This window comes from Ancylobacter crimeensis (assembly GCF_023016805.1).
GTDB classification, from domain to species: domain Bacteria; phylum Pseudomonadota; class Alphaproteobacteria; order Rhizobiales; family Xanthobacteraceae; genus Ancylobacter; species Ancylobacter crimeensis.
On the sequence record NZ_JALKCH010000016.1, the window covers coordinates 1 to 56787 of the forward strand.

At 67.9% G+C, this 56787-nt stretch carries 50 protein-coding genes (1 of these 50 only partly in view); 22 read left to right on the forward strand and 28 right to left on the reverse strand.

All coding sequences use genetic code 11. The annotated features are described in order from the left end of the window. Window positions 1–105 precede the first annotated feature (105 nt). Both hyi and gcl read right to left on the reverse strand, forming a co-directional pair. A complete protein-coding gene (hyi, locus tag MWN34_RS18500) occupies window positions 106–885 on the reverse strand; it encodes a hydroxypyruvate isomerase (RefSeq protein WP_247030795.1) in 780 nt (259 codons plus the stop codon). A 117-nt stretch (window positions 886–1002) separates the two neighbouring features. After that, complete coding sequence (gcl, locus tag MWN34_RS18505; RefSeq protein WP_247030796.1) at window positions 1003–2769, reverse strand: glyoxylate carboligase; 1767 nt, start codon at window positions 2767–2769, stop codon at window positions 1003–1005. Between the two features lie 321 nt (window positions 2770–3090). On the opposite strand from gcl, the gene MWN34_RS18510 reads away from it, so the two are divergent. Continuing rightward, entirely contained in the window at window positions 3091–3918 is an 828-nt protein-coding gene (locus MWN34_RS18510; protein ID WP_247030797.1) for an IclR family transcriptional regulator, read from the forward strand. Window positions 3919–4032: 114 nt separating this feature from the next. On the opposite strand, the gene frc (MWN34_RS18515) is transcribed toward MWN34_RS18510, so the two are convergent. The 5 genes from frc (MWN34_RS18515) to MWN34_RS18535 all read right to left on the reverse strand — a co-directional run bounded on the left by frc (MWN34_RS18515) (window position 4033) and on the right by MWN34_RS18535 (window position 11123). Beyond that, window positions 4033–5283, reverse strand: a complete 1251-nt coding sequence (gene frc, locus MWN34_RS18515; RefSeq protein WP_247030798.1) for a formyl-CoA transferase — start codon at window positions 5281–5283, stop codon at window positions 4033–4035. A 389-nt stretch (window positions 5284–5672) separates the two neighbouring features. Continuing rightward, window positions 5673–6950, reverse strand: coding sequence for a formyl-CoA transferase (frc, locus tag MWN34_RS18520; protein WP_247030799.1), 1278 nt, complete (start codon window positions 6948–6950; stop codon window positions 5673–5675). A 341-nt stretch (window positions 6951–7291) separates the two neighbouring features. Beyond that, the gene (oxc, locus tag MWN34_RS18525; RefSeq protein WP_247030800.1) at window positions 7292–9031 is read right to left on the reverse strand and encodes an oxalyl-CoA decarboxylase; all 1740 of its coding nucleotides are present in this window, start codon (window positions 9029–9031) and stop codon (window positions 7292–7294) included. Window positions 9032–9305: 274 nt separating this feature from the next. After that, a complete protein-coding gene (locus tag MWN34_RS18530; RefSeq protein ID WP_247030801.1) occupies window positions 9306–10040 on the reverse strand; it encodes a GntR family transcriptional regulator in 735 nt (244 codons plus the stop codon). A gap of 339 nt (window positions 10041–10379) precedes the next feature. Further along, entirely contained in the window at window positions 10380–11123 is a 744-nt protein-coding gene (locus MWN34_RS18535) for a GntR family transcriptional regulator (protein WP_425532143.1), read from the reverse strand. 503 nt (window positions 11124–11626) lie between these two features. Between MWN34_RS18535 and oxlT (MWN34_RS18540) the strand changes: the two genes are divergently transcribed. After that, entirely contained in the window at window positions 11627–12916 is a 1290-nt protein-coding gene (oxlT, locus tag MWN34_RS18540) for an oxalate/formate MFS antiporter (protein WP_247030803.1), read from the forward strand. A gap of 594 nt (window positions 12917–13510) precedes the next feature. Beyond that, complete coding sequence (gene oxlT, locus MWN34_RS18545) at window positions 13511–14836, forward strand: oxalate/formate MFS antiporter (RefSeq protein WP_281503092.1); 1326 nt, start codon at window positions 13511–13513, stop codon at window positions 14834–14836. A 108-nt stretch (window positions 14837–14944) separates the two neighbouring features. Here oxlT (MWN34_RS18545) and MWN34_RS18550 read toward each other — a convergent pair whose 3' ends face one another. Both MWN34_RS18550 and MWN34_RS18555 read right to left on the reverse strand, forming a co-directional pair. Beyond that, entirely contained in the window at window positions 14945–15364 is a 420-nt protein-coding gene (locus MWN34_RS18550) for an NUDIX hydrolase (protein ID WP_247030804.1), read from the reverse strand. 1 nt (window position 15365) lies between these two features. Further along, entirely contained in the window at window positions 15366–16055 is a 690-nt protein-coding gene (locus MWN34_RS18555) for a DJ-1/PfpI family protein (RefSeq protein ID WP_247030874.1), read from the reverse strand. 182 nt (window positions 16056–16237) lie between these two features. Between MWN34_RS18555 and MWN34_RS18560 the strand changes: the two genes are divergently transcribed. Continuing rightward, window positions 16238–17461, forward strand: coding sequence for a lytic murein transglycosylase (locus MWN34_RS18560; RefSeq protein ID WP_247030805.1), 1224 nt, complete (start codon window positions 16238–16240; stop codon window positions 17459–17461). A gap of 60 nt (window positions 17462–17521) precedes the next feature. Here MWN34_RS18560 and MWN34_RS18565 read toward each other — a convergent pair whose 3' ends face one another. The 3 genes from MWN34_RS18565 to MWN34_RS18575 all read right to left on the reverse strand — a co-directional run bounded on the left by MWN34_RS18565 (window position 17522) and on the right by MWN34_RS18575 (window position 20772). Beyond that, window positions 17522–18409, reverse strand: coding sequence for a cation diffusion facilitator family transporter (locus tag MWN34_RS18565; protein ID WP_247030806.1), 888 nt, complete (start codon window positions 18407–18409; stop codon window positions 17522–17524). Between the two features lie 141 nt (window positions 18410–18550). Beyond that, on the reverse strand, window positions 18551–19462 hold the full coding sequence (locus MWN34_RS18570; protein ID WP_247030807.1) for a sugar kinase: 912 nt from the start codon (window positions 19460–19462) through the stop codon (window positions 18551–18553). An 89-nt stretch (window positions 19463–19551) separates the two neighbouring features. Further along, window positions 19552–20772 (reverse strand): pyridoxal phosphate-dependent aminotransferase, encoded by a 1221-nt coding sequence (locus tag MWN34_RS18575; protein WP_247030808.1) that lies wholly within the window; start codon window positions 20770–20772, stop codon window positions 19552–19554. A gap of 102 nt (window positions 20773–20874) precedes the next feature. Between MWN34_RS18575 and MWN34_RS18580 the strand changes: the two genes are divergently transcribed. The 4 genes from MWN34_RS18580 (at window position 20875) to MWN34_RS18595 (ending at window position 24656) form a co-directional block, all read left to right on the forward strand. Beyond that, the gene (locus MWN34_RS18580) at window positions 20875–22077 is read left to right on the forward strand and encodes a GNAT family N-acetyltransferase (RefSeq protein ID WP_247030809.1); all 1203 of its coding nucleotides are present in this window, start codon (window positions 20875–20877) and stop codon (window positions 22075–22077) included. Window positions 22078–22485: 408 nt separating this feature from the next. Then, window positions 22486–23316 carry a type I methionyl aminopeptidase gene (map, locus tag MWN34_RS18585; RefSeq protein WP_247030810.1) on the forward strand — a complete coding sequence of 277 codons (831 nt, stop codon included), beginning with the start codon at window positions 22486–22488 and terminating at the stop codon, window positions 23314–23316. Then, window positions 23313–24146 carry a RadC family protein gene (gene radC, locus MWN34_RS18590; RefSeq protein WP_247030811.1) on the forward strand — a complete coding sequence of 278 codons (834 nt, stop codon included), beginning with the start codon at window positions 23313–23315 and terminating at the stop codon, window positions 24144–24146. The genes map and radC overlap by 4 nt, the downstream gene beginning before the upstream one ends. Before the next feature lie 12 nt (window positions 24147–24158). Continuing rightward, entirely contained in the window at window positions 24159–24656 is a 498-nt protein-coding gene (locus MWN34_RS18595; RefSeq protein WP_247030812.1) for a peptide deformylase, read from the forward strand. Window positions 24657–24755: 99 nt separating this feature from the next. Here the strand turns inward: MWN34_RS18595 and MWN34_RS18600 are convergent, their stop codons facing one another. The 5 genes from MWN34_RS18600 to MWN34_RS18620 all read right to left on the reverse strand — a co-directional run bounded on the left by MWN34_RS18600 (window position 24756) and on the right by MWN34_RS18620 (window position 29635). Then, window positions 24756–25787, reverse strand: coding sequence for an alpha/beta hydrolase (locus tag MWN34_RS18600; protein ID WP_247030813.1), 1032 nt, complete (start codon window positions 25785–25787; stop codon window positions 24756–24758). A 270-nt stretch (window positions 25788–26057) separates the two neighbouring features. Next, window positions 26058–26933: a DMT family transporter gene (locus MWN34_RS18605; protein ID WP_247030814.1), complete on the reverse strand. Its 876-nt coding sequence runs from the start codon at window positions 26931–26933 to the stop codon at window positions 26058–26060. 236 nt (window positions 26934–27169) lie between these two features. Then, entirely contained in the window at window positions 27170–27523 is a 354-nt protein-coding gene (locus tag MWN34_RS18610; RefSeq protein ID WP_247030815.1) for a RidA family protein, read from the reverse strand. 32 nt (window positions 27524–27555) lie between these two features. Continuing rightward, a complete protein-coding gene (locus MWN34_RS18615) occupies window positions 27556–28362 on the reverse strand; it encodes a maleate cis-trans isomerase family protein (protein WP_247030816.1) in 807 nt (268 codons plus the stop codon). 31 nt (window positions 28363–28393) lie between these two features. Continuing rightward, window positions 28394–29635, reverse strand: coding sequence for a D-amino acid dehydrogenase (locus MWN34_RS18620; RefSeq protein ID WP_247030817.1), 1242 nt, complete (start codon window positions 29633–29635; stop codon window positions 28394–28396). Window positions 29636–29811: 176 nt separating this feature from the next. On the opposite strand from MWN34_RS18620, the gene MWN34_RS18625 reads away from it, so the two are divergent. After that, a complete protein-coding gene (locus tag MWN34_RS18625; protein ID WP_247030818.1) occupies window positions 29812–30573 on the forward strand; it encodes a GntR family transcriptional regulator in 762 nt (253 codons plus the stop codon). Between the two features lie 247 nt (window positions 30574–30820). Here the strand turns inward: MWN34_RS18625 and MWN34_RS18630 are convergent, their stop codons facing one another. Both MWN34_RS18630 and MWN34_RS18635 read right to left on the reverse strand, forming a co-directional pair. After that, entirely contained in the window at window positions 30821–31711 is an 891-nt protein-coding gene (locus MWN34_RS18630) for an NAD(P)-dependent oxidoreductase (RefSeq protein ID WP_247030819.1), read from the reverse strand. A 20-nt stretch (window positions 31712–31731) separates the two neighbouring features. Next, the gene (locus MWN34_RS18635) at window positions 31732–32439 is read right to left on the reverse strand and encodes an enoyl-CoA hydratase/isomerase family protein (RefSeq protein WP_247030820.1); all 708 of its coding nucleotides are present in this window, start codon (window positions 32437–32439) and stop codon (window positions 31732–31734) included. A 122-nt stretch (window positions 32440–32561) separates the two neighbouring features. On the opposite strand from MWN34_RS18635, the gene MWN34_RS18640 reads away from it, so the two are divergent. The 3 genes from MWN34_RS18640 to pcaC are packed head-to-tail and all read left to right on the forward strand — an operon-like array spanning window position 32562 to window position 34438. Then, window positions 32562–33332, forward strand: coding sequence for an alpha/beta fold hydrolase (locus MWN34_RS18640; protein WP_247030821.1), 771 nt, complete (start codon window positions 32562–32564; stop codon window positions 33330–33332). Between the two features lie 3 nt (window positions 33333–33335). Beyond that, window positions 33336–34043 (forward strand): GntR family transcriptional regulator, encoded by a 708-nt coding sequence (locus tag MWN34_RS18645; protein WP_247030822.1) that lies wholly within the window; start codon window positions 33336–33338, stop codon window positions 34041–34043. Continuing rightward, window positions 34040–34438, forward strand: a complete 399-nt coding sequence (gene pcaC / locus MWN34_RS18650) for a 4-carboxymuconolactone decarboxylase (protein ID WP_247030823.1) — start codon at window positions 34040–34042, stop codon at window positions 34436–34438. The genes MWN34_RS18645 and pcaC overlap by 4 nt, the downstream gene beginning before the upstream one ends. A gap of 122 nt (window positions 34439–34560) precedes the next feature. On the opposite strand, the gene MWN34_RS18655 is transcribed toward pcaC, so the two are convergent. The 5 genes from MWN34_RS18655 to MWN34_RS18675 form a co-directional block, all read right to left on the reverse strand. After that, window positions 34561–35604, reverse strand: coding sequence for a 2,5-dihydroxypyridine 5,6-dioxygenase NicX family protein (locus tag MWN34_RS18655; protein ID WP_247030824.1), 1044 nt, complete (start codon window positions 35602–35604; stop codon window positions 34561–34563). Window positions 35605–35637: 33 nt separating this feature from the next. Continuing rightward, on the reverse strand, window positions 35638–36918 hold the full coding sequence (locus tag MWN34_RS18660) for an amidase (protein ID WP_247030825.1): 1281 nt from the start codon (window positions 36916–36918) through the stop codon (window positions 35638–35640). After that, on the reverse strand, window positions 36915–38387 hold the full coding sequence (locus MWN34_RS18665) for an amidase (RefSeq protein WP_247030826.1): 1473 nt from the start codon (window positions 38385–38387) through the stop codon (window positions 36915–36917). The genes MWN34_RS18660 and MWN34_RS18665 overlap by 4 nt, the downstream gene beginning before the upstream one ends. 74 nt (window positions 38388–38461) lie before the next feature. Next, window positions 38462–39958, reverse strand: coding sequence for a 4-hydroxyphenylacetate 3-hydroxylase N-terminal domain-containing protein (locus MWN34_RS18670; protein ID WP_247030827.1), 1497 nt, complete (start codon window positions 39956–39958; stop codon window positions 38462–38464). A 489-nt stretch (window positions 39959–40447) separates the two neighbouring features. Further along, on the reverse strand, window positions 40448–40897 hold the full coding sequence (locus MWN34_RS18675; RefSeq protein ID WP_247030828.1) for a hypothetical protein: 450 nt from the start codon (window positions 40895–40897) through the stop codon (window positions 40448–40450). Between the two features lie 93 nt (window positions 40898–40990). Here MWN34_RS18675 and MWN34_RS18680 point away from each other — a divergent pair, with 93 nt between their 5' ends. The 4 genes from MWN34_RS18680 to MWN34_RS18695 all read left to right on the forward strand — a co-directional run bounded on the left by MWN34_RS18680 (window position 40991) and on the right by MWN34_RS18695 (window position 45797). After that, window positions 40991–42031 (forward strand): putative B6 ABC transporter substrate-binding protein, encoded by a 1041-nt coding sequence (locus MWN34_RS18680; protein ID WP_247030829.1) that lies wholly within the window; start codon window positions 40991–40993, stop codon window positions 42029–42031. A 128-nt stretch (window positions 42032–42159) separates the two neighbouring features. Further along, the gene (locus tag MWN34_RS18685) at window positions 42160–43746 is read left to right on the forward strand and encodes a putative B6 ABC transporter ATP-binding protein (protein WP_247030830.1); all 1587 of its coding nucleotides are present in this window, start codon (window positions 42160–42162) and stop codon (window positions 43744–43746) included. Continuing rightward, a complete protein-coding gene (locus MWN34_RS18690) occupies window positions 43743–44849 on the forward strand; it encodes a putative B6 ABC transporter permease subunit 2 (protein ID WP_247030831.1) in 1107 nt (368 codons plus the stop codon). The genes MWN34_RS18685 and MWN34_RS18690 overlap by 4 nt, the downstream gene beginning before the upstream one ends. A gap of 12 nt (window positions 44850–44861) precedes the next feature. Further along, window positions 44862–45797 (forward strand): putative B6 ABC transporter permease subunit 1, encoded by a 936-nt coding sequence (locus tag MWN34_RS18695; protein WP_247030832.1) that lies wholly within the window; start codon window positions 44862–44864, stop codon window positions 45795–45797. A gap of 20 nt (window positions 45798–45817) precedes the next feature. Here the strand turns inward: MWN34_RS18695 and ppaT are convergent, their stop codons facing one another. Next, window positions 45818–46993 (reverse strand): pyridoxamine--pyruvate transaminase, encoded by a 1176-nt coding sequence (gene ppaT / locus MWN34_RS18700; RefSeq protein WP_247030833.1) that lies wholly within the window; start codon window positions 46991–46993, stop codon window positions 45818–45820. 434 nt (window positions 46994–47427) lie between these two features. Between ppaT and MWN34_RS18705 the strand changes: the two genes are divergently transcribed. Both MWN34_RS18705 and MWN34_RS18710 read left to right on the forward strand, forming a co-directional pair. Then, window positions 47428–48222, forward strand: coding sequence for a FadR/GntR family transcriptional regulator (locus tag MWN34_RS18705; RefSeq protein WP_247030834.1), 795 nt, complete (start codon window positions 47428–47430; stop codon window positions 48220–48222). A gap of 41 nt (window positions 48223–48263) precedes the next feature. Beyond that, window positions 48264–49805, forward strand: coding sequence for a GMC family oxidoreductase (locus tag MWN34_RS18710; RefSeq protein ID WP_247030835.1), 1542 nt, complete (start codon window positions 48264–48266; stop codon window positions 49803–49805). Window positions 49806–49808: 3 nt separating this feature from the next. On the opposite strand, the gene MWN34_RS18715 is transcribed toward MWN34_RS18710, so the two are convergent. From MWN34_RS18715 to MWN34_RS18725, 3 genes are all read right to left on the reverse strand, one after another. Further along, complete coding sequence (locus MWN34_RS18715) at window positions 49809–50594, reverse strand: NAD(P)-binding domain-containing protein (protein ID WP_247030836.1); 786 nt, start codon at window positions 50592–50594, stop codon at window positions 49809–49811. A gap of 94 nt (window positions 50595–50688) precedes the next feature. Next, complete coding sequence (gcvA, locus tag MWN34_RS18720; RefSeq protein WP_247030837.1) at window positions 50689–51675, reverse strand: transcriptional regulator GcvA; 987 nt, start codon at window positions 51673–51675, stop codon at window positions 50689–50691. Next, complete coding sequence (locus tag MWN34_RS18725) at window positions 51675–52748, reverse strand: LLM class flavin-dependent oxidoreductase (RefSeq protein WP_247030838.1); 1074 nt, start codon at window positions 52746–52748, stop codon at window positions 51675–51677. The genes gcvA and MWN34_RS18725 overlap by 1 nt, the downstream gene beginning before the upstream one ends. Before the next feature lie 343 nt (window positions 52749–53091). Between MWN34_RS18725 and MWN34_RS18730 the strand changes: the two genes are divergently transcribed. From MWN34_RS18730 to MWN34_RS18745, 4 genes are all read left to right on the forward strand, one after another. After that, window positions 53092–53823, forward strand: coding sequence for an SDR family NAD(P)-dependent oxidoreductase (locus tag MWN34_RS18730; protein ID WP_247030839.1), 732 nt, complete (start codon window positions 53092–53094; stop codon window positions 53821–53823). 69 nt (window positions 53824–53892) lie between these two features. Beyond that, window positions 53893–54975: an LLM class flavin-dependent oxidoreductase gene (locus MWN34_RS18735; RefSeq protein WP_247030840.1), complete on the forward strand. Its 1083-nt coding sequence runs from the start codon at window positions 53893–53895 to the stop codon at window positions 54973–54975. Window positions 54976–55120: 145 nt separating this feature from the next. After that, on the forward strand, window positions 55121–56356 hold the full coding sequence (locus MWN34_RS18740; RefSeq protein ID WP_247030841.1) for a branched-chain amino acid ABC transporter substrate-binding protein: 1236 nt from the start codon (window positions 55121–55123) through the stop codon (window positions 56354–56356). After that, window positions 56353–56787: the start of a branched-chain amino acid ABC transporter permease gene (locus MWN34_RS18745; RefSeq protein ID WP_247030842.1), read on the forward strand. It continues 663 nt past the right edge of the window; the window shows 435 of its 1098 coding nt (coding positions 1–435); its start codon is at window positions 56353–56355; its stop codon lies off the right edge, out of view. Before MWN34_RS18740 ends, MWN34_RS18745 begins: the two co-directional genes overlap by 4 nt.

Below are 56787 nucleotides of genomic sequence, written 5' to 3' on the forward strand. Positions count from 1 at the left end.
TCGATCAGGTGACCCGCCATCGGCGCCCCCATGATCCCCAGACCGACAAATCCGACCTTCATCTTCGTTCCTCGTTTTCCTAGACGTGTACTGGGCGGGCGGCGATCAGGCCGTCAGGGTCTTCAGCCAGCCGAGGCCGGCGCCCGTTTCGCCCTTGGGCTTGTACTCCGCCCCGATCCAGCCCTGATACCCGATGGCATCGAGATACTTGAACAGGAAGGGGTAGTTGATCTCGCCGGTGCCCGGCTCGTTGCGGCCCGGATTGTCGGCGAGCTGGATGTGCGCGATGGCGGCCAAGTTCGCCTCGATGGTGCGGGCGAGGTCGCCTTCCATGATCTGCATGTGGTAGATGTCGTACTGGATGAAGAGGTTGTCGGAGCCGACCTCCTCGATGATCGCCTTCGCCTGCTTGGTGTAGTTCAGGTAGAAGCCGGGAATGTCGCGTGTATTGATCGGCTCGATCAGCAGCTTCAGCCCCGCGTCCTTGATACGCGGCGCGGCATATTTCAGGTTCTCGACGAAGGTCTTGTGCAGGACCTCGCGTTCGACCCCGGCGGGGACGATGCCGGCGAGGATGTTGACCTGCGGCGCGCCGAGCGCGGTGGCATAGGTGATCGCCTTGTCGACGCCAGCGCGGAACTCGTCCACGCGGTCGGGCAGGATGGCGATGCCGCGCTCGCCCGCGCCCCAGTTTCCGGCGGGCAGGTTGTGCAGCACCTGCACGAGGTTGTTGGCCTTTAGCTTGGCGACCAGCTCTTCCACCGGGAAATCATAGGGGAAGAGGTACTCCACGCCGGAGAACCCGGCGGCGGCGGCCTTCTCGAACCGGTCGAGGAAGGGCACCTCGTTGAAGAGCATGGTCAGATTGGCGGCAAAACGGGGCATGGACCGCTCCTGGCAGACATAAGATCGGAATGGGCGCGCGGCATGGCGCCGGAACGCCCGTGAAGGAGGCATGTGAAGGTCGTGCCGCCCGCTTCGGATGAGGCGGGCGGCGCGCGATCAGGCATGTTCCTTCAGGCTTTCGAGCGGAATGTCGAGCACTTCCTCGAACTCGTTCACCGCGTCGATCTCGGCACCCATGGCGATGTTGGTCACCCGTTCGAGGATGAACTCCATAACCACCGGCACCTGGTGCTCCTTCATCAGTTCCTTGGCGCGGTTGAAGGCATCCTTGAACTCGTTCGGCGAAGAGACCCGCACCGCCTTGCAGCCGAGGCCCTCGGCCACTGCGACGTGATCGACACCATAGCCGGCGTTCTCGGCGGCGTTGATGTTGTCGAAGGCGAGCGACACCTCGAAGTCCATGTTGAAGCCGCGCTGGGCCTGGCGGATGAGGCCGAGATAGGAGTTGTTCACGACCACATGAATGTAGGGCAGCTTGTGCTGGGCACCGACGGCCAGTTCCTCGATCATGAACTGGAAGTCATAGTCGCCCGACAGCGCCACGATCTCCGCATCCGGATCCGCCGCACGCACGCCGAGCGCCGCCGGCAGGGTCCAGCCGAGCGGGCCGGCCTGGCCGCAATTGATCCAGTTGCGCGGCTCATAGACCTTCAGGAACTGCGCGCCGGCGATCTGCGAGAGGCCGATGGTCGAGACGTAGCGGGTCTTGCGGCCGAAAGCTTCGTTCATCTCCTCATAGACGCGCTGCGGCTTCAGCGGCACGTTGTCGAAGTGGCTCTTGCGCAGCATGGTCTGCTTGCGATCGAGGCATTCGCGAGCCCAGGCCGAGCGGTCCTTCAGCGTGCCGGCGGCCTTGTATTCCTTCGCCACCTCGATGAAGAGCTCCAGCGCCGCCTTGGCATCGGAGACGATGCCGAGGTCCGGCCCGAAGACGCGGCCGATCTGGGTCGGCTCGATGTCGACATGGATGAAGGTGCGGCCCTTGGTGTAGACGTCGACCGAGCCGGTGTGGCGGTTCGCCCAGCGATTGCCGATGCCGAACACGAAATCGGAGGCGAGCAGGGTCGCATTGCCGTAGCGATGCGAGGTCTGCAAGCCGCACATGCCCGCCATCAGGTCGTGGTCGTCCGGGATGGTGCCCCAGCCCATCAGGGTCGGGATGACCGGGACGCCGGTGATCTCGGCGAATTCGGTGAGCAGGTCGGAGGCGTCGGCATTGATGACGCCGCCGCCCGAGACGATGAGCGGGCGCTCGGCCGCGTTCAGCATTGCAATGGCCTTCTCGGCCTGCTTGCGGCTGGCCTTGGGCTTGTAGACCGCGAGCGGCTCATAGGTGTCTTCGTCGAACTCGATCTCGGCGAGCTGGACGTCGATCGGCAGGTCGATCAGCACCGGGCCGGGGCGGCCGGAACGCATGACGTGGAAGGCCTGCTGGAACACCATCGGCACCAGAGCCGGCTCGCGGACCATGACGGCCCACTTTGCGACCGGCTTGGCGATGGATTCGATGTCCACCGCCTGGAAGTCTTCCTTGTAGAGGCGCGAGCGCGGCGCCTGGCCGGTGACGCACAGGATCGGGATCGAATCCGCCGCGGCCGAATAGAGGCCGGTGATCATGTCGGTGCCGGCCGGGCCCGAGGTGCCGAGGCACACACCGATATTGCCGGCCTTCGCGCGGGTATAGCCTTCCGCCATGTGTGAGGCGCCCTCGACATGGCGCGCGAGGATGTGGCGCATCTTCCCATGCGCGCGCATCGCGGAATAGAGCGGATTGATCGCGGCGCCGGGAACCCCGAAGGCGACGGTGACGCCTTCCTTTTCCAGAACCCGGATCGCTGCATCGACGGCACGCATCTTCGCCATGGCATTCCTCCTGCCGATTTTTTCTTCGGCGACCTGTTCGACGACACGCCCGGTGGGACCTGAACCCGTGGGGCCGGCGGCGACGCGCCGGGCGGTCGGATTTTGCTCACGCCGCTGCGCGCGGATGCTGCGAGGCAGCATGATTTCCGCGGTGCGGAATGAATTTCCGAAATCGAGGAAAACATGCCACGCATGGATCATTTCCGCAATATGGAATTGATTTCTGATTTGCGAAAAAATCGGACATACGGCTTTATGCTGAGACGCCTGCTGCGCGACAGCAGGGCGCACCGCCGACGAACCACACCGGGTGAGCATTCCATGACCGAGGCCGTGACGACGCGACGCCGGGGACGGCCTTCCAGCAGCGGCGCATCCAGCGAGCCGGGGACCGGGGGCGGTGAGGTGCAGTCGCTGGACCGTGCCATCGCGCTGCTCGAAGTGCTGGCGGCGGCCGACGGCGTGACGTTGTCGGAGGTGGCGCGGCGAGCGGAGCTTCCGACGTCAACCGTGCACCGCCTGCTGACGACGCTGGAGCGCCGGGGGCTGGTGGGCCACGACGCCGAAACCGGCTACTGGCTTGTCGGGCTTGGGCTTTTTCGCATCGGTTCGGCTTATCTGCGCAATCGCCGGCTCCCCGAGATCGGGCGCGCGATGATTCGCGAACTCTCGCTCTCGGTGAACGAGACGGTGAACATTTCGATGATCGACGGGCCGGAGCTCGTCTGCGTGGCGCAGGTCGAGAGCCATGCCGCGGTGCGTGCGTTCTTCCGCATCGGTGCGCGCCTGCCGATCCACGCTTCGGGCGGCGGCAAGGCGATTCTCGCCGCGATGTCGCCGGAGGCACGGCGCGACTGGCTCGGCGAGGACCAGCTCGCCCGCTACACCGACCACACCCATGTCAGCCGTCGCGCCTTGAATGCCGATCTCGCGGTGATTGCGGAGCGGGGCCATTCGATCGACGACGAGGAGCACACGCTCGGCATGCGTTGCGTCGCGGCGGCGGTGTTCGACGAATGGAAGGAGCCGATCGGCGCGGTTTCGATCTCCGCTCCGGTGGTGCGTATGCCTCCCGAGCGGATCACCGAGCTCGGCCAGCGGGTGATCGAAGTCGCCCGGCGCCTGACGACGCGCTATTCGGGGCTCTGAGCGGATCTTAAAGAAAAAGACCGGCGCGGGGTACGCGCCGGTCCGATCCGTCCAGTCAGGTGGATGACGAGACCAATTGGCCGATCATCCACCCGCCTTTGAGAGCAATCGGCCTCAGACCGCCTTGGCGTCGTGCAGGGCGGCGATTTCTTCCTGCGAGTAGCCGAGGTCGGCGAGCACTTCGTTGGTGTGCTGGCCGAGCAGCGGGGAGGCGGTCACTTCGACGGTCATGTCCGAGAACTTGATCGGCGAGCCGACGGTCAGGTACTTGCCGATCTTCGGGTGATCGACCTCGACCACGGTGCCGCTGGCGCGCAGCGACGGGTCGTTCGCGATCTCCTTCATCGACAGCACCGGCGCGCAGGGGATGTCGAACTTACGCAGGATGTCGACGGCCTCGAACTTGGTCTTGTCCGACAGCCAGTTCTCGATGAAGGCGAAGATGTCGAAGATCTTGTCCTGACGGGCAGCGGCGGTGTTGTACGCCGGATCGTCGATCCACTCTTCCTTGCCCAGCGCCTTGCAGATCGGCGCCCAGGCGTGGCCCTGGATGGTGAAATAGATATAGGCGTTGGGATCGGTTTCCCAGCCCTTGCACTTCAGCACCCAGCCCGGCTGGCCGCCGCCGCCGGCATTGCCGCCGCGCGGAACGACATCCGAGAACTCGCCGTGCGGGTACTGGGGATATTCTTCCAGATAGCCCAGCGCGTCGAGGCGCTGCTGGTCGCGCAGCTTCACGCGGCACAGGTTCAGCACCGAATCCTGCATCGACACGGCGACCTTCTGGCCCTTGCCGGTGCGGTTCTTCTGGTGAAGCGCCGTCAGGATGCCGATGGCGAGGTGCATGCCGGTGTTGGAATCGCCGAGCGCCGCCGCGGAGACGGTCGGGGGGCCATCCCAGAAGCCGGTGGTGGAAGCCGCGCCGCCGGCGCACTGCGCCACGTTCTCGTAGACCTTCAGGTCTTCATAATGGTGGCCGTCCGAGAAGCCCTTCACCGAGGCGAGGATCATGCCCGGGTTCAGCTCCTGGATGTGCGCCCAGGTGAAGCCCATGCGATCGAGCGCGCCGGGGCCGAAATTCTCGACCATGACGTCCGACTCTTTGATGAGCTTGGTCAGCACTTCCTTGCCCTGGGCGGTCTTGGTGTCCAGCGTCAGGGAGCGCTTGTTCGAGTTCAGCATCGTGAAGTAGAGCGCATCGGCGTCCTTCACGTGGCGGAGCTGCGAGCGGGTCACGTCACCCGCGCCGGGGCGCTCGACCTTGATGACGTCCGCGCCGAACCAGGCGAGGAGCTGGGTGCAGGCAGGACCGGCCTGCACATGCGTGAAATCGATGATCTTTATACCCTCAAGCGGCTTAGTCATCTTAGTCGATTTCCCTTATTCAGCGTTCGATCGTGGATCCGGGCCTTGAATTGTCAGTCCCGCGCGGTCCGGAAGCGATGAGCCACCCTTGCGGGTGGAAGGCACGAAAGGAAGTCCACGCCCGGCCGGTCCCCGCCTGGAGCACCCGCGGGTGCTGCCGCCGTCGCGACGCCGTTCCATCGTCGCTCCGCCGGGCAAACCCGCCGGCTGAAGACCGGGCCATGTGCTTCCCTGTCGGCCGCGCCTCAGCGGTGCGGCCAACGGGGCGGCGCGAGCCGTCCCGTCCATTGCTCCGGCAGGTTCGCCGCGTCGCCACGCCGGCCTGCCGCTTTTCGCCCGAGGGCGAGTATCGTCGCGCGGCGCACGCCCGCAGGAGCGCGCCGCCGGTGTCACTCGGCCGCCTGGCGCGGGGCGAGGCCGACGGCGCCCGAGGACCGCACGGCCTCGATCTGCGCCTCGTTAAGCCCCAGCACGCTGGCCAGAACCTCTTCGGTGTGCTCGCCGAGCAGGGGCGAACGCTCCACCTTCACGTCGTTGTCCGACAGCTTCACCGGGTTGCCGACGGTGAGATAGGTGCCGCGCACCGGATGGTCGACCTCCACCAGAGTGCCCGTCGCGTAGAGCGAACGGTCCTCGGCGATTTCCTTCATCGAGAGGATCGGGCCGCAGGGAATGTCGTATTTGTTGAGCATTTCCATGGCCTCGAACTTGGTATGGGCCATGGTCCAGGCTTCGATGCGGGTGAAGATCTCGTTGAGGTGCGGCAGACGGCCGGCCGGGGTCGCATAATCCGGATTGGTCTTCCAGGTCGGCTCGCCGATGACGTCGCAGATCTTCTCCCAGACCGGGCCCTGGGTGATGAAGTAGATATAGGCGTTGGGATCGTGCTCCCAACCCTTGCACTTCAGGATGCGGCCGGGCTGGCCGCCGCCGGAATCATTGCCCGCGCGCGGAACGGTCTCGCCGAAAGGCACGCCTTCGCCGAACTGGCTGTATTCGCGCAGCGGGCCGCGCTCCAGGCGCTGCTGGTCGCGCAGCTTCACGCGGCAGAGATTCAGCACCGAATCCTGCATGGCGCACATCACCTTCTGGCCGCGGCCGGTCAGCGTGCGCTGGTAGAGCGCCGTGACGATGCCGAGCGCAAGGTGCAGGCCGGTGCCGGAATCGCCGATCTGGGCGCCGGTCACCATCGGCAGGCCGTCGCGGAAGCCGGTGGTGGAGGCCGAGCCGCCGGTGCACTGGGCGACGTTCTCATAGACCTTGCAATCCTCGAACGGGCCGGGACCGAAGCCCTTCACCGAGGCGAGGATGATGCGCGGGTTGATCTCCTGGATGCGCTCCCAGGTGAAACCCATGCGGTCGAGCGCGCCGGGCGCGAAGTTCTCGACCATCACGTCGCAGACTTTCACCAGCTCCTCGAGGACCCTCTTGCCCTCGGGGTTCTTGGTGTCCAGCGTGATCGAGCGCTTGTTCGAGTTCAGCATGGTGAAATAGAGGCTGTCCGCATTCGGGATGTCCCGAAGCTGGGCGCGGGTGACATCACCCTCGCCGGGACGCTCCACCTTGATGACGTCGGCGCCGAACCAGGCAAGCAGCTGCGTGCAGGTCGGGCCGGACTGGACGTGTGTGAAATCGAGGACGCGGACGCCGTCGAGTGCCTTGGCCATGGGTTTCCTCTCGAAGCAATAAGGTCCGGCGTTGATCGCCGTTTATGTTGCAGATGTCCGTATGGACGGGGGCGGGTGGCCTCCGTCCATACGCGCCTGTCGTCAGTGCCGGCGCCCGAAGGTTCCGGCGGGTGCCTTCCGCTCCGCTCGGCCGGGGGACGCCGCGCTCGTCGGCCCCGGTCAGGTGCGGTCCGGTGCGTTCGCCCTGCTTGTTCCGGCCGCTTGGCGTCGGCCGCCGCAGGGTCCCCGCACCGTTCCTGGAACGGAGGGCTTCGGCTGTGAAAGCCGGAGCACGTTCCTGCCGGACCGGCGATGACGCCGGACCGGCAAGCATTCGATGCTCACTTCTTCTTCTTCACCACGCTCTGCGGGTTCAGGCTGCCGATATTGCCGCTCTCGCTGCCGGCCTCGGGGTCGATGACGGCGTTGATGAGGGTGGGGCGGCCCGAATCGATCGCCGCGTTGACGGCGGCGGCCAGCTCGTGCGGGGTCGTGACGTTCACGCCCACGCCGCCGAAGGCCTCCATCATCTTGTCGTAGCGGCTGTCCTTCACGAACACGGTCGTGCCGGGGTCGCGGCCGGTCGGGTCGGTGTCGGTGCCGCGATAGATGCCGTTATTGTTGAACACAACCACGCAGACCGGCAGGTTGTAGCGGCAGATGGTCTCGACTTCCATGCCGGAGAAGCCGAAGGCCGAGTCGCCTTCCACCGCGAGGACCGGCTTGCCGGTCTCGACCGCGGCGGCGATGGCGAAGCCCATGCCGATGCCCATCACGCCCCAGGTGCCGACGTCGAGGCGCTTGCGCGGCTCATACATGTCGATGATGCCGCGGGCGAGGTCGAGCGTGTTGGCGCCCTCGTTCACCAGCATCGTGTCCGGGCGCTCCTTGATGATGGTGCGCAGCGCGCCAAGCGCCGAGTGGAAGTCCATCGGGCTGGAGTTCTTCAGCAGGCGCGGCGCCATCTTGGCGATGTTCGCGTCCTTCTTGGAAGCCACCGAGCCGGTCCAGTCGGACGAGGCCTTCGGGAAGCTCTCGCCCATGCCGTCGATGAGCGCGGTCACGCAGGAGCCGATGTCGCCGACCAGCGGAGCCGCGATTTCGACGTTGGAGTCCATCTCCTTCGGCTCGATGTCGATCTGGATGAACTTCTTGGGGGCGTCGCCCCAGCTCTTGCCCTTGCCGTGCGACAGCAGCCAGTTGAGGCGCGCGCCGATGAGGACGACGACGTCGGAATCCTTCAGCACCAGCGAGCGGGCCGCGCCGGCCGACTGCGGGTGGGTGTCGGGCAGGATGCCCTTGGCCATCGACATCGGCAGGAAGGGAATGCCGCTCTTCTCGATGAGGGTGCGGATCTCGTCATCGGCCTGGGCATAGGCCGCGCCCTTGCCGAGCACGATGAGGGGGCGCTTGGCGTCCTTCAGCAGGTCGAGCGCGCGCTGCACGGCGGCGGGGGCGGGGAGCTGCGCCGGAGCGGGGTCGATCACCTTCACCAGCGACTTGGCGCCGGCTTCGGCGTCCATCACCTGGGAGAACAGCTTGGCGGGCAGGTCGAGATAGACGCCGCCGGGGCGGCCGGAGACCGCGGCGCGGATGGCGCGGGCGACGCCGATGCCGATGTCGGCGGCGTGCAGCACGCGGAAGGCGGCCTTGCAGAGCGGCTTGGCGATGGCGAGCTGGTCCATCTCCTCATAGTCGCCCTGCTGGAGGTCGACGATCTCGCGCTCGGAGGAGCCCGAGATGAGGATCATCGGGAAACAGTTGGTGGTCGCGTTGGCGAGGGCGGTGAGGCCGTTCAGGAAGCCCGGCGCGGAAACGGTCAGGCAGATGCCCGGCTTCTTGGTGAGGAAGCCGGCGATGGCGGCGGCGTTGCCGGCGTTCTGCTCGTGGCGGAACGAGACGACGCGGATGCCCTCTTCCTGGGCCATGCGGCCGAGATCGGTGATCGGAATGCCCGGCACGCCGTAGATCGTGTCGATGCCGTTCAGTTTCAGGGCGTCGATGACCAGATGGAAGCCATCGGTCAGCTCCTGGGTTTCGGCCTCGACGGTGTTGTCAATGATCTGTGCTACTGCGGACATTCCGCTTCCTCCCGGTAATCTTCTCTGCACCGTTATGCTCAATCCCGACACCTGAGACCGCGCGGGCTTCCAGACGCTTGTGCTGAAAGCGAGGACGGCACGTTGGCTTTGCGCCTTCCGGGTGTGCGCGGCGGAGGTTCATCTCCGCCTTGGCCTCACCTTCGATCCGGTCGCTCGCCCAGATATCGGTCGGACGGGTCCTCCCGTCCTCTCGACTTAACCCCGATCCCGGTCGCGCCGGAATCTCCGGCACGCCCGCGATCCGATTCCGACCTCAATCGAGGTCGACGTGGTTCTCGACATGCCTCGCCAGCCGGAGCGTATGGTCGCGGACCAGACGCTCGGCACGGTCCATGTCCCGTGCCTCGAGAGCCTCGATGATCTCCAGATGGTCAGCCGCCGAACGCTGCGCCCGGTCCATCTCGAAGATGGTGCGATGGCGGATGGCCCGTACGTGCAGGAACAGGTTTTCCGTCATCGCCGCGAGTAGGGTGGAGCCGCTCAGCCGGATAAGGGCCTGGTGAAACGCGATATTCGCGGAGGAATATTCGTCACACCGGTCACGCTCGATCCGGGAGAGGTCGAACTCCCTGAAATAGATCCTCAGTTCGGCGATCGCCTCATCGCTCGCGCGTTGCGCGGCAAGGCGGGCCGCCATGCTTTCCAGCGCCGCCCAGGCCTCGATCATCTCGATGATCTCGGCCTTGGTCCGGCGCACCACCAGAATGCCCCGCCGGGGTACGGCGCGGAGCAGGCCTTCCTGCTCCAGCATCGCGACCGCCTCGCGGATGGGCGTCCGGCTTGCGCCCAGACGCTCCGAAATATCCCGTTCGTCCAGCAGCAACGGCTCTTCCGAGCCGTAGATGTTCATGTTCGTGATGGCTTCCTTGATGGCCGAATAGGCCTTGCTCTTGAAGCTCTCCTTGGCCGGCAGCCGCTCGATGGCGAGGCCATGGTCGCTACTGTGCCAGCGCTTGTTCACTACCTGCTCGCCATTCACGAGGAGCATCCTCTGCGGGATCCCCGCCGAAAATTCGCTCGAAATTTGGCATACCAAATACCAACCGTCAATCTGGTATGCGACATTTTAACAACCCCCTCGGGGGCCTGACGCGTACCGAGAGGAGGCGCGAAGCATCCTCCAAGATCGTTCGTATGCAAAATACCACGATCGCGCAGGCATGGCGAGCCGTTCCCCAGCGGCATGAGCGAGGGCGGCGTCATCACAGATCCGTGGCGGGGGGCGTGCGTCGGCCTGCCGGCGCAGATGCTGGCCGGCAGGCGCTCCGCCGCGCGCCTGAGGCGGCGGGCGGGAATCAGCCTGACGCTTCCGTCCGGGAGGGCGGCGTCAGGACGGGAACTTGCCGTGCTTCTCGACATGGGCGGCGAGGCCCAGCGTGTGCTCCCGCACCAGCCGCTCGGCGAGGTCGGCGTCGCGCGCGATGAGGGCGGCGATGATGGCGCGATGTTCCTGCAGCGAGCGCTCGGAGCGATTCTCCTGCCGCACCGACACCGCGCGGATTCCGCGGATGTGGATGAACAGGTTCTCGGTCATCTCGCCGATCATCCTGCAGCCGCCCAGCCGGATGATGGTCTGGTGGAAGCGGATATTGGCGTCCGAATACTCGTTCATGTGCTCGGCCGGCGCCTCGTCCTCGAAATCGTGGAAGACGTCGCGCAGTTCGGTCAGTTCGCTGTCGCTGGCGCGCACCGTGGCGAGCCGCGCGGCCATGCTCTCCAGCGCCGCCCAGACCGTGATCATCTCGATGATCTCGCCCTTGGACTTGCGGACCACGAAGATGCCGCGGCGCGGCACGGAGCGCACGAAGCCCTCCTGCTCCAGCACGGTCAATGCCTCGCGGATCGGGGTACGGCTGACGCCGAGATCCTGGGAGAGCTGGCGCTCGTCGAGCCGGATGTCACCGTCCTGGCCATACATGTCCATTTCGGTGATCGCCTTCTTTATGGCGTCGTAGGCGAGCGTGCGTAGGCTGGTATTCGCCGCGAGCGGGGCGATGTTCAGGCGGATCTGGGCGTCGGTCGCGTCCACGGGCGGCTCCTCTGCACTCCCTGTGTTCGGCGCGCGCCACATGGCCGTGCTCCGGTCCAGGAATGGTGGCGGGCCGCCGGTCGTGCTGCCCGCTTCTTCTGTGGATTCCCGTATACCAGATAATTCCGGCCAGTCCGAGCCCTCGCCCCCGCGCGCAACCGCCGCGGCAGAGCAGCGGCAAGTGGGTGTCTCCGCCGGCTTCCTTCGCGAATAACGGTTCTAAGATACCATTACATCGAGGATTCCCTACGGAAGCATCGAGCATTTCATGCGACTGACGTGGGGGAGGGCATGCAACGGTATCCGCATGCAAGGCGAAACCCCTAGGGAAGAAGAAAGCTCTATGAGCATTACGTTACGTAAGCAAGCACGACGAAAATTTGGTGAAATGTGGCATACAAAATTTTGCACAATTCATAAAACTGTGTAGAGTGCCATTCATGACCCGCGCAGCTGCGTCAAGCAGGCGGCTGCCATCGTTGCGTCCAATAAGAATAACTATGGCCCGAAGCCAGATTTACGTTAGGGAAACATCCGAGGACATCATGAGTGCTGACGTAGCGTCACCCGTGAATAACAAGCGTTGGCTCCAGCTCGTGTTCGGCGTGATCTGCATGTGCATGATCGCGAACATGCAGTATGGCTGGACCTTCTTCGTGAATCCGATCCAGGAGCGTCACGGCTGGGACCGCGCCGCGATCCAGGTCGCGTTCTCGATCTTTATCGTCACCGAGACCTGGCTGGTTCCAGTGGAAGGCTGGTTCGTCGATAAATACGGCCCGCGCATCGTGGTGCTGTTCGGCGGCATCATGTGCGGCCTCGCCTGGGTGCTGAACGCCCATGCGACCACGCTGACGATGCTCTATATCGGCGCTGCGGTCGGCGGTATCGGTGCGGGCGCGGTCTATGGCACCTGCGTCGGCAACTCGCTGAAGTGGTTCCCGGATCGCCGCGGCCTTGCCGCCGGCATCACCGCCGCCGGCTTCGGCGCGGGTTCGGCGCTCACCGTGATTCCGATCCAGAACATGATCAAGAATCAGGGTTACGAGGCCGCTTTCCTCTATTTCGGCATCGGCCAGGGCGTGGTCATCACCGTGCTCGCCCTGTTCCTCGTCGCGCCGAAGAAGGTCGACGTCGCCAAGATGGTGGCGAAGGTCGCCCAGACCGCGCGCGACTTCTCCCCGAAGGAGATGCTCACCAGCCCACTGTTCTGGGTCATGTATGCGATGTTCGTGATGATGGCTGCCGGCGGCCTGATGGCGACGGCTCAGCTCGGCCCGATCGCCAAGGATTTCGGCATCGCCGACATTCCGGTCAGCCTCATCGGCATCACCCTGCCGGCGCTCACCTTCGCCGCCGCCATCGACCGCGTGCTGAACGGCCTCACCCGCCCGTTCTTCGGCTGGGTGTCGGACCAGATCGGCCGCGAGAACACCATGTTCTTCGCCTTCGCCATGGAAGGCATCGGCATCTATGCGCTGAGCGTCTTCGGCTCCAATCCGGTGCTGTTCGTGATCCTGACCGGTCTCGTCTTCTTCGCCTGGGGTGAGATCTACTCGCTCTTCCCGGCGATGTGCGGCGATGCCTTCGGCTCGAAATACGCTACCACCAATGCGGGCCTGCTCTACACTGCTAAGGGCACGGCGGCCATCATCGTTCCCTTCACCAGCATCCTCACCACCATGACCGGCAGCTGGCACGCGGTGTTCATCTCCGCAGCCGCTCTCAACATCATTGCCGCGATCATGGCGCTGGCGGTCCTGAAGCCGCTCCGTCGCAACCATGCCCGTGCGGCAGCGGCGATGAAGGCCGATCTCGCGGTGGCGGCGGAGTAATCCGCCCCATCCACCACCTCATCTCCTCTTGAAGGGCGCGCCGCAGGGCGCGCCCTTTTTCTTTGCGTTCCGGGCGGGCTCCGCCGGGGACGGGGTGAGTTGCGGTGAAGTGGGGCGTCGTGCGTTGCGACCGCGCTGCGCTTTCCTGTGCAGAATTATTCCAGATGTGCGCCGGTGGATGGCTGCTGAAGGTGTTCCGGATTCTGACGAAAAATTCCAATGACATCTATCAAGTTCGATAAATATTGTTTGTCATCATAACTATATATCTTTGTGTTTCTGGAGATAAATAGGATTTATACTTGAGACCGATGTGTATCGTCAGGAATCTTACCCAACGTAAAAAACAGATTGGCATACATAATATTGTGCATTAAGGTCCATCGCGATCGGAACATGCCGATATACCTCTACGTCATTCTGTGCGGCCTCAGGGCGTGCAGCGTGAGCGTGGGTGGCGAAGCGTTGTCTGCCGGCAGGGTCGCCAGCCCTGAAGGCGTGCCCGCCGCTCTCGTCCGGCGCCCGCATGGGCGTCCCACAACAAGAACCGGCATCGCCGGACCCAGCGGAAGAAACCAGTCCAAGGAGAGTTGAATGTCGAAGACCATGGCGGCCCTGGGGCCGGGTCGGGAGTTTTCTGAAAGCCGGCGCTGGCTGCAACTCGTCGTCGGCGTTGTGTGCATGGTGGCGACGGCGAACATCCAGTACGCCTGGACGCTGTTCGTGCCGGAGATCCAGAAGACCTTCGGCTGGGAGCGTGCCTCGATCCAGATCGCCTTCACCATCTTCGTGCTGGTGCAGACCTGGCTCGCCCCGATCGAGGGCTACTTCATCGACAAGTTCGGCCCCCGCATCATGGTCGCCTTCGGCGCGCTCATGATCGGCAGCGCCTGGGCGGTCAACTCGCAGGCCAGCAGCCTCTCCGGCTTCTATCTCGGTGCTGCGATCGGCGGCATCGGCGTCGGCTGTATCTATGCCACCTGCATCAACAACGCCCTGAAGTGGTTCCCGGATCGCCGCGGCCTTGCCGTCGGCCTCACCGCGGGCGGCTTCGGCGCGGGCTCGGCGCTCACCATCCTGCCCATCGCCACGATGATCGAGACCTCCGGCTTCCAGGAGGCGTTCCTGTTCTTCGGCATGCTGCAGGGCGGCCTTGCCTTCTTCGCGGCGTGGTTCCTGCGTTCGCCTAAGGTCGGCGAGGTGCGGGCTTCCGACAAGCTCTCGCAGAGCCGCCGCGACTACACGCTCAAGGAAGCGCTCAACACCAAGCTGTTCTGGCTGATGCTGGTGATGTTCACCTGCGTGGTCACCGGCGGCATGATGGCGGTCGCCCAGCTCGGCGTCATCGCGCAGGACCTCGGCGTGAAGGAATTCAAGGTCAACCTGTACTTCTTCACCATGGCGGCCCTGCCGCTGGCGCTTATGCTCGATCGCGTCATGAACGGCATCTCGCGCCCGCTGTTCGGCTGGATCTCCGACCATATCGGCCGCGAGAAGACCATGGTCATCGCCTTCTCGCTGGAAGGCATCGGCATCATCGCGCTCGGCTATTTCGGCCACAATCCGTGGGCGTTCCTCATCCTGTCCGGCGTCGTGTTCCTGGCGTGGGGCGAGGTCTACTCGCTGTTCTCGGCGCTGGCGGGCGATGCCTTCGGCACCAAGCACATCGGCAAGATCTATGGCGTGCTCTACTGCGCCAAGGGTATCGGCGCGCTGTTCGTCCCGCTCGGCAACCTGCTCATGGAAGCGACCGGCACCTGGTCGAGCGTGCTCTATACGGTTGCGGGGCTCGATCTGTTCGCCGCCTTCCTCGCGGTGACGCTGCTGCCGCGCGTGCTGTCCGCTCATGTGGCGCAGTCCAGCATCGTCCCGGCGACGCAGCCGCTCGGCGAGAAGGGCGCGGCGTCCGCTCACGCCTGACACACTTCACATGGGAGGCGCCCGGCCGTGGCGCCCCCGCATCCCTCCCTCGGAGCGTTTGCCTCGGAGCACTGGGCCCTCCCGTTGCGGGACGGGCCCTTTTTCTTTCTATGCGGCGCAGGCGAGGGCTGCGATCTCCGCGACCCGTGCGCTGGCGCTCGCGTCCAGCGTGGCCACGGCGTCGAGATCGAACCAGCGCGCTTCCAGCGCATCGTCCGCCGCCACGGCCTCGCCGGCACGCCAGCGGCACAGCACCGTCACCATGGCGTAGTGCCAGGCGAGCTGCCCTTCCGCGTCGTGTTCGATGAAATCCAGCACGGTAAGAAGCTGCGGATCCCCGGCGCTCAGGCCGGTTTCTTCCTCGAGTTCGCGCAGGGCTGCGTCGAGAAGCGCCTCGCCCGGCTCCACCCGCCCGCCGGGATATCCCCACAGCCCCTGGTCCGGCGGATTGGCCCGGCGCACCAGCAGGATCTTCCCCTCGCGGATGACGACGGCGAGAACGGCGACGACGGGACGGCGCGGCGCCATCTCACACCTTCTCCGCCGGAAGGGGGGCGCCGCGCAGCTCCGCGGCTACCCGCCGCGCGACCGCCTCGCGCCGGGTCTGAAAGGCGGCCGTCTCGACCCGTACGGCCTCCACCAGCGCCGGCGCGCTGCTCGCAGGCGAGCCACCGGGGAAGGGCGGGGCGGGGTCGTATTCCATGAAGAGCTGGGCATGGCGCGCCCGCTCCTCGCCGAAGATCCGTGCCGCCAGCGTCAGGGCGAAGTCGATCCCCGACGTCACCCCCGCGCCGGTGACGACATCGCCGTCGATCACCACCCGCTCGGCCACCGGCTCCGCGCCGAAAAGGCGAAGCTGCTCGAGGGAGAGCCAGTGGCATGTTGCCCGCTTGCCGGAGAGCAACCCCGCCGCCGCCAGCACAAGCGAGCCGGTGCAGACGGAGGTCACATGGCGCGCGCCCGCCGCCTGCCGGCGCAGGAAGGCCAGCACCTCGGCATCCTCCATCAGCGCGAGCTGGCCGGGCCCGCCCGGCACGAAGAGGATGTCGGCCTGCGGGCAGTGCTCGAAATCGGTATCGGGCAGGATCGTGAGTCCCCGGCAATCGGCGACCGGCTCCCGGCTTTTCCACACGAGATGAAGATCGAGCTCGGGAAAGCGGCCGAACACCTCGAACGGCCCGGTCAGGTCGAGCTGGGTGAGGTTGGGGTAGAGCAGCATCACGACATTCACGGGCGAGCCTCGCAGGGTTGGCAGGCGTCATCATGTCCGGTCGCGGGGCGCCGGACAATGCGGCGCACCCCGCGAAAGCGTGACCGGATGAGGCGCTCGCGCACTGGCGGGCGCGGCGGTTCCCGGCCATTGTGCCGCAACGAAATGCGAACGACGGCGAAGGAGGAATCATGCGTGGTGGCATGAAGGCGGGGCTGGCGGGTCTCGCTTTGCTGATGGGGGCGACGCTTCCCGGTGGGGCGGCATGGGCACAGAGCTGCGGCAAGACGGGGGCCGGCTTTCCGGGCTGGCTGGCGCAGTTCCGCCAGGAGGCGGCGGCACAGGGTGTTTCCCAGCGTACGCTCAGTGCCGCGCTGGACGGGCTCACCTATGACAGCAGCGTGGTCGGTGCGGATCGCGGGCAGGGCGTCTTCAGCCAGAGCTTCTACCAATTCGCCGACCGCATGGTCGCCAATTACCGCATCCAGCAGGGCCGGCAGAAAATCCAGAGCCACCAGCGGGTGTTCGACGCTATCGAGCAGCGCTTCGGCGTGCCGGCCCCGGTGATCGCCGCTTTCTGGGCGCTGGAGACCGATTTCGGCGCCAATATGGGCGACCGGCAGACCGTGCGCTCGGTGGCGACGCTGGCCTATGACTGCCGCCGGCCGGAAATGTTCCGCACCCAGCTCATGGCGGCGCTGAAGATCATCGACCGCGGCGACCTCACCGCGCAGACCATGCGCGGGCCATGGGCCGGCGAACTCGGCCAGTTCCAGTTCCTGCCCGACCACTATCTGAATTTCGGTGTGGATTTCGATGGCGACGGCCGGGTCGACCTGCTGCGCTCTGATGCGGATGCGCTGGCCTCCGCCGCCAACTATATCCGCTCGCTCGGCTGGCAGCCCGGCCAGCCCTGGCTGGAGGAGGTGGTGGTGCCGCAGAGCCTGCCCTGGGACAAGGCGGACCTTTCGATCAAGCTGCCGCGCGCGCAATGGTCGGCCTGGGGCGTGCGTCGCGCGGGTGGCGGACCGCTGCCCTCGGACGGGCTCGGCGCCTCGCTGTTGCTGCCGATGGGGCGCAATGGCACGGCCTTCCTCGTCTACCCGAACTTCGACATCTTCACCCAGTGGAACCAGTCGCTGGTCTATGCGACCTCGGCGGCCTATCTCGCCGCGCGCATCGATGGCGCCGGGCCTTATCGCAAGGGCACGGGCAAGATCGCGGTGCTCTCGATGAAGGAGGTGGCGGACCTCCAGCGCCTGCTCAACGCGCGCGGTCATCATGTCGGCGGCGTCGACGGCAAGCTGGGCGCCGCGACCCGGCAGGCGGTGAAGGCCGAGCAGATGCGGCTGGGCCTACCGGCGGATTCCTATCCGACGGCGGAGCTCATCGCGAAGCTGCGAGCCGGCGGCTGAGGGAGCGGAAGCGCCATTCCGGGCACGGTTACGGCCGTTCCGGGATGGCCTCGCGGGGAATCAGAGCACCGGGATCCCGGCGTGCTTCGCCTTGACCTCGGGTTCGACGTGGATGTTGACGAAGATGTCCTCCACCTCCCGGCGTAGGGCTTCCTCGATGCGGTCGCAGATGGCGTGTGCCTCGCTCACCGACATCTCGCCCGGCACCACGAGGTGGAAATCGACGAAGATGACGCGTCCGGCCTGCCGGGTGCGCACGTCATGGGCCTCGATGGCCCCGATCGCCTCGGCCGCGATCTGGCCGCGGATTCGTTTCAGCGTTTCCTCGGGCACGGCCTGGTCCATCAGGCCGGCGACGCTCTCCTTCAGCACCTTCCAGCCCGACCAGAGAATATTGATCGCGACCAGCCCGGCGAGGATGAGGTCGAGCTGCTTGAATCCGGTGAGGGCGGCGAGGATGACGCCGGCCAGCACACCGACGGAGGAGATGACATCGGTCAGCAGATGCCGGCCGTCAGCCATCAGGGCGGGCGATCGCACCTTCCGTCCGGTGCGGATGAGCACTGCCGACCACACGGCGTTGATGACGCCGGCGCCGGCATTGACCGCGAGGCCGAGCGGTGCCGCATCAAAGGGCTGCGGGTTCAGCCAGCCGAAATAGACCTCGCGCAGGATCGAGATTGCGGCGACCACGATCATCACGCCGACCAGGACGGCGGAAAAATACTCGGCCTTCGCGTAGCCATAGGGATGCGCCGCGTCCGCCGGCCGGGCGCTGACGCGCAGCGCCAGCATGGCGGCGAAGGAGGTGCCGACATTGACGATGCTTTCCAGCGCGTCGGAATAGAGGGCCACGCTGCCGGTGAGCATGAAGGCGAGATATTTGAGCCCCAGCACGATGACGCTGAGGACGACATTGACCAGCGCGATCCGCGAGATGAGTGTCATCGGCGCCCCTTTTACCTGCCGGGCGCCGGGGCGCCGTTCGGCCTGCGCTTAGAGCCACGGGCGACAAAAATCAAGCCTTACCAATGGCTTGCAACTCATTCGCAGAAGCGCTCGCAGGCCCTGTGGACGGCGGTGCGCCGCTCAGGCATTGGCGGGGCGGGACAGGATCGCCCCGCGATGGCCGATCACCGCGCCCGCCAGCCGGTGCCCGGCCTCTGCGGCCGCCTCCGGCTGCGCCCCGCCGAGCCGGGCGGCGAGATAGGCGGCGTTGAAGCTGTCGCCGGCCGCGGTGGTGTCGACGACCGGACCGGCGGGCTCGGGGATCGGCACCAGACAGGAGCCGCTCGCCGAGCGGATGAGCGCACCGTCGGCGCCGTTCTTCACCACGATCTCGCTCACCCCGAAGGTCGCGATGCGTTCGGCGGTGCCGGCCGGCGAGCCGTCGCCCCAGAGCCGGGCCTCGTCGTCATAGCCGGGCATGGCGATGGAGGTGCGTTTCAGCGCCTCGGCATAGACGGTGCGGGCGCGGGCGAGGTCCTGCCCCCAGCTTCGCGGGCGGAAATTGCCGTCGAACACCACGATCGAGCCGCGCTCGCGGGCGAATTCCAGCGTCGCGAGCAGGCGTCCGAGGCCGATATTCGAGTAAAGGGAAAGGGTTACGCCCGACAGGAAGATGAGCTTCGCTTCCACGATCCGCTCCGCGACGACTTCCCAGCCGGGCAGTTCGAACAGCTCGCGGGCCGGGGCATTTTCGCGCCAATAACTGAACTGGCGCTCCCCGGCGGCGTCGGTGTCGATGAGATAGAGCCCCGGCGAGCGGCCCGGCGCGACGAGGATGGCCGAGGTGCCGATACTCTCTCCTTGCGCCGCTGCAAGGATGCGGGCGGAATAATCGTCGTCGCCGAGAGCGGTGGCATAGGAGGTCTCGACGCCGGCGCGGGCGAGATAGACGGCGGTGTTGAAGGTGTCGCCGCCGACGCCGAGGCTGTAGCGGCCATCGGCGCCACGGGCCATTTCCACCATGACTTCGCCGATCGCGATGGCGCGGGACATGCTTCACTCCTGCTCGTCTGCTGAGGCCGCGCAACCTCGCCGGTTTCCGCCGACGAGGCAAGCAGGGAGGCTTCCGCTAAGGCAAACGATCAGGCGGGGCGAGCCTGTTGCAGGAAATCTCCCATCAATCCCAGAGCTTTGCGGATATTGTCCTCCGAATTGGCATAGGACAGCCGCAGATAGCCCTCGCCATGGATGCCGAAATCCGGCCCGCCGATGGTTGCGACGCCAGCTTCTTCGAGAAGCGCGGAGGCGAGCTTCTTGGCCGAGCTCCACCCCGTTCCCGCAATGTTGGGGAAGGCATAGAAGGCGCCCTTCGGCAGGGTGCAACTCACGCCGGGCAGGGCGTTCAGGCCCTCTACCACGACATGGCGGCGGCGGTCGAACGCGGCCACCATCTCCGCGACGCAGTCCTGCGGACCGGTGAGGGCGGCGAGCGCTGCATATTGCGCGGGTGCATTGACGCAGGACCAGCAATTCACGGCGAGCTTGCGCATCGCCTCGAACAGCCCGTCCGGCCACAGCGACCAGCCGAGGCGCCAGCCGGTCATGGCGTAAGTCTTTGACCAGCCATTCAAAAGGATCAGCCGGCCGCGGATGTCCGGGTAGGTGAGGAGGCTGGCGTGGGAGGCGCCATCGAACAGGAACTGGTCGTAAATCTCGTCCGACAGGATCGCGACATGGGGGTGCTTTTCGAGCCCCTTCACCAGCGCGTCGATCTCCGCCTTCGGGGTGACGCCGCCGGTCGGATTGGCGGGGCTGTTCAGGATGATGAGGCGCGTGGTCGGTCCGATGAGTCCAAGCGTCTCCTCCGCCGAGAAGGCGAAGCCGTTCTCCTCGCGGATCGGCACCGGCACGGGCTTGGCCCCAGTGAACTCGATCATCGAGCGGTAGATGGGAAAGCCGGGGTCGGGATAGAGGATCTCCGCGCCCGGCTCGCCGAACATCAGGATGGCGGCGAACATCGTCACCTTGCCGCCGGGCACGATCACCACCTTGCCGGGGTCGATCGCGGTGCCCAGCCGGCGGTGGACATCGGCGGCCACCGCCTCGCGCAGAGGCGCTATGCCGGTGGCGGGGGTGTAGCCGTGATGGCCTTCGCGCAGCGCCTTCACCGCCGCCTCGACGATGTGCGGCGGGGTCGCGAAATCCGGCTGGCCGATGCCGAGATTGACGATGTCGCGCCCCCGTGCCGCCAGTTCCGTGGCGCGGGCAAGCACGGCGAAGGCGTTTTCCTCGCCGATGCGGCTGAAGGCGGCGACAGGCCGCGGCCCGCCGGTGGAGAATGCGTCGGAAGGCGCAGCGGACATCAGGCGTTCCTCATTGTGCGGTGTTCGGCTTTTTCCTATTCCTGTCACAGACGGTGATCGCGCCTCAAGAGCGAGGTGGCGGGCCGCACAGGGTTGGCCAGCATGACACAGGACGTAACGCCCGCCGGGACCGCGGTTGCCGCGCCGGTCGAGGGCCCCGTTTTCGGCCGCGAGGTCGACACCACGCCGGCGCCGTGGCCGCGTCGCGAGGTGTTGGAAGGCCGATACGTCGATATCGTGCCCTTCGACGTCGCTGCCCACGCCTCGGACCTCTATGTGCTCTCGCATGGCGACGGCAAGGACTGGCAGTGGGCCTATCTCGGCGTGCCGCCCTTCGAAAGCCTCAAGGCCTTCCTGTCCTATTACGCGGTGGCCGCCGAGAAGCAGGATCCGCTGCTCTACGCCATCATCGACCGACAAACCGGCCGCGCCGTGGGGCATGCCACTTATCTGCGCATCGAGCCGGCGCATCGGGTCATCGAGGTCGGCAACATCCTGTTCACGCCTGCCTTGCAGCGCACGCCGGGCGGTACAGAGGCCATGTATCTGATGGCCCGCTATGCGTTCGAGACACTGGGTTATCGGCGCTATGAGTGGAAGTGCAATGCGCTCAACGCCCCCTCGCGCCGGGCGGCGGAGCGCTACGGCTTCACCTTCGAAGGCATTTTCCGCAACCACATGATCATCAAGGGCCAGAATCGCGACACTGCGTGGTTCGGCATGACCGAGGAGGAGTGGCCCCAGCGCGCGGTCGCCTTCGAGAGCTGGCTGGCGCCGGAGAATTTCGATGCCGAGGGGCGTCAGAAGGTCTCGCTCGGCATCTTGAATGCGCGCACGCTGAATGTCGGCGAGCGCAGCCTCAGGCGGGCAAGCCTGGAGGACCTCGACGCGGTCGAGGCGCTGCAGAAGACGGCCTATGCCAAGAACCGCCCGCTGCTCGGGGTCGAGCCGGTGCCGCTGCTGTGGGACTATGCGCGGGTATTCCGCGAGCGCGAGGTGTGGGTGGAGGATGCGCCTTTCGGCATTGCCGGCGTGCTGATCCTTCAGGCGCGGGCCGACGACCTGCTGATCGACAGCCTCGCCGTTTCGCCGCTGGCGCAGGGACGGGGCACCGGCAACCTGCTTCTGGAGGCCGGGCAAATGCGGGCGCGCGAACTCGGACGGCCGGTGGCGCGGCTCTACACCGGTGAACCGCTTTCCGCCAACATCGCCTGGTATCGACGTAAGGGCTTCTCGATCGAGCGGGTGGAGCAGATGCCGGACCGTCGGCTGGTGCACATGGCCAAGACGCTGGAGCCGGCATAGGCCTCGCCGGTTGGTGCAGGCGCGGGCCTCGGCGTCGCTTGTGATATCAAACGGCGTTGACCTGGTACCCCTTCGCCCAAGGTGAAGCTTGAGAGCACGACGGATGCCGTGGGGCTTCGGCCCCTGTTCCGGTTTCGCGACGCACGAGGCGACATGCAGCCGAGTGCCGAAGGGCGTCCTGTCGGGCATCACTGCCGACCCTTCGCGGTCGTGGGCCTTACGATCGCGGCTCTGCGTGCGCCGGCCGTCTTCGGCCATCGGGGTCGTTCGCGGACGCTGCAACGGGCGGGCACAATCTGGCGCGATTGCAGGCGCCGCATCGGGCACGCCCGATCTGCGACAGGCCGCTTGCTTGCGCCACCGCGCGGATCGCTTACATTCGGCGGGAACGATCTGGGACGAGCCGAAATGAGTTATGTGGAAGCGGCCAGCGCGCCGCTGAGGAAGACCGGTCACATCAGGCTGCACGGGCCGGAGGCCTTTGCCGGCATGCGCCGGGCGGGGCAGCTTGCGGCGCAGGCGCTGGACCTCGTGCATGAGATGGTGGGGATCGGCGTATCGACCGAGGCGATCGACAAGGTGGTGTTCGACTTCGCCATGGACAGTGGCGCCTTGCCGGCGACCCTGATGTATCGCGGCTATCGGCACTCGTCCTGCACCTCGATCAACCATGTCGTCTGCCACGGTATTCCCAATGAGAAGCCGCTGCGCGAGGGCGACATCGTCAATGTCGACGTGACCCTCATCGTCGATGGCTGGCACGGCGATTCGAGCCGCATGTTCGCGATCGGCGAGATTCCGCGCCGGGCGGAGCGGCTGATTGACGTGACCTACGAATCGATGATGCGCGGCATCAGGGCGATCAAGCCGGGCGGGCACATCGGTGATATCGGCGCGGCCATCCAGGAATTCGTCGAGCCGTTCCACATGAGCGTGGTGCGCGATTTCTGCGGGCACGGCGTGGGACAGCTCTTCCACGACGAGCCCAATGTCGTGCATGTCGGCCGCCGCGGCGAGGGCCCGGAAATGCTGCCGGGCATGATCTTCACCGTCGAGCCGATGATCAATCTCGGCCGCCCGCATGTGAAGGTGCTCTCCGACGGCTGGACCGCGGTGACGCGCGACCGCTCGCTCTCGGCGCAGTTCGAGCACGCCATCGGCGTCACCGAGACGGGCGTCGAGATCTTCACCCTCTCGCCCAAGGGCTATCACAAGCCGGTCTTCGGCACCCCCTTATGAGCCGACGGACGGCGGAGCAGGATCTGGTGCGCCGCGTCGGGCTCGGCGAGGCTGCGACAGGCCTGTCGACCTCCGGCGCCGAGGCTTCCTCCGCCGGCGAGCCGCCTTCTCCCCCCGCTTCCGCGAAGGGGCCGGCGGCCGGCGGGCTGGAGGAATCCTCGCCGCATTTCCTCGGCCATCGCGAGCGGCTGCGCGAGCGGTTCCGCACCGCCGGGTCCGAGGCGCTCCCGGATTACGAGCTGATGGAGCTGGTGCTGTTCCGCGCCGTGCCCCGCGCCGATGTGAAGCCGCTCGCCAAGCAGCTCATCCAACAATTCGGCTCCTTCGCCGAGGCGGTGAACGCGCCCGCGGCGCGGCTGCGCGAGGTGAAGGGCGTGGGTGATGCCATCGTCACCGAACTCAAGATCGTCGCCGCTGCCGCCGAGCGCGTTACCCGCGGCAAGGTGAAGGGCCGCACCGTGCTGTCCTCGTGGAGCGCCGTGCTGGACTATTGCCGGGCCGCCATGGCCTTTGCCGACAAGGAGCAGTTCCGCATCCTCTTCCTCGACAAGCGCAACCAGCTCATCGCCGACGAGGTGCAGCAGCGCGGCACGGTGGACCACACGCCGGTCTATCCGCGCGAGGTGGTGAAGCGGGCGCTGGAGCTGGCAGCGAGCGCGGTGATCCTTGTCCACAACCACCCGAGCGGCGATCCGACCCCCTCCAATGCCGACATCCAGATGACCAGAACCATTGTCGATGTCGCCAAGCCGCTCGGCATCGAGGTGCATGACCACATCATCGTCGGCAAGGACGGCCATGCCTCGCTGCGTGGCCTGCGGCTGATCTGAGAGCCGCCTTCCATGCCGGTGCGCGCCATCATCCGCTATCCCGATCCGCGCCTGAAGGCCGTGGCTGCCCCGGTTTCGGTGTTCGACGCAGGGTTGAGCAACCTTGCCGAAGATCTCGCCGACACGATGCGAGCAGCCCCCGGCATCGGCATTACCGCACCGCATATCGGGGTCGGGCTGCGCGTGGTGGTGCTGGCGCTGTCGCCGGAATTCGGGGTGCGGACCTACGTCAATCCCCGCATCCTGTGGGCTTCGGAGGAGACGGGCCGGCATGACGAGGGCAGCGTCTCCATGCCCGGCGTGGTGGACGAAGTGGAGCGTCCCGCCCGCATAAGGCTTGCCTTCCAGGATCTCGACGGCGTCGAGCGTGAGGAGGAGGCCGACGGCCTGCTCGCGGTGTGCCATCAGCACGAGATCGACCAGCTCGACGGTATCTTCTGGCTGCAGCGCCTCTCCCGGCTGAAGCGCGAGCGGGCAGTGAAGCGGTTCGAGAAGCTGCAGCGCGGCTGACAGAAGGGGCCGGAACCCTGCGGGTTCCGGCCCCAGTCGCTCAGGAGGTGTTCACCTCCGGGAGGGCGGGTCGAAGAAAGCGGATCACGTGAAGTCGGCTCACGTGAAGGCTTTGGCGATCTTTCCCATCAACCCGTGTCCGAGTTCCTTGTTTAGCTTGGATGCGGCCTTGCCCTCGGCGTCCCTGGCGGCGTCCATCAGCAGACCCATGCCGAAGAACTCGTGCGCGACATCGGGATAGAGTTGGTAGGACACGTCCACCCCCGCCTGCTCCAGCCGGCGCGCCAGAAGCTCGCCCTCGCTCCGCAACGGGTCGATGCCCGCCGCGATGATCAGAACCGGCGGCAGGTCGTGGAGCTGCGCGGTGACGAGGTTGATGCGCGGGTCGGCGGCCTCGGCCGGGCTGGCGAATTCGTTCTTTACGAACCACTCCATGAACGGCTTGTTCAGCGGCTCGGCATCGGCGTTTTCGATATAGGACGGCGTGTTCAAATCGTTGCCGGCGAGCGGATAGACGAGAATCACGGTCCTGGCCTGCACGCCGCCCTGGTCACGGGCGCGGATCGCGACATTGAGGGCAAGGTTGCCGCCCGCGCTCTCGCCGACAAGGGCGAGGCGATCCGGGGCGCCGCCGAGGCGATCGGCATTTTCCGCCACCCACCGCCACGCTGCCCATGCATCCTCATGGGCAGCCGGAAATTTGTTTTCGGGACCCTGCCGGTAGCTGCACGAGACGAAGACGCAGCCGGTCTCCTTCGCCAGCGCGCGAGGCGTGCTGTCATATGTGTCGAGATCGGCAATGACGAAGCCGCCGCCGTGAAAATACACCACCACGGGCAGGTCTTTCGGCTCGTCCTCCGGCGTATAGACCCGCGCCTTGATGGGGCCTGCAGGACCGGGAATGGTGATGTCGCGGGTGCGGACACCGAGATCGTCATCCGGGTCGAGCCCGCGCCGGCGTATCACCTGCCTGGCGCCGTCGGCCGGTGTCGGCTGGCGCCGCGCCTCCTGTGCACTGAGTGTCCAGGGCGGGGTGAAGTCCATTGCCTTCATGGCGTCCAGCACCTCCCGCATCGAGGCGTCGAGGTGGTTGGCATTGGCGGGTGGGTTGGAGCGTTCGAGTGCGGCCACGTTCTCTCTCCTCGGCCAGCTCGCGCCGGCCATTCGGGTGTCGTGGGAATCCCATCCGCGCCCTGCACCGCGTCGGCGGCACGGCTGCCATCGCTCATTCTCGGGAAAGTCCAAAGCGCGGGAGGGTCTGCCATCCGCGTGGCTCACGGCCTGCGCGTCGTCTCCGGCGTCAATGCCTCAGCCGGGCGCGGGTTCCGATCTGCCGGCAACTGAGGCGCGTGTTTCCGGGACCACGGTAGCGTGGTCCCGGCGCCCGGTGCGGCGGTGCCGTCAGCGCCGGCCGGTGAGGACGATGGCGATGCTGGCGAGCACCACGGCGAGCCCGGCGAGTGAAACCGGCGAGAGCTCCTCGCCCAGCAGCAGCCAGCCCAGCACCACCCCCACCACCGGGTTCACATAGGCGAAGGTGGAGGCCACCACCGGCCGGAAGCTGCGCAGCACGCGGATATAGGAGGTGAGGCCGATCGCCGAGGCGAAGACGACGAGAAAGCCGAAGCCGGCGAATTGCCGCGCGTCCGGTATGCCGGGGAAGGGGGCGTGCTCGATGCCGGCCGCGACGGTGAGCACGCAGGCGGCCGAGAACATCTGGAACGCCGCCGCCCATTCGGCGGGCATGCGCGTCATCAGGGGGCGCTGCACGATGGTGCCGAAGGACCAGCTCACCCCGGCGCCGATCAGCGCGAGCGTGGTGATGCCGGCAAAGCCCGGCGCGATGATGGCGTGAGCGGTGCCGAGCAGCGTTGGCGCCATCACGAGGAACAGGCCGCCGAGCCCGAGCACCAGCCCGAGCATCACCCGCCGGCTCGGCAGCGAGCGGGCGATGATGAGGTCGATGATGCAGATCCACAGCGGGATCGCGCCCATCGACATCACCACGAAGCTCGACGTGGCGTGCCGGGAGGAGAAGGTCGCCAGCCCGTTGCCGGCGACCCACATCAACACGCCGCTCAGCGCACAGATGCCGAGATCGCCGCGCCGGAGGTTGCGCGGCATCCCGCACCGGAGCAGAGCCATCGCCGCGAGCAGGGCCGAGGCGCACCACATGCGGGTCGACTGCAATTGCAGCACGGTGATGGGCGCGCTGCCGCTCAGCGCCACCTTCACCGACAGATAGGCGCCGCCCCAGACCAGATAGATCGCCAGCAAATGGCCATAGGCCGACAGCGGGATGGCGGGCGCGGCGGCGTTCGTTGCGGGCGTATCCGACGCGGAGGTGGAGGCCGGTTGGGGGCCATGAGGGCAGGATGTCCTGAAGTGCCTCGCGGGCAGGGCGCCTCGCGGGGTGAGGCGTCCCACCACCGCATGACGAGGGCGAGACGCGCAACGCGGTGTCGGGGGGGCGGACCTTGGCCCACATGCCGGCCCGCCATCCCCGATAAGGTTCAGACCGCCGCGATGACGGCGATCTCGACGGTGAACTGCGGCGCAGCGAGCTTCGATTCGACGGTGGCACGCCCCGGCGTATGGCCGGGCGCGACCCAGCCATCCCACACCTCGTTCATTTCGGCAAATGTCGACATGTCGGCCAGCCAGATCGTGGTGGTGAGGAGCTTTTCCTTCGAGGTGCCGGCGGTTGCGAGCAGGGCGTCGATGCGCGAGAGGATGTCGCGCGTCTGGTCCGCGACGCTGGCGCCCGGTGCGCCGAGCGCGACCTGCCCGGCGGTGTAGACGAGGCCGCCATGGACCACGGCCTGGCTCATGCGCGGGCCGGGTTCGATGCGGACGATATCGGTCATGGAAGGTCTGCCTCTTGGGTTGAAGGAAAGGATCAGGCGAGGGCGGTGCGGAACAGTCGTCCCGCACCCGGCACCTCGTCGGCGACGCCGGCAAGGCGCAGGCAGTGCCAGGCCATCGCGTGATTGGAGGAGGTCACCGGCACGCCGGTCCGTGCCTCGATCGTCTCCACCACCTCGGCGACCCGCATGCTGGTGCAGGAAATGAACACAGCCTCCACGCCCGGCACCTTGGCGAGGCAGCTCGCGCCTTCCTCGATGGAGGCGGTGGAGATCAGCGGGACTTCCAGGTCATCCGGCCGGTCGAAGGTGGCGCTGGCGGCGACGGTGAGGCCGCGGCCCTCGAAATAGCGGGCAAGGCCAGCGGTGATGGAGGGCGAATAGGGCGTCAGCAGTCCGATGCTGCGCACCCCGAGCGCCTCGAAGGCGGCCAGCGCGGCGGTGACCGGGGTGGAGCACTTCACCTCTGGCCGGGCCGTGCGGATGGCGTCGAACACATAGTCCTCGCCGAGCGTCATGGTGGCTGAGGTGCAGCCGAAGGCGACCACATCGAGCGCCACCCCGGGCAGGATCAGCTCGGTCGCCGGGGTGATGCGCGGGCCGATGGCGGCGAGCGTCTCGCTGGTGATCTCGGCGTCGTTGTAGAGCCGCGATTCGTAGAAGGCGACGCCGGGCCGGGCGAGCAGATGGCGGAACTCGTGCTCCATGGTCTGCTCGGTGGCGAGCACCACGAGGCCGATCGCCGCACGGGTACCGAGCGCAGGCCCGAGCATCGAGGGCAGGACACCGAGATCGACGGTGGTCGGCGCAGGCTGGGCGAGGGCGGCGTTCGAACGCGTCATGCAAGCCTCCTGGAAGCTCTCGGGCGGGTGCTCAGGCGAGGAGCCCGTCCATGGGAATGGCCGGGGTCCGGCCGGCGATGAGATCGGCGGTGATCCGCGCCGAGCCGTGCGACATGGTCCAGCCGATATGGCCGTGGCCGGTGTTGAGGTAGAGATTGCCGAGCCTGCGCCGGCCGAAGAAGGGCAGGTTGGTCGGCGTCATGGGCCGGAGGCCCGCCCACATCTCAGCGCGCTCATAATCCGCGCCTTCGGGATAGAGCTCCTGCGTCACCTGCTTCATGAAGGCGAAATCGGCGGGCTTGTGGCTCTTGTCATAGCCGGCGAATTCCGCCGTCGCGGTGACGCGCAGCCGGTCGCCGAAGCGGGAGATGGCGACGAGATTGTGCTCGTCCACCGCCGCAACCGTGGGCGGCAGGGGCCTGTTGCCGACGGGAATGGTGAGCGAATAGCCCTTGATCGGATAGATCGGCAAATCGAGCCCGACGGTGCGGGCAAGGCCGGCGCTGCTGCAACCCATGGCCAGCACATAGGCATCGCCCTTCACCGTTCCGGCGGAGGTGGCGATGCCGGTGACACGGTCGCCCGTGGTCTCGATCGCGGTGACGGTGACGCCGGTGCGGAGGTCGCCACCGCGCTTCGCCACCAGAGCGGCGAGGCCGCGGGTGAACTTGGCGGGGTCGCCAGTCTCGTCGGTGGGGCAGTGGATGGCGCCGGCGATCTTCGCGCCGACGCCGGCCAAGGCGGGCTCCAGCTTCAGAACCGCGTCGCGGTCCAGCACCTTGATGACCTGGCCGTCGGATTCCAGCAGTCGCATATTGGCGATGCCGGTTTCCAGCGCCTGCGGGTCGCGATGGAAATAGAGGATGCCGCGGTCGTTGCGGTCATAGGCGATGTCCTCTTCGCCGATGACCTCGTGCAGCACGCTCTGCGAATAGGCGGCGAGCCGGTGCTTGAGCAGGGTGTTGCGGCGGGCCTTTTCCGCCGTGCATTCCATGAGGAAGAGCCACGACCAGCTGTAGAGCCGCGGATCGGCGGAGAGCTTGAAGCGCAATGCCTGGTTCTTGAGCACCAGAGAGCGCATCAGGATCATCGGCGCGCGCGGCGAGGACCAGACGAAGGAATGGCCAGGCGCGACCATGCCCGCATTGCCCCAGCTCGTCTCGTCCGCGACCACGGCGTTCTTCTCCAGCAGCACGACCTCGTGGCCGTCCTTCTGGAGCTGGTAGGCGGTGGTGACGCCCACCACGCCGCCGCCAAGCACGATGATCCGCATCCGCTTCGTCTCCGGCCGTTTCCGCTGCCGCGGGGCGGCCCATGCTCTTTCCGGGAAAGTGAGTACAGTTTATGATCCACTCGTCGTGATGCAACGCTCAATTCTGTGCAGCGCATGCCGCGGCAATAGGCAGCACAAGCGTTTCGAGCGGGTGCGCCGGCAGATGGAAGGGGCCGATGGTGCGCGCGCGGAGCGATGATCGGAAGGACGCGGCGGCAGCGAAGCTTCGCTCCGCCGGACGCAAGCCGGCCCTGCCGCGGCAGGCTCGGGCGGCCGACAGCGTCGAGCGCGTCTATGCCGTACTGAAGGCGTTCGCGGCGGAATATCGTTTCCGGCCCGGCCAGAAGATCAACGAGGCCGAGCTGGCCGCCGAGCTCAAGGTGAGCCGTACCCCGGTGCGTGCCGCGCTGAACCGGCTGGAGCGGGACGGCTTTGTCGTCATCGTGCCGAACAAGGGGTTCTATGCGCGCGAGCTGACGCCGGATTCGGTACGCGAGCTCTATGAGCTGCGTGCCGCCCTGGAGCGGGCTGCCTTCGCGCTGGCCTGCACGCGCGCCTCCGATGCCGAGATCGAGGCCACCGTGGCGAAATGGGAGGCCCACAATTCGCTCGATGTGGAGGGTTCGTGGGACAACGTCGCGCTGGCCGACGAGGCCTTCCACATGGCGCTCACCCGGCTCGCCAAGAACAGCCAGATGGTGGTGGCGCTGGAAAGCCTCGGCGCGCGCATCCGCTTCTTCCGCCGCATCGCGCTGGAGGCCCTGCCGCAGCGGGCCCAGGGCTACCGCGAGCATGCCGCCATCATCGATGCCCTGCGCCGGCGCGACGCCGCGGGCGGCGCCGAACTGGTGGAACGCCATGTGACGCTGAGCGCCGACCATGCCATCGAGGTGGCGACGCGCGGCCTGGCGCGGATCTTCTTCGGCGACGCGGCGTGAAGGACAGGTATGGCCTCACGGGGCCGCCGATGTCCGAGGCGCCATGCCAATGGCTCTTCGCACGGAACCGCGCCGGGGCGTCACGGCCGGGCGCGGCCGGGTCTGCATGGGAACGGCAAAGAGGTGGCCGCACGGTCTTCGCCGGGCATGACGGCCTCATGGTGTGCGTGACGGGGCGGCTGGCCGGCCGGTGCCGAACCTGTCCCGGCTGATGCCGGCTCTCGGGGGCCGAACGGCGCCGCCCGGCTCATCCCTGCTCCGGCCCCACCGCCTTTCCTCCCGCGATCAGCGTCGCGATGCGGGTGATGTCAGCCTGCGGGCCGAGCGTGTCGCGAGCCTGCGACCAGAAGGCCAGCAGCGCGTCGAGGGTTGGGGTCTCGGTGCCGGAACGGCGGGCGAGGTCGGCGGCGATGCCGATGTCCTTGCAGAACAGGTCGAGGCTCTGGCCGAAATCATAGGTGCCGGTCAGCACATGGTTCGGCAGCTTCACCTGTGTGGCGTGGCTGCGCCCGGAGCCGGAGGTCCAGACCTTCAGCATCATGGCCGGGTCGAGCCCCAGCCGCTCGCCGACGATCAGGGCCTCGGTGGCGCTCCACAGGGTTGCGGCGGACAAATAGTTGTTCAACGCCTTCACCACATGGCCGGAGCCGACCGGCCCGACGCGCAGCACATCCCCGCACATCGCCTCGAGCAGCGGGCGGATGCGGGCGAAGGCGGCCTCCTCGCCGCCCACCATGGCGGTCAGGGTGCCCGCGCGCGCGCCCGCCATGCCGCCGCTGACCGGAGCGTCGAGCACGGCGGTGCCCTGCGCGGCGAGCTCTTCGGCCAGGGCCTGTATGCCGGCCGGCGCGGCGGTGGACATGTCGACCACCACGCCACGCGCCCGCCGGGTGCAGGCGCCGCCTTCGCCCAGCAGGGCGGCGCGCACATGCCGGTCGGTCGGCAGCATGGTGATGACCACGTCGCCGGGCAGGTCCGCCCCGCTCGCCGCCACCGGGCAGCCGCGGTCGCGGAACGGGGCGAGGGACGCCGGATCGAGATCGGCGAGGGCGAGAGGCACGCCGGCATCGAGAAGCCGGGCGGCCATCGGTCCGCCCATCCGTCCCGCGCCGATGAAGAGCACGCTGTCGCCGGTCATGGCCGCCCCCTGCCCGGTTTTCAGTGCGCGCGCGCGGCGAGCGCGATCGCCATGGTGGCGACGGCGTTCTGCGCCTCGGTGGCGTCCGAGAGGCCGGCGACGCGGCGCGAGAAGCTGCGCAGCATCGTCACCGACTGCGCGTCCAGCGCTGCGACCTGCCGGGCGAAGGCCAGCGCCCGCTCGAAGGCGCGGCCGTCCGGCACGATTTCGGTGAGGATGCCGATCTCCTTCGCCTCCGCCGCGCCGAACTCCCGGCTGGTCAGCGCCAGCTCGAAGGCGCGCTTGAAGGGCACGAACTTGGCGAAATAGGACAGCACGATCAGAGGCGGCAGGCGGTGCGACATTTCCGGCAGCGCGAACACCGCGTTTTCGCCGGCGATGGCGATGTCGCACTGGGTGGAGAAGCCGCAGCCGAAGCCGAGCGCCTTGCCTTCGATGGCGGCGATGAAGGGCACCGGGGAATGACGCAGCCGGTCGTTCACCCCGAGGATGAGGTTGAGGTCGTCCTGCACCTCTGCCGCCGAGGTGAGCCCGCGCAGGCCGACGCGCCCGGCGCAGAAATGCCTGCCTTCGCCGGCCAGCACCACCGCCTTGAGGCCGGGCGTCGCCAGAACGGCATCGAGCGCTTCGGCGAATTCGGCGAGCTGGGCGGAGGAAATGTGGTTGCCGTCGGCGGCGCGGGTGAACAGCACGGACTGGATGCCGTTGCCATGGCTCTCGATCTGCATGGGCCTCTCCTTCGATCGGGCGTGCACGAAACAATGCGGCTCCGGCTTCTTGCCGGGCATCTTCTCTTCGTCCTATCGTATGACGATACGACAATCTTTGCGGAAAACAGGGAGAGACGCCGATGGCCCGGATCGAGCTCAATGGCGAAAGCCTGGCCTATGAGCGGGCCGGCGAGGGCGAGCCACTGCTGCTGGTGCATAGTCTCGGCACCGCGTCCTGGCTGTGGCGCGCCCAGATCGCCCGCTGGTCGGCGCGGTTCGACGTGATCGCGGTGGATGCGCGCGGCCATGGCGGTTCCAGCCGGAATGGCGGCTTCACGGTGCGAAACGTCGCGTCCGATCTCGCGGCGGTGCTGCAGGCCTTTGGCGGGCGCCCGGCACAGGTGGTGGCGATTTCGATGGGCGGGCCGATCGCGGCGCATCTGTTCGACCTCGCGCCGCACCTCGTCAAAAGCCTCGTCATCGCCGACAGCTTCGCCACGCAAGGCGAGGCCGGCGCGGCGCGGGCGGCGATGATCGCCGATGTGATCGGCAAAGGCAGCATGGCGGACTATGCCCGCGCCTATGCCGCCGACACGCTGGTGGAGGACGACCCGACCCATGTGAAGGAGCTGGTCGCCTCCATCGCCGGCATGAGCGCGCAGGCCTATGTCGAGGCCGCACGCTCGGTGTTCACCGCCGATGTGGTGGACATCCTGAAGCATGTCGAGGTACCGACGCATGTGGTGGTGGGCTCGCGCGACAACCGCACCCCGCCGCGGCTCTCGCAGGAGATCGTCGCCCTTGTGCCCGGCGCGACCTATGCCGAGATCGAGGGCGCGCGCCACCTCGCCAATCTGGACCGGCCGGACGGCTTCGTCGAAGCGGTCGAGCCCTTTCTCACCGCGCGCTGAACCATGGACGCGCCCCGCTCCCTCGGCGTCGGCCCGCTCGCGCAGGAAAGCGCGCCGCTGCGGCGCCGGCTGGTGGCGACGCTGCGCGGGCTCATCGCCAACGGCACGCTGCCCGCCGGCCGGCGGCTGATCGAGACCGAGCTGTGCGCCGAACTCCGGGTGAGCCGCACCGTGCTGCGCGAGGCGCTGCGCGAGCTGGAGGCGGACGGCCTGCTGGTCGCTGGCGCGCGCGGCCTTTCGGTCGCGGTGCTGAGCCGGGCGGAGGCGCAGAACATCTATGCCGTGCGCCGCGCGCTGGAAGGGCTGATCGCCCGCCAGTTCTGCGAGCGGGCCCCGGAGATCGCGCTGGCCGCGCTGGCGCTGGCGCATCGAAGGCTGATCGGCGCCTATGAGGCGGACGATCTCGCGGGGCTGCTGGACGCCAAGCTCGCCTTCTACCGCGCCTTGTGCCAGGGGGCCGAAAACCTCGTGGTGCTGGAGCTGGTCGAGCGGCTGAACGCCCGGATCAGCCTGCTGCGCGCTCGCTCGCTCGCTCAGCCGGCGCGCAAGAACGCTTCGCTCGCCGAGATCGGCGGGCTGGTGGAGGCGCTCATCGCGCGCGATGCAGACGCCGCCGAAGCCCTCGCCGCCCGCCACATCGCCAACGCCGCCGCTGCCGCGCTCGGCGGCCTTCCCGACATCACACCCCTGCACCCGGAGACCGCTCAATGACCGACGACCTCTTCGAAAAAGGCCTCGAAATCCGCCGTGCCGTCGTCGGCAGCGCCTATGTCGACAAGTCGCTGGCGGAGATGGACGATTTCACCCAGCCCCTGCAGGAGCTGGTGACGAAATATTGCTGGGGCGAGGTGTGGGGCCGCCCCGGCCTTGAACGGCGCGAGCGCTCCATCCTCAATATCGGCATGATCGCGGCGCTGAACCGTCCTCACGAACTCAAGCTCCATCTGCGCGGCGCGCTCAATAACGGGCTGAGCCGCGAGGAAATCCGCGAACTGCTGCTGCAGGTCGCCATCTATTGCGGCGTACCGGCGGCGCTGGACAGCTTCCGCATCGCCCGCGAGGTCTTCGCGGAGGAGGACGCCAAGGCCGCTGCAGAAAAGGGGTGAGGGCACCGAACGAATCGCGCATGCACACCTCCATGGCCGGGCGTGTCCCGGCCAGCCACGTCGTTGCCCGCTGCCGATTCCCGGCCGAAGGGCATGACAGCCGACGCTCGCGCCACCGTCCCCTAAGCCTGGTCGGGCGGGATTACCTTGCCGTCCAGCGTCATCGGCTCGCCGTCGAGGAACAGCGAATGGGCACGCAGCGGGATGTCCATGTGGCAGGGCGTGTCGCGATTGCCGCCGGCCTCGGTGTTCGGCCCGCTCGACCACAGGAAGTTGCCCCAGAAGGAGCGCGCATCCATGGAGAGGCCGGATTCCCGGTCATAGAGGCCGAGCTGGGTCCAATGCGCCTTGCGGTGCAGGCCCCAGCCGACATGCGCCATGGCATAAGCGTCGGGGTCGTTGAAGCTGTCCATGTAGGTGCGCAGATATTCCGCCTCGAAGCCGCCCTCGATCCTGCGGATCCACCCGCCCTCGATGGTGATGCGGATCGGCTCGCGGGCGTAGCGCTTGAAGGGCAGCAGGATGTCGCCGGTGTCGATGACGATGGTTCCCTCGCAGGAGCCCTCGTTCGGCCAGGTGGCGACGAAGCAGCTCGGCCAATGGTCCCAGCCGCCCTTGCGGTCGACGAAGCCCTGCTGCTTCAGCACGGGATATTGCCCCAGCTCGCAGCGGAAATCGGTGCCCGCCTTCGAGGTGACCGTCATCACCTTGGCTTGCCCGAGACGGGCTGCGCCGGCACTGGCGCGGCGGGCGTCCTCAGGCGTCGGCTTCATGCGCAGCATCACTTCCGGCGGCTCGCAGGCCAGCAGCATCCGCGCGCCGGTCTTGAGGATCTCCTCCTGCTCGGGCGAGAACAGCAGCATCATGGTGTCGATGACGAGGTCGGAATGCTTCATCGCCTCCAGCGCCGGCCGGTTGCCCTTGAGCGCGGTGTGGCCGACATAGCCGGACTTGTCGCGCGAGAGCGCCACGTCGCCGTTCAGCGGTGGCAAGGTGAGAATGGTGAGCACCCCGCCGAGCTGGCCGACCGCGATGCGTGCGGTGGAGACGAGCTGTGGGTTGCTGTCGTCGGACACCAGGAGGGACACCTGCTCGCCGGGCGCGAGCTTGGACAGGAGAAGCACCTCCTTCCACGCCTCGACGAGCGCCAGATCACTGATAGCCATGGTTGCCGTCCCTTTGCTGCGGGTCGAATGTCGTCATGAGGCGAGAGCATCCTCGATGAAGGCGGCGGCGGTCAGCGTGTCGCCATCCGCGCCGATGCGGCCGACCACCTGCACGCCGACCGGAAGCCCCGCCGGCCCGTATCCCGCCGGCACGGTGAGCGCCGGGGCGTGGAGGAGGGTCCACACCTTGTTGAACACCGGATCGCCGGTCGCCGCGAGCCCGGTCGGCGCCTCGCCCGGGGCGGCCGGCGTCAGCAGCACGTCGCAGCCGCCGAGCAGCCGCTCGACAATGGCCTCGCGCTGTTTCAGCGCGGCAAGCGCGGCGTCGTAGTCGGCACGGGTGGCGCGGGCGAGAAGATCGAGAAAGCCGCGTGTGATGGGCGAGATGCGATCTCCCAGCACGTTCCGCTCATAAGCGAGGGTGCGCGGCGTCTCCCAGCCCATCACCGCATCGTGGAAGGCGTAGAGCCTTTCGAAGTCCTCCGGCACATCGAGGTCCACCACCGTTCCACCGCCGGCGCGGATCGCCGCCGTGGCCCGCTCCAGCGCCGCTCGCGTCGCCGGCTCGGCCAGCGCCCAGCGCGAGGTGCGGAACAGGCCGACCCTCGGGGGGCGGAGCGTGCCCACGGCGATGGCCGGATTCTCCGCTAGAACCCCGGTGATGAAGGCGGCGTCGCGCACGTCGCGGGTCATCAGGCCGATGGTGTCGAGACTGTCGGAGAGCGGCTTGGCGCCGGTGCGGTTCAGGGTGCCGAAGCTCGGCTTGTAGCCGACCACGCCGCAATAGGCGGCGGGGCGGATGATCGAGCCGGAGGTCTGGGTGCCGAAGGCCGCATGCGCCATGCCCGCGCCGACGGCGGCGCAGGAGCCGGAGGACGATCCGCCCGGCGTGTGAGCCGGGTTGAACGGATTTCGTGTCTTGCCGGGGCTCGACATGGCGAATTCGGTCGAGACCGTCTTGCCCAGGACCATGCCGCCGAACTGGCGGGTCAGCGCCACGACGGGCGCGTCCGCCACCGGCCGGCTGCCCTGATAGACCGCCGAGCCATAGCCGGTCGGCATGTCGGCGGTCTCGATCACGTCCTTCACCCCGAAGGTGACGCCGGCGAGGGGGCCGGCCGGGGCGGCCTTCGCCTCGACGATGGCGCGTCCGGCATCGAAGGCCATCCACGCCTGCACGTCGTCCTCGCGCGCGGCGATGCGGGCGGCGAAGGCGCGGGCCACCGCCTCGGGCGCCAGCGTGCCGGCGGCGACGCGGGCGGCGCTCTCGCGGCCGGAGAGGGCGGCGATGTCCTCAGCCATCGGGCGGCTCATCGGGCAACTCCTGCGAGGGACGGGCGGCGATGGAACCAGGGGCGGGCCCGCTCCAGCTGCCCGGCGAGCCGGAACAGGAGACCATCGCGGCCGAAGCCGGCGCCGAAATGCACGCCGACCGGCAGCCCGTCCTCCGACATGCCGAGCGGTACGCTCATGGCCGGGCAGCCGGCGGCGTTGAAGGCGCAGGTGAAGGGGGCGTGGGCCCAGAAGGCATCGTAGAACGCATCGAGGCTCTTGCCCGCGCCGGCCAGCGCACCGAGCGGGGGCGGCAGTTCCGCGGCGGTGGGGGAGAGCAGAATATCGTAGCCGGCGAAAAAGCGGCCGAGCGCGCGGGCGGTCTGGTGCAGCGTGTTCACCGCGCCGAGATAGGCGGTGGCGGGCAAGCCGCGCGCTTCCTCGACCCAGGCGGCGTTGACCGGTTCCAGCGCCTTCAGCGGATCGGCAAGCCCCAGCGCCGCTCCGCGCGCGGCGACGGCTGGCGCGACATTCACCCCGACGATGATGCGCCACGCCGCCTTCAGCGCATGGGCGTCATAACCCGGCTCGACGATCTCGACGTCATGGCCGAGGTCCGCGCAGAGCTTCGCCGCCTCTTCCGCCGCGCGGGCGCAGGCGGGGTCCACCTGCGTGCCGAGCGGGGAGGCGGGGGTGAAGCCGATGCGCAGCCGGCCCGGCTCGCGCGTCACCTCGGAGAGATAGGTGTCGGGCCCGCGCGGACAGGCATAGGGATCGCCGATATCCGGTCCTGCGGTGGCGTCGAGCAACGCGGCGTTGTCGCGCACCGACCAGCTCGCGGCATGGGGCGTGGACATGCCGGCGATCGCCTCCACGATCGCCGGGCCGAGCGGGTTCACCATGCGGCTGGGCTTGAAGCCGAACAGGCCGCAATGGGAAGCGGGCAGGCGGGTGGAGCCGGCGCCGTCCGACGTGTTGGCCATCGGTACATAGCCGGCTGCGACCGCTGCGGTCGAGCCGCCCGACGAGCCGCCGGGCGAACGCGAAATGTCCCACGGATTGTGGGAGGGGCCGAAAGCCTCCGGCTCGGTGGCGAAGGAGAGCGCGAATTCCGGGGTGTTGGACTTGGCGATGATGACGAGGCCGGCGGCCTTGTAGCGCGCCACCAGCGTGCCGTCGCGCGGCGACACCATGCCGTCGAACAGCTTCGATCCGGTGGACAGAACGGTGCCCGCCATCTCGAATCCGGTGTTCTTCAGGATGAAGGGCACCCCGGTGAAGGGACCGTCCGGCAGGCCTTGCGCGATGGCCTGCCGGCCGAGATCTTCGAAACGGTGCACCAACGCATGAAGCTGCGGCTCATGGGCGTCGATGCGCGAGAGCGCGGCGTCGAGCAGATCGTCTGCGCTGACCTCGCCCGCGCGCACCAGAGCGGCGAGGCCGGTGGCGTCGTGATCCTCATAGCCGGCAAAGCCTCCATGGGAGAGTGCCGCGCCTGTTATGCCGCTCATGCCGGTTCCTCAAGTCTCTGCCGCTGGAAACAAGGCATCCGGCGGGCCGCGTTCCGGGCCCGCCGGAAGGCGGTTCAGGGCATGCCCGCGAGCGTCTTCACCTGCGCGATGAAGGCGTCGCGCTTCACCTCGTTGTAGAGCCGCTCGCGCAGGCGCGGGGCGGGGCTCGCATTGACGTTTTCGAAAAGAGCAACCCGCCCCGCGAGCGAGGAGGAGGTCATGTCCCAGATGAAGTTCATGAGCTGCTCCTTCACCGCCGCGCTCACCCCCTTGCCGGGCAGAAGCTCGGCGAGGTGGTGGCCGATCTCCGGATTGTCGAAGGCCGCCTTGCCGAAGCGCATCACGAGACCCTGCCCGCACAGCTCCTGCAGGATGTGGATGATGCGCGGATATTCCTCGATGGAGTAGAGCCGGCCGGCGGTCAGCATGCCGACATCGGGCGCCATGACCTCGCCGTCGGTGGGCTTGGCCAGCGCCTCGGCGGCGGTGATGAAGGCGCGCAGCGTCTGGGCATACTGGATGATCTCGCCCAGCATGCCCTGCACGGCGGGAATGTGGCTGGTGCCGAGCACGTCCAGTACCAGCTGGCCGGCGCCGACGAACAGCTCCGCCTTCACCGCGAGGCGGGTGAGGACGTGCCAGTGGGCGAACACGCAGACCGGTCCGTAATAGGACATCGCGGTCGGGTCGCCGAGGTTGAAGATGCGCTCCTTCCGCACCAGCACGTTCTCGAAGATGATGAGCTGGTCGGCCTCCTCGCCCAGTCGGGCCACCGGATGGTCGAACGGGTCGGCGCCGGGGTGGGAGACCATCTCGCGCGAGATCAGCTTGATGCCGTCGGAATTGATCGGCACCGAGGCCCAGATGCAGGCCTCTGCGGGGGTTTCGCGGATGCCGCCGAGATTGGTGAAGAAGATTTCGTTGGCCTGCGCCGAAACGGATCCCACCGTCTTGGCGCCGGAGACGCGGATGCCGTCCGGCTCGACCTTGGTGACCTTCAGCAGCGAGGCTTCCGCGCCCTTGGGGCTGGAACGGTCGTTCTGCGGCCCGGTCAGGCTTTCCGAGGCGGTGAGGTTGTGGTCGCGGCCATAGGCGACATAGCGCTCGATGTTCTCGGCGAAGTCGGGCGAGCAGCCCTCGATGAGCGATTTCTTGGCCTTGAAGGTCGGCAGGTGGGCGAGCAGCCCGACCGCGATGGCGGGCGCGAGGTCCGGCGGCCGCCCGAAGGTGCCGGCGGTCTTGAGGCTGGTATATTCGATCATCTTGCGACGATCGGCGAGGTCTTCCTTGGTGCGCGGCACCTGCCAGGAACGGCTCGCCACCGCGCCGGTCTCGTCGATGAAGGTCGTGGCGTCGGCGAAAGCGGGGTCGAACTGGTCGTCGAACATCGAGGCGAGCAGATCCACGCCGGCCGAAAGGGCAGGGTCGGCGAAGACGTTTGCAATACGCTTGCCGGCCACCCAGAGGGCGCGGCCGTCATCGAGCGTGGCCTTGAACTCGTCTCCAGTCTTGAGCTTGTGCCCCGGCTTGTGCCCCTCGGCAAGTTCGCGTTTCGGCGTCTGCGCGTTCATCATCCGCTCTCCTGAGGAAGGACCCTCGTCCCGCGCCGTTTCGGCAGGCAGTGGTGGCATCCGGTTCGGCCAGCGGCCGCCTTCCGGCGGGGGCACGCGGCCGCCCGGTGCTCGTCTCGGGTTCGGGCGACGGCGATCCAACCATTAAACCGCAAAAATGGTCAAGCCCATTTGGTGAGGCGCATCTGTGCGTGAAATTTAAGCGAAAATGGTTATTCTGAAATATAATTACGCCGTATCGGGCCCCAAAGGATAAAGATGGCCTAAACCTAAGGGGCTTCTTGTCGATTGCGCTGATTAAAATATAGGCGATGCCATGCCGCCGATTCGCAGACGGCGTTCTGATCGAACCGATTTGGTTGGCGTGGTGCTTGACCACCCATTTTGGTTCTGGCTTTTTGGTTGAGAACGACGCACGTTTCGGCGGCATCCACGAGCCGCGGGAGGGTCGGCATGCGGATATCGAGGACGGATAGCGCCGCGCCGGCTTCAGTCGGCGACCGCGCGGCGACATTCCAGCGTGGCGCCGCCTTCCGTCGCCGTGCAGCGCAGCTCGATGGCCGGCTCCACCGCCCCGGCGCGGCGGGCGAGGAGGATGTCGCTGCGGGTCGAGACGTCGGCGCCGGCAAAGCCGCACCACAGGGTCTGCACCGGCATATTGTCCTGGTTCCGGTTGAGGAGGAAAACCTCGCCGGTCTTCGGCCGCGACCAGAGCTGCGCGCTGAGTTCGCCATGCGGCGCGGCGGTGCCGAGTTCGGCCGAGTACCAGTGGGCGATCGCCGCCGCGCAGGCGAGGGGTCGGTCGGTCTCGTTCACCAGATGAAAGCGAATGACGGAGAGTCCTTCCGTGCCACGCTCCACCTTATGGACCTCCTCGGCATGTGGCCCCGCCGTGAGCGGCAGCAGGGCAACGATCGCCTGAAGGATGATCTTTCGCATTCCCGGAATTCTCCTGCCGATCCGGTGCTTTTATAGTTCAGAATATCTGGCAGGAAAATAATAAACGGTAGAAATATCATAAGGGGACCTTCCATGAGAAAGATGTTGCTGTGCGGTGCCGCGCTTGCACTGCTTTCCGTCGCTGGCCTTGCACCCTCGGCGCTCCGGGCGGCGGACCTGACCTCCATCGCCATCCTGACGCCGGAGGCCGGCACCGATTACGGCTGGAACCAGCAGGGCATCGACGCTGCCAAGGCGGCCGGTGCCGCCGCGGGCGTGAAGGTGGTCGTCGCCGACAATCTCGGCTATGGCGACGTGCGTCCGACGCTGCGCGAGATGGCGGAGGACGGTGCGGGCCTCATCATCGCCCATGCCAGCGGCTACAACACCGCCGCCCCGGAAATCGGCGAGGAAATGAAGGTGCCGGTCGCCATCGTCGACCGCCCGGACGCCAAGAAGCCCGGCGCGGTGGCCGATTATACCGCCAGCGGCCATGAGGGGGCCTATCTCGCCGGCCGGCTCGCCGCCAAGATGAGCAAGACCGGCACGGTCGGCATCGTGGTCTCGGGGGAGCCGCCGTCCTGGAACGCCCAGTCCTCCGCTTTCGCCGAGGGCGCCAAGGCCGAGAAGCCCGGCATCGCGGTGCGCTATGCGGTGATCGGTCCGGCGGCCTATTCCGACGCCGCGGGCGGCAAGCGCGTGACCGAGGCGCTGATCGCGGCCGGCGCCGACATCATCTTCGGCCAGGGCAACGGCTCCAGCTTCGGCATGCTGCAGGCGGTCGAGACCAACAAGTCCACCGGCGGCGGGCCGGTCTATTTCATCGACGTGATCGGCGACAAGACACCCATCGACAAGGGCAACCTGCTCTCCTCGGTGGTGTGGAACCTCGAGCCGGTCTATGCGGCGATGATCAAGGACGTGAAGGCTGGCTCCTACGGCACCCACAATTACGACATCAACCTCAAGGATGGCTCGGTCAAGCTTCTGAAGACCAAGCACATTCCCGACGATGTGTGGGCGCAGATGGAAGCGCTGAAGGCTGATGTGATCTCCGGCAAGATCAAGGTCGAGGCGCATTTCGACGCCGACAGCGTGCACAAGCTCGTCACCGCCCTGCCGACTGCGCAGTAAGCGGGCGCACGCCTGGTACGGCCTGTTCCCGGGCGATGCCGGAGTGATCCGGCGTCGACCCCTGGCGGAGCAGGCGCCGCCCTGAGCCGGGCCTTACCGGGGCCTGGCATGGGGAGAGGGAGCACAGCATGACCGAACCCGCCCCTTCGCCAGAGGCCGCATCTGGCCCGCCGCCCTCGTCCGGCGCCATCGTCACCCTCGACCATGTCACCAAGCGCTTTCCCGGCGTGGTGGCGAATGATCGCGTGGCCTTCGACCTGTTCCCCGGCGAGGTCCATGTGCTGCTCGGCGAGAACGGGGCGGGCAAGTCCACGCTGGTCGGCATGCTCTCCGGGCTGCAGACGCCGGACGAGGGCGGCATCCTCATCGACGGGCGCGAGGCCAGCATTTCGTCCCCCGCGCGCGCCCTGGAGCTGGGCATCGGCACCGTGTTCCAGCATTCGATGCTGGTGCCCTCGCTCAGCGTCGTCGACAACATGGCGCTCGGCGGAAGCTGGTGGTCGCGCCCGGACCGGACCGGCATTGCGGCGCGAATGGCGGCGGTGGCGGCCGATATCGGGGTGAGGATCGACCCCCATGCGCGGGTCGGCACGCTCTCGCTCGGCGAGCAGCAGCAGGTCGAGATCGTGCGCGCCCTGATGCGCGGCAGCCGGGTGCTGATCCTCGACGAGGCAACCGCGATGCTGACCCCCAAGGGTGCGGAAGACCTCGGCGCGCTGATGCGCCGGCTCACCGCGCTCGGCATCGCGGTGGTGTTCATCACCCACAAGCTCAATGAGGCGCTGGCCTTCGGTCACCGCATCACCGTGCTTCGCCTCGGCCGCAAGGTGGGCGAGATCGCGCCGGAAAGGCTGGAGGCGCTCGGCCCGGCGGCGGCGACCGCGGAGATCATCCGGCTGATGTTCGGAACGGGCGACCGGAAGGCGGCTGCGGAGGGCGGCGCCCGTGCCGTCCGCCGCCGGGTGAGCGCTCCGCCGCTTCTCGAGATCGAGGAGCTGGCGGTGGACGACATGGCGGTGCCGGTGTCCGGTGTCACGCTGTCGGTTGCGCCGGGCGAGATCGTCGGCCTCGCCGGCATCGACGGCAACGGCCAGAAGCAGTTCGCGGAGGCGCTCGCCGGCCAGCGCCGCCTTGCCGCCGGGACGATCCGCCTCGGCGGGGAGGCGGTCGAGCGGCTCGATGTCGGGGGGCGGCGCGCGCGGGGCCTCTCCTATGTCACCGACGATCGGCTCGGCGAGGGTACGGTCGGCAGCTTCCCGGTCTCGTTGAATCTCCTGCTGAAACAGGTCGGCAAAGACCCGTTCTGGCGCAACGGCTTTGAGCGCCCGGAGCCGATCGCCGCCCATGCCGAGCGGCTGGTCGGGGCCTATGACGTGCGCACGCCGGGCATTTCGACGCCCATCGGGAAGCTGTCCGGGGGCAATATCCAGAAGGCGCTGCTGGCCCGCGAGCTCACGGGGGATACCCGCGCGGTGATCTTCGCCAAGCCGACCTACGGGCTCGACGTGCAGAACATCCGCGCCACCCGCCAGCGCATCCGCGAAGCGGCCGATCGCGGGCTCGCGGTCATCCTCATCTCGACCGATCTCGAGGAGGTACTGGAGCTGTCGGACCGTATCGCTGTCATGTCGCGCGGCCATGTGGTGGGAATGGTGGACAATGACGATGCGGCGCGGGCTCGCGTCGGCGAACTGATGAGCGGCGTGGGCGCATGAGCGGGACCGGAAGCGAAACCACCGGGATGGGCGCGGCAGGCGCGACGCTTGCGCCGGGCGGGCGCGGCGGGGCGTGGCGCGAGAGGGGGCGGCTCGTCGTGATGACGCTCGGGCCGATCCTCGGCGCGCTGGTGCTCTCCGGGCTGCTGCTGCTCGTGCTCGGCGTCGATCCGCTGGCCTATTACGGCTATGTGGTCGAGCGCGGACTGCTTTCGCCCTATGGCGTGCAGGCCACCTTCACCCGCATGGGCCCGCTCCTGCTGATCGCCGCGGGGCTGATCGTCGCCTTCCGGGCCGGCATCTGGAATCTCGGCGGCGACGGCCAGTTCCTGCTGAGCGCGGTGGTGGTCGCGGCGCTCGCGCCCCTGCTGGCGCCGCTGATGCCGGTGTGGCTGGTGCTGCTGGCGGCGCTTCTCGTCGGGGCGCTGGTGGGGGCGGCGTGGTCGTTGCTGCCGGCCCTGCTCAAGGCCTATCAGGGCGTCAACGAGATCATCACCACGCTGATGATGACCTTTCTCGGCGTGTCCTTCGCCAATGTGCTGGTGAAGCTGTTCTTCCGCGACCCGACCACCACCGTGCCGCAGACCCGCACCCTGCCGGTTGCCGACCGGCTGCCGCGGCTGTTCGACACCACGGTGTCGAGCGGGGTGCTGATCGGGCTGGTCGCCATCATCGCGGTGCATGTCGTCATGACCCGCACCGCCTTCGGGCTGAAGCTGCGCATCGTCGGCGCCAATCCGCGCGCAGCGGTCCATGCCGGGCTGAACGTGCCGCTGCTGACCGTTTTGACCTTCGCCCTCTCGGCCGGGCTCGCCGGGCTCGCCGGGGCGGTCGAGATTCTGGGCGTGCAGGGCAATGTGCGGGCGGACTGGAACCCGGCCTACAGCCTCACCGTGATCCCGCTGGTGTTCCTCGCGCGGTTCAACGGCTTCGCCTCCATCGCCTTCGTCTTCCTGTTCTCCGTGCTGTCGATCGGCGGGGAGAGCGCGGCGCGGCGTACCGGGGTGCCGAACTTCTTCACTCTCGTGGTGGTGGCGATCCTGCTCGTCATGCTCGGGGTCACCGAATATCTCGACCAGCGCCGCCGCGCGGCCGGACGCTGAGGGGGACGAGGCATGGGTGCGCTCTTTACCGACGCCTTTCTCACCTCGCTGGTGCTCGGCGCGCTGACCGCCGGCCTGCCGCTGCTGCTGGCCGGGCTCGGCGAGCAGATCTCCGAGAAGGCCGGCGTCCTCAATATCGGCATCGAGGGCATGATGCTGATGGGGGCCTATCTCGGCTTCGTGGTGGCCTACACCACCGGCTCGGTCTGGCTCGGTTTTCTCGGCGGGGCGGTGGGCGGCATGGCGGTGGCGCTGCCGATGGTGGTGCTTTGCATCCGGCTCGGCCTCAACCAGATCGTCATCGGCATCGCGCTGACCCTCGGCACGGAGGGACTGACGGCGCTGCTGCACCATTTCCAGTTCGCGCAGAGCTATCCGCGCCTGCCGGCGGTGCCGACCCTGCCGATCCCCGGCCTTTCGGAGCTGCCGGTGATCGGGCCGGCGCTGTTCGACCGGCCGGCGATCGTCTATCTCGCCATCCTCGCGGTGTTCGTCACGGCCTATGTGTTTCGTTCCACCCAGCTCGGCCTCGCCTTGCAGGCCGCGGGTGACAAGCCGGCGGCGCTGGATGCTGCGGGGGTGGACGTGGTGAATGTGCGAAGCTTCGCGGTGTTCACCACCGGTGCGCTGGCGGGTGTCGGCGGGGCCTTCATGGCCGAGGTCGGCGCCGGCATCTTCGTGCCCTTCATGACCAATGGCGCGGGCTTCATCGGCATCGTGCTGGCGATGCAGGCGCGGGGCAATCCGTTCTGGGTGCTCGCCGGAGCGCTGCTGTTCGGCGCGTGCCTGTCCGCCACCACGGCGCTGCAGGTGGCGGGGGTGAGCATCCCGACCGACGTGATCCAGATGCTGCCCTTCGCCGCCGTGCTGCTGGTGCTTGTGCTGTTCGGCCGCCGGGCAAGCCTGCCGGCGGCGCTCGGCACCCATTATGTGCGGGGCGCGCGATGACGGCGCCCGGTTCGTCCCGTTCAGCCGGCGTCGATCGCCGCCAGCGCCGCCGCGACCCCGGCGCCGACATCGACGCGGCATCCCAGCGCGGACAGCGCGCCGCCCAGAGCGGCGAGCGCGGGAACGGCGTGGATGGGCTGCGCGGTCGGGCCCATATGGCCGATGCGGGTGAGCTTGCCCAGCGTCTCGCCGCGGCCGGAGGAGAAGACAACGCCATAGCGGGCCCGCGCCTCGGCCCTGAGAGCCGCCTCGTCGATGCCGGCGGGGGTGCGCACGGCGGTGCAGGTCGGGGCGGCGAAGCTCTCTTCCGCCGCCCAGAGCTGAAGCCCCATCGCGGTGACGCCGGCGCGGGTGGCCTTCGCGGTGAGGGCGTGGCGGGCCCAGACGTTTTCCGGCCCTTCCGCCAAATAGAGGTCGATGGCCGCCTCCAGCCCGTTCACCTCGGCGACCGAGGGGGTGAAGGGGAAGGGCCGGTCGGCGCGCCACGCCTCCTTCCAGTCGAGGATGGAGAGGATCGAGCCGCGAGGCGCGGTCGGGTTCGCCTCCATCTTCGCCCAGGCGCGTTCCGACACCCCGAGGATGGACAGGCCGGGTGGACAGCCGAGGCACTTGTTGGGGCCGGTGACGAGCAGGTCGATGGCGCTGCTTTCCGCATCCACCTTCATGCCGCCGAAGGACGAGACCGCGTCCACCAGGAACAGCGCGCCGTGGGCCCGCACCACCGCGCCGATCGCCTCCACCGGGTTCACCGTGCCGGAGGGGGTGTCGTGGTGGCACAGAGAGACCACGGTGACATCCGGCCGCGCCTCCAGCGCGCGGGCGACGTCCGCGGGGTCGAGGATGCGGTCATAGGGCACGGCAAGCTCGACGATCTCCGCGCCGGAGCGCTTCGCCCAATCCTCGAGACCCTTGGAATAGACGCCCGAGACCAGGTTCAGCACCACGTCGCCGGCGCCGAGCAGGGAGGCCGCCGCGGCCTCCAGCCCCAGAACCGGCTCGCCATGCAGGATCACCGGCATGGTCTGCGCCTTCACCACGCCGGCCAGCTTCTCGCTGACGCGCTGATAGGTGGCCTGGAAGGCGGGGTCGTAATCGTAGAGCACCGTGGTCGCCAATCCCCGCAGCACGGCGGGGTAGGCGTCCACGGGGCCGGTGGTGAGGGTCAGGACCGGGGAGGCGGTTGGCGCGTAGCGCATGGTCGGGTCCGTGAGGCTGGCCGCGCCGGAGAGCGCGGGGGCGGGCGGGAAACGCAGCGGGCGGAAACGCGTTGGCCGATCAACCAAACATCGACCGAAACTGCAGGAATGGTCAGAGATTGGCACCTGAAACCCGCCGCGGCAACTCTCTTTCGCCCTGTGGCGCGAGGTTGGGACGATCCGGTCTTATCGCGGCTTCCCAAGCGTATTCAGATGGTCGGTATCACTGCCCGAGCGCCGCAGTCACGCCTTTCTGTTCGGTTCCGGTGGGTAAAAGGGTTCGACCAGAAGGCAACCAATGTTGTAACTCGGTTTCGCGGGACCTACACTGCATCGCGTGCAGGCGCATGTGGGGCGCCACGCGGACGTCGGTTTGGCGGCGAACCGGCAGCGGCGAGCGGTGCCGGTTCCGCGTGTGAACGGAAGTGATGCCGATGGACGCAGTCGCGGACAAGACGGGGCGTAAGGGACAGGCCAAGGGTCACGCCAAAGCAGGCGCCAGGGACAGTGGGAAGCCGCTTCCAGCGCGAGATGTCGATGCCGGCGTTCCGGCAGGGTACGAGGGACCGCGCGAGGGGCCGGGGCTGGATGATCTGGTCGAGGCGCTGCGCGGCATCATCGCCCGCACCGGCAGCCTGCCGCCGGAGCGTACCGTGGCCGAGGAACTCGGCGTGAAGCGGCACACCCTGCGCCGCGCGCTCGGCCTGCTGCGCGAGCGCGGCGAACTGGAGCCTGCCCGCGCGGGCCGCCGCGCCGCCCCGGTCGCCGGCCACGACGATGGCCGCAGCCTGATCAATTCTACCAATCCGCTGGAGGTGATGGAGCTTCGCCTCGTGCTGGAACCCGCGCTGGCCCGGCTTGCCGCGCTGCGCGCCACGCCGGTCGAGATCGACCGCATCCTGCGCGCCGCCAGTACCGCGCCCGACGCCGATCCCATCGCCGCCGACATGGTGTTCCACAAGGCGATCGCCGCCGGCTCGCGCAATGCGCTGGCGTCCGAGCTGTATGTGCTGCTGCACCGGGTGGCGAGCGACGGGCGCCTGCGCTTCACCGACAGCGACGCCACGCTGCTGCCGGAGCGCGTGCGCCTGCGCGATGCCGAGCACCAGGCGATCGCCGAGGCCATCGCCGCACGCGATCCCGAGGCGGCGGAGCGCGCGATGTGGCAGCATCTCGCCACGCTGCAGCAGAAGATCATGGGCCGACTCGCGCCCGGCGGTCTTCCCTGACCCGACGGCCTTTCTTTCCACCACCCGGAGACCGGACGGCCATGGCGTCCTTCGACGTGCTCATCATCGGCGCCGGCTCGGCCGGTTCCGTGCTCGCGGCGCGGCTTTCGGAGCGGGCGGATGTACACGTCGGGCTCGTCGAGGCCGGGCAGCCGCCCGCCGATCCCGACATCGCCGATCCGCTGAAGTGGCCGTTCCTGCAAGGCCGGGCCTATGACTGGGCCTATGCCACCGTTCCGCAGGCGGGCACGGCGGGGCGGGTCCATCCCTGGCCGCGGGGGCGCATCGTCGGGGGGTCGAGCTGCCTGCACGCGATGGCCCATGTGCGCGGCCATGCGGACGATTTCCAGCATTGGGCCGAGGTGACCGGCAGCCGGCTCTGGTCTTACGAAGGCCTGCTGCCCGGCTTCCGGCGCAGCGAGCGCTTCTCGCGCGGGGTCGACGCCGTGCATGGCGGGCACGGGCCGCTGCCGGTGTATCTGCCTTGCGCCGAGGTGAGCCCGGTGGTGCGGGCCTATATGGATTCAGGGCTCGGCCGCGGCATTCCATGGATCGGCGAGCACAATGGCGGCCCGCTCAACGGCGTGGCGCCGAATTCCCTCACCATCCGCGAGGGGCGGCGGGTGAGCGCGGCCGATGCGTGGCTGACCCCGGCGCTCGGCCGGCCGAACCTCACGCTCATCACCGGCGCTCTGGTGCACAGGCTCATCCTCGATGGTCGCCGCATCGTCGGCGCGCTGGTGGAGCAGGGCGGCAGGACCGCGCCGATCCATGCCGGGCTGGTTCTCCTCTGCGCCGGGGCGGTGGCGAGCCCGCTTCTGCTGATGCGCTCCGGCATCGGTCCTGAGGCGGTGCTGAAGGCCGCCGGCATCGCCTGCTGCGCGCACCGTGCCGGCGTCGGGCAGAACCTGCACGACCACCTGCTCACGGCCGGCAACGTCTATCGCGCCAGGCGCCCGGTGCCGCCCTCGAAGCTGCAGCATTCCGAATCGCTGATGTATCTGAACGCGCAGGATCCGATGCGCGCGGAGGGGGCGCCGGATGTCGTGCTCGGCTGCGTCGCTGCGCCGAGCGTGTCGGAAAGGCTGGAAGCGCCGGCCTATGGCAGCGCCTATACGCTGCTCTCCGGCGTCACCCACCCCACCTCGCGCGGGTCCCTCGCGGTGACCGGGCCTGATCTCGCCGATGCGCCGCTGATCGACCCGGCCTATCTCTCCACCGAGAATGACCGCCGCCTCGCCCGCCGGGCGCTGGAACTGGCGCGCGAGATCGGCCATGGCGCGGCGCTGAAAGACTGGCGGGCGGAGGAAGTCCATCCCGGTCTCGACGTGCAGGATGCCGCCGGGCTGGACGCCTTCATCGCCCGCGCCGTCATCACCCATCACCACCCGGTCGGCACCTGCCGAATGGGGGCGGATGACGGCGCGGTGGTCGATGCCGAATTGCGGCTGAACGGCTTCGAGGGCGCGCATGTGGTCGACGCCTCGGTGATCCCGGCGATCACCTCGGGCCCGGTCCACGCCGCGATCCTCGCCATCGCCGAGACCTTTGCCGCGGAAATCGCCGCCCCGCTTCTGGCGTGAGGTTCAACCCTTCTTCTTCGACAGATCGTGGGCATGGGCCTCGATGGCGTCGAGGGCGCCGTCCACCGCGTCGAACCAGCCCTGTTCGGTGAGGTAACCGCGTCCGCGCCAATTGAGGCCGCCGGGCGTCTCGTGATGGGCGGGATCGACGCTTTCGCCATGGGCGAGCGCATCGAGCCCGATGGCGGCGAGCCCGGCGAACATGGCGCGCACATAGGCCTCGGCCATGGCGGGGCTCATGCCGCGCGATCCCAGCCAGCCGATCATGCGATTCTGCATGGCATAATGGGTCGACATCATCGCGCTGGCGATGCCCATATTGCCGAGGTCGGCCTCTCTCTGCGCCACCACCAGGGTGCCGAGGCCGCCGAACAGCTCCTCCACGACAGGATCGGCGGGGTAGATCGCGATGGGCCCCTGCCGCAGCCGGATCGGCGGCAGCGGGATGACCCGCGCCACCCGGCTCGCAGGCGCCACCGCCTCCACGACGCGGGCATGGGCGACGCCGGCGAGGAAGGTGACCACCACCTGATCGGCGCGGAAGGGCAGGCCGGCGACCACCTCGAGCTGCGAAGGCAGCACGCCGAGGAAGACGACATCGGCATTCTCGACCACCTCCTCATTGCTGGAGGCGCGCGTCACATTGGCATGGCGCTCGGCAAGGCCGCGCGAAACCGCCTCGGACCGCGGCGAGACCAGAATGTCGGTGCGCTCGCCATGGGTGTGCTGCAGACCGTCGATGACGGCGGCGGCCAGCGTGCCGGTGCCGACGAAACCCAAACGCAACATGAAAGATCCTGTCCTGCGAAAAGGGGAAAAGTCCCTGTAGCCTGCCGGCGGGCCGGTGTCAGGCGGGTTGGCATCGGGTGCGCCGAAGCGCGGCTCAGCCGCTTTCCCGCCCCTCGAAGCCGATCCAGCTCCGGAACTCGGCCACCGCCGGCTTTTCCGAGAAGTCGGGGCTGGTGAGCACGTAGAAGGCCGAGCCGGTTTCGATTTCGAGATCGAAGGGCCGCACGAGGCGGCCGGCCTTGAGGTCGCTTTCCGCCAGAAGCGGGCTCGCCAGCGCGACGCCCTGTCCCTGCACGGCGGCATCCAGCATCAGGCCGGCATCGTTGAAATAGAGCGTCTCCTCGAAAGCGAGGCCGCCCACGCCGGCGGCGGCGAGCCATGCCCCCCAATAGCTGCCGCTCACCACCTGCAGGAGCGTGTGGTGCACGATGTCGCCCGGCCGTGCCAGCGGCGGGCCCTCGCGCAGCAAGGCGGGGCTGCACACCGGGAACAGCCGGTCGGGCGCCAGCATCTCCACCCGCGCGTTCGGCCACACGCCGTTGCCCCAGCGGATGGCGACGTCGATGTCCTGCCGGTCGAAATCAACCGGGTCGCTGGAGGCGAGCAGCGTCACTTTCACCTGCGGCTGGAGCTGCATGAAGCGCTTCAGCCGCGGCACCAGCCAGCGCGAGGCGATGGAGGGCGGCGCGTTCACGCACAGCACCACGGGTGCCTTGGGATCGACGATCCGCTCGCAGGCCCGCACCAGCAGCGCCATGGATTCGCCGACCGCGCTGGCGAGCGCGGTGCCCTCGCGGGTCAGCTCCACCCGGCGCGGCATGCGGCGGAACAGGCGGACCTCCAGCAGTTCCTCCAATTGCCGGATCTGCTGGCTCACCGCCGACTGGGTGACGCACAGCTCCTCGGCGGCGGTGGTGAAATTGCCGTGACGGGCGGCGGCGTCGAAAACGCGGAACAGGTTCAGCGGCGGCAGGCGGGTGGGCCGGCGGATGGCGGGCGCGGCGAGCGGGACGGCCGCCCGCACCGGCGGGTCAGCGGTGCCGGTCGCGGGAAAGAGCGGCTCGTCGGTGAGCTTGGTCATCAGGCCGCGTCCTGCAGGGAGCCGTCCCGCAGCTCGACCAGACCTTCGAGCTGGGGAATGACATCGCAGCCGAAACGCTCCAGCGAGGCAAGCGTCTCGCGTCGGCCGATGCCGGCGAAGCCCATGAAACAGGACAGGTGCGAGGGCTGCAGCGCCTCGATCTCCTCGGCCAGCTTTTCCGCGCAGTAATCGGCCGGGCCGATCACGGCGTTGTCGAGAAAGTCGTCGAGCGGGGGCTCGTCGTTCAGCGGCATCAGCCGCAGGAAGGGGCCGTCCTTGGACGGGTGGGCGGTGGAGAGCGGCACCGCGGCGCGGGCGAGGTTGCGCACGCATTGCGCGGCGTGGCGCGCATCCACCGGATCGTCGGTCACGTAGATGTAGCGCTGCACCGCGAGCGGCATGGTCCCGGCATCGCCGCCCGCCGTTTGCCAGCGCCCGGCGATGGTCTCGCGGAACGCCACCGCCTCGGCAAGCCCGCGATGGCCGAAGCTCATGAAGGGCGTGTCGCCGTTCTTCGCCATGCGGGCGAGGATGTCGGGATGCGAGCTCGCGACGAACACCTCCGGCATGGCGAGGCCGAAGGGGCGCATGGACAGCTCGGTGCGCGGAATCGAGAACATCTCCCCGGAATAGTCGACGATGCCGGAGGTGAGACCCTGTTCGAGGATGTCCCAGGTCTCCAGCATCTTCTTGTGCCGGTATTCGGGATCGACCCGGAAACGGTCGAACTCATAGGGCTGGTAGCCGCAGCCGAGGCCCAGCACCAGCCGCCCGCGGGTCAGCAGGTCGGCGAAGGCGGCCTCCTGCACGAGCCGCAGCGGCTCGTAGAAGGGCAGCGCCAGCACCGCCGGGCCGAGGCGGATGCGGGTGGTTTCCGCCGCGACGTGGGAGACCATGAGCAGCGAGGACGGGCAGATCGAATGGTTGGTGAAATGGTGCTCGGCGAACCACGCGACGTCGAAGCCGAAATCCTCCGCCATGCGCACGATGTCCACCGTGGTGCGCAGCACCGAGGCCGGCGAAGTGTTGCGGTCGTAGAGGCCCATCAGGTTGAAAAGGCCGAGCTTGGTCATGACGCCCTCATCGTCGCGGCCGGGACGACGTACATGCGTCGCGGCACTGCGGGCGCCGGCCGCCCGCGACATGAGCCGTGCAACATCCGCCCGCCTGGACGTTACGGGCACCATCAAGGGGTGCGCACGCCTCTGGCGCGAACATAGAAAGGCGGGCAGTGCGGAGCAAATTAGCTGTTCTTATGCGTGGCCAAGCCCAGCTTGCCAGCACCGGCGAGAGGTATTCCAGCTTATCGGCACAGTAGAATTGATCGTTTGTCCTTCTCCCGTCCGGACGGAACACTCAGGGGCACACGGCGTCCACCCCCTGCGAGGCGCCGGTCTGGACCAGAGCGGAGCCGTCATGAAGGACCACACCATCATCGTCACCGGCGGGGGCAGCGGTCTCGGCCGCGCCATCTGCCTCGGCCTCGCCGATGCCGGCGCGCAGGTCGCGGTCATCGAGATCGACAAGGCCGGTGCCGATGCCGTCGTCGCTGAGATCACGCAGAAGGGCGGCAAGGCCTTCGCGGTGATCGGCGACATCACCACCCGGGCGAGCGCCAAGGCGCTGGTCGACGAGGTGGCGACGGCCGCCGGGCGCATCCATGGCCTGTGCAACTGCGCCGGCGTCTATCCGCGCAAGCCGATCCTCGACATCTCCGATGCCGACTGGGACTTCTCCTTCTCGGTGAATGTGCGCGGCCTCTATGACGTCTCCGTCGCCGCGATCGCCCACATGCAGCAGGCCGGCGGCGGACGCATCGTCAACATCGCCTCGATCGACGCGCTGAAGGCGCACCCGAAGAACGCGCATTACGCCGCGATGAAGGCGGCTGTGGTGAGCCTCACCAAGAGCATGGCGCTGGCGGTGGCGCCCGACAACATCCTGATCAACGGCGTGGCCCCGGCCGGTATCGCCACAGAGAAGGCCAAGGCCGCTGGCTTCCTGCCCGAACTCGCCGCCCAGACCGCGCTCGGCCGCGCCGCCGAGCCGGAGGATGTCGCCGACGTGGTGGTGTTCCTGCTCTCGGAGAAGAACCGCTACATGGTCGGCGAAACCGTCGCCATCTCGGGCGGATACTTCATCGCGTAGGCAATCGACTTTGGCCTCGAAGTCATCCCGCGCGCCGCGCTGTCATTCTTTCAATCATCGGATCGGACAATGCATTTCGGTATCTTCAACCTCATGGGGCTGCGCGACAATCCCGGCGGTACCGCCGGAGTGATCGAGAACACCCGCACCCTGGTGAAACTCGCCGAGGATATCGGCTTCGAGATCGCCTGGTTCGCCGAGCACCACTTCACCAACTATTCGGTGTGCATCTCGCCGCTGATGATGGCCGCCCACATGGCGGGCCAGACCAGCCGCATCAAGCTCGGCGCCGGCGTGGTGGTGCTGCCGCTCTATCATCCGCTGCGGGTGGCGCAGGAGATCGGCTTCCTCGACCAGATGAGCGGCGGGCGCGCCGTGCTCGGGGTGGGCACCGGCTACCAGGCCTATGAGTTCGAGCGCTACGGCGCCGAGGTGGCGAAGAAGACCGAGATCTTCATGGAATACTGGCAGGTGGTGGAGCAGGCCCTGACCGAGGGCCGGGCGAAGCTGGACGGCCAGTTCATCACCGTGCCGGAGACGGTGTTCACCGTGCGCCCGGTGCAGAAGCCGCTGCCGCAGATCTACTGCACCTCGCCCCACCCGCCGATCATGAAGGCGATCGCGAAGTTCGGCGGCATCCCCTTCATCACCGCCGGCTGGAAGGGCACCGAGGCGCTGTTCGGCATCGCCGAGCAGGTGCGCGGGGCCTGGGTGAAGGCCGGCAATGACGGCCCCTCCATGCCGGTCGCACTGCAGCAATACATCCACGTCACCGACAGCGCGTCGGAGGCGATGGAGGCGGCCGAGCGCGCCCGCTATGTGGGGCGCATGGTGCACGGCCTGCGCAGCAACGTGCTGACGCTGGACGGCTCCTTCGTCGTGGCCGCCCCGATCCCGGACGAGCCGCCGCTCGAGACCTTCCGCGACAACCTGCTGATCGGCGATCCCCATCTCGTCGCCGAGAAGCTGGTGCGCGAGATCCGCACCCTCAACCCGCAGCACTACAACTGTTTCTTCCAGTTCGGCGACATGCCGGTGGAGCGCGCCCGCCGCTCGCTGGAGCGCTTCGGCGCCGAGGTGCTCCCGCTGGTCGAGCGCGAGGTCGGCCCGCTTTCGGCCATCGGTACACCGGTTCCCGCCGCCGCCGAATGAAGCGACCCGCGCAGAGGGGCGGCGCCGGGAACCCCCGTCCGGCGCCGCCCGCCCGTCACATCCGCCGTGCCTGAAGTCTTCCGCCTTCCTGACTGAACGACGCGGCCGCCAAAGGCCGCGCGCCAACCAACCAGAGGACGACACGATGAAGACGAAACTCCTGTACGCCGCGAGCCTCGCCGCGCTGCTGATGGCGGCGCCCGGCGCGCGCGCCGAGACGGTGGGCCCGGTCACCGATGCCCTGGGCGTGGTGAAGATCGGCAAGGGGCAGCCGGTGGTGATCGGCGGTTATTCCTCCCAGTCGGGCGGCGACACCAATCAGGGCATCGACGAGCTGCGCGGCTCGGAAATCGCGATCAGGGATTTCGGCGGCGCCGTGCTGGGCCATCCGGTGAAGCTTGCCGGCGAAGACGCGCAGTGCACCGCCGAGGGCGGCCAGACCGCCGCCACCAAGCTCGCCGGCAACAAGCAGGTCGTCGTGGTGCTGGGCCCGAGCTGCTCGTCCGGCGCGCGCGCCGGCGCTCCGATCCTGTGGCGTGCCGGCATCTCCAGCGTGGCCATCGGCGCGACCGCTCCCGCACTCACCGCGCCGGACCGGCCGGATGGCTTCAAGGGCTTCCTGCGCGTGGTGCCGAACGACCTGAAGAGCGCCGCCTTCACCGTGAAATACGCGGTGGAGAAGCTCGGCGTGAAGAACGTCGCCACCATCCATGACGGCAGCCCCTATACCGAGCAACTGGTGCGCGCCTTCGAGAAGGACTTCACCGCGAAGGGCGGCACCATCGTCGCGAGCGAGGCGATCTCGCCCACCGACACCGATCTGCGCCCGGTGCTGACGCGCATCGCCGCCAAGAAGCCGGAGATCATCTTCACCCCGGTCTTCACCTCCTCGGTCGGCTTCCTGCTCCGCCAGAAGGACGAGGTCTCCGGCCTCGCCGACACCAAGGTCATCGGCGGCGAGGGCGTGTTCAGCGCCAATGTCATCGAGGCGGCGGGGCCGAAAGTGGTCGGTTTCCGCATCGTGGCGCCCTCGACCGACCTGTTCTCGGACAAGTTCCCGGCCTTCGTGAAGGCCTTCACCGAGGAATATGGCGAGGCGCCGATCGGCGGCTTCTCGGCCTATGGTCACGACGCCGCGACGCTTGCGCTCACCGCCATCAAGGCGGTCGGCAAGAGCGACGACGAAGGCAACCTCTATATCGGCCGGCAGGCGCTGCACGAGGCGCTGATGGCGACCAAGGACCTGCCGGGCCTGACCGGCGCGCTGACCTGCGATGCGAACGGGGATTGCGGCGCGGCGACCTATGCGATCTGGGAGTTCAACAGCGACGACCAGTCGAGCTTCGCCCCCGGCACCAACCCCAAGCGCATCTTCCCGTGAGCGAGACCGCGCGCTCCGCGACGGAGCCCGGCGTGTTTGCGGAATGGCTGCGGCGGTCGACCTGGGTCGACTTCATCCTGCTCGCCATCCGCATCGGCGTCGCGGCGCTCGTCCTGGTGGGTCTTGCCGGCGGCCTTGCCGCCGGCACCTACTCCGCCGCCGACTTCGTGTCCTTCACGATGTTCGGCCTCACCATCGGCAGCATCTATGCGCTCATCGCGCTCGGCTACACCATGGTCTACGGCATCCTGCGCATGATCAACTTCGCCCATGGCGACGTGATGATGGTGGGGTCCTTCGCCGGGCTGTTCGCGGCCGGCGGGCTCAACGATGCCGGCGTGCTCGGGGCCTTCCCGCTGCTGGCGCTGCCGCTGGTGCTGGCGGCGGGCATGGCGGCGGGGGCGCTGGTCTCCATCGCCATCGAGCGGATC

Coding starts and splice junctions, on each gene's coding strand:
- MWN34_RS18675 (WP_247030828.1), bottom strand. CDS start 40,897: ATGCGAAAGATCATCCTTCAGGCGATCGTTGCCCTGCTGCCGCTCACG.
- MWN34_RS18550 (WP_247030804.1), bottom strand. CDS start 15,364: ATGGCGCCGCGCCGTCCCGTCGTCGCCGTTCTCGCCGTCGTCATCCGC.
- MWN34_RS18580 (WP_247030809.1), top strand. CDS start 20,875: ATGACACAGGACGTAACGCCCGCCGGGACCGCGGTTGCCGCGCCGGTC.
- MWN34_RS18615 (WP_247030816.1), bottom strand. CDS start 28,362: ATGACGCGTTCGAACGCCGCCCTCGCCCAGCCTGCGCCGACCACCGTC.
- MWN34_RS18725 (WP_247030838.1), bottom strand. CDS start 52,748: ATGACCAAGCTCGGCCTTTTCAACCTGATGGGCCTCTACGACCGCAAC.
- MWN34_RS18530 (WP_247030801.1), bottom strand. CDS start 10,040: ATGCTCCTCGTGAATGGCGAGCAGGTAGTGAACAAGCGCTGGCACAGT.
- MWN34_RS18635 (WP_247030820.1), bottom strand. CDS start 32,439: ATGCAGATCGAGAGCCATGGCAACGGCATCCAGTCCGTGCTGTTCACC.
- MWN34_RS18740 (WP_247030841.1), top strand. CDS start 55,121: ATGAAGACGAAACTCCTGTACGCCGCGAGCCTCGCCGCGCTGCTGATG.
- oxc (WP_247030800.1), bottom strand. CDS start 9,031: ATGTCCGCAGTAGCACAGATCATTGACAACACCGTCGAGGCCGAAACC.
- MWN34_RS18730 (WP_247030839.1), top strand. CDS start 53,092: ATGAAGGACCACACCATCATCGTCACCGGCGGGGGCAGCGGTCTCGGC.
- MWN34_RS18575 (WP_247030808.1), bottom strand. CDS start 20,772: ATGTCCGCTGCGCCTTCCGACGCATTCTCCACCGGCGGGCCGCGGCCT.
- MWN34_RS18560 (WP_247030805.1), top strand. CDS start 16,238: ATGCGTGGTGGCATGAAGGCGGGGCTGGCGGGTCTCGCTTTGCTGATG.
- MWN34_RS18570 (WP_247030807.1), bottom strand. CDS start 19,462: ATGTCCCGCGCCATCGCGATCGGCGAAGTCATGGTGGAAATGGCCCGT.
- MWN34_RS18705 (WP_247030834.1), top strand. CDS start 47,428: ATGGACGCAGTCGCGGACAAGACGGGGCGTAAGGGACAGGCCAAGGGT.
- MWN34_RS18595 (WP_247030812.1), top strand. CDS start 24,159: ATGCCGGTGCGCGCCATCATCCGCTATCCCGATCCGCGCCTGAAGGCC.
- MWN34_RS18660 (WP_247030825.1), bottom strand. CDS start 36,918: ATGAGCCGCCCGATGGCTGAGGACATCGCCGCCCTCTCCGGCCGCGAG.
- frc (WP_247030798.1), bottom strand. CDS start 5,283: ATGACTAAGCCGCTTGAGGGTATAAAGATCATCGATTTCACGCATGTG.
- MWN34_RS18690 (WP_247030831.1), top strand. CDS start 43,743: ATGAGCGGGACCGGAAGCGAAACCACCGGGATGGGCGCGGCAGGCGCG.
- MWN34_RS18510 (WP_247030797.1), top strand. CDS start 3,091: ATGACCGAGGCCGTGACGACGCGACGCCGGGGACGGCCTTCCAGCAGC.
- ppaT (WP_247030833.1), bottom strand. CDS start 46,993: ATGCGCTACGCGCCAACCGCCTCCCCGGTCCTGACCCTCACCACCGGC.
- gcl (WP_247030796.1), bottom strand. CDS start 2,769: ATGGCGAAGATGCGTGCCGTCGATGCAGCGATCCGGGTTCTGGAAAAG.
- MWN34_RS18670 (WP_247030827.1), bottom strand. CDS start 39,958: ATGAACGCGCAGACGCCGAAACGCGAACTTGCCGAGGGGCACAAGCCG.
- hyi (WP_247030795.1), bottom strand. CDS start 885: ATGCCCCGTTTTGCCGCCAATCTGACCATGCTCTTCAACGAGGTGCCC.
- MWN34_RS18715 (WP_247030836.1), bottom strand. CDS start 50,594: ATGTTGCGTTTGGGTTTCGTCGGCACCGGCACGCTGGCCGCCGCCGTC.
- MWN34_RS18710 (WP_247030835.1), top strand. CDS start 48,264: ATGGCGTCCTTCGACGTGCTCATCATCGGCGCCGGCTCGGCCGGTTCC.
- MWN34_RS18610 (WP_247030815.1), bottom strand. CDS start 27,523: ATGACCGATATCGTCCGCATCGAACCCGGCCCGCGCATGAGCCAGGCC.
- MWN34_RS18735 (WP_247030840.1), top strand. CDS start 53,893: ATGCATTTCGGTATCTTCAACCTCATGGGGCTGCGCGACAATCCCGGC.
- MWN34_RS18695 (WP_247030832.1), top strand. CDS start 44,862: ATGGGTGCGCTCTTTACCGACGCCTTTCTCACCTCGCTGGTGCTCGGC.
- gcvA (WP_247030837.1), bottom strand. CDS start 51,675: ATGACCAAGCTCACCGACGAGCCGCTCTTTCCCGCGACCGGCACCGCT.
- MWN34_RS18645 (WP_247030822.1), top strand. CDS start 33,336: ATGGACGCGCCCCGCTCCCTCGGCGTCGGCCCGCTCGCGCAGGAAAGC.
- pcaC (WP_247030823.1), top strand. CDS start 34,040: ATGACCGACGACCTCTTCGAAAAAGGCCTCGAAATCCGCCGTGCCGTC.
- MWN34_RS18655 (WP_247030824.1), bottom strand. CDS start 35,604: ATGGCTATCAGTGATCTGGCGCTCGTCGAGGCGTGGAAGGAGGTGCTT.
- MWN34_RS18685 (WP_247030830.1), top strand. CDS start 42,160: ATGACCGAACCCGCCCCTTCGCCAGAGGCCGCATCTGGCCCGCCGCCC.
- MWN34_RS18555 (WP_247030874.1), bottom strand. CDS start 16,055: ATGCTGCTCTACCCCAACCTCACCCAGCTCGACCTGACCGGGCCGTTC.
- MWN34_RS18625 (WP_247030818.1), top strand. CDS start 29,812: ATGGTGCGCGCGCGGAGCGATGATCGGAAGGACGCGGCGGCAGCGAAG.
- MWN34_RS18640 (WP_247030821.1), top strand. CDS start 32,562: ATGGCCCGGATCGAGCTCAATGGCGAAAGCCTGGCCTATGAGCGGGCC.
- MWN34_RS18565 (WP_247030806.1), bottom strand. CDS start 18,409: ATGACACTCATCTCGCGGATCGCGCTGGTCAATGTCGTCCTCAGCGTC.
- radC (WP_247030811.1), top strand. CDS start 23,313: ATGAGCCGACGGACGGCGGAGCAGGATCTGGTGCGCCGCGTCGGGCTC.
- frc (WP_247030799.1), bottom strand. CDS start 6,950: ATGGCCAAGGCACTCGACGGCGTCCGCGTCCTCGATTTCACACACGTC.
- MWN34_RS18630 (WP_247030819.1), bottom strand. CDS start 31,711: ATGACCGGCGACAGCGTGCTCTTCATCGGCGCGGGACGGATGGGCGGA.
- MWN34_RS18535 (WP_425532143.1), bottom strand. CDS start 11,123: ATGTGGCGCGCGCCGAACACAGGGAGTGCAGAGGAGCCGCCCGTGGAC.
- oxlT (WP_247030803.1), top strand. CDS start 11,627: ATGAGTGCTGACGTAGCGTCACCCGTGAATAACAAGCGTTGGCTCCAG.
- MWN34_RS18680 (WP_247030829.1), top strand. CDS start 40,991: ATGAGAAAGATGTTGCTGTGCGGTGCCGCGCTTGCACTGCTTTCCGTC.
- MWN34_RS18620 (WP_247030817.1), bottom strand. CDS start 29,635: ATGCGGATCATCGTGCTTGGCGGCGGCGTGGTGGGCGTCACCACCGCC.
- oxlT (WP_281503092.1), top strand. CDS start 13,511: ATGTCGAAGACCATGGCGGCCCTGGGGCCGGGTCGGGAGTTTTCTGAA.
- map (WP_247030810.1), top strand. CDS start 22,486: ATGAGTTATGTGGAAGCGGCCAGCGCGCCGCTGAGGAAGACCGGTCAC.
- MWN34_RS18665 (WP_247030826.1), bottom strand. CDS start 38,387: ATGAGCGGCATAACAGGCGCGGCACTCTCCCATGGAGGCTTTGCCGGC.